Raw genomic sequence first — 56,538 nt, 5'->3', positions numbered from 1 at the left:
GTACGGCTTCTCGAACAGCAACCAGTTCTCGAACAATCGCGCATACAGTGCGGGTGTGTCGTATAGCTACGCCGGCTTCAATATCGGCGCTGGCTACCTGCAGTTGAACAATGACATCTCGGGCCTCACGTCGGCTGCGGTCACCAACAGCGGCGGCGCGGTAGCAGGCGACAACACGTTCGTCGGCAAGCGGCAGCGCGTGTTCGGCGGCGGCCTGAACTACACGTTCGGCCCCGCGACGGCCGGCTTCGTCTTCACGCAAACGCGCGTGAACCGGGCGCTCGGCATCTCCGCGGGTGCCTCGGGCGTGTCGAGCGGCCTGGGTCTCGACGGCACGTTTGCCCGCTTCAACAACTACGAAGTGAACGCGCGCTACGCGCTCACGCCGGCCTTGTCGCTGGCCGGGTCGTACACATACACCGCCGGCTTCCTGGACGGTCGCCATCCGGGCTGGAATCAGTTCAACCTGCAGACCGACTATGCACTGTCCAAGCGGACCGACGTGTACGTGCAAGGCGTGTATCAGCGCGTCAGCACGGACGGCCTGGGCATCGGCGCCTATGTCAACGGCCTCGGTGGTGCTTCATCGACCAACAAGCAGATCGCGGTCACGGCCGGCCTGCGCCATCGCTTCTGAGCGACCGGCATTTCCGCCGCACGCCGGATGACGAAGCGCCCCATCGGGGCGCTTTTTCTTTGCCGGGTTGCGCCGTGCGCTGTTCAGGCGTTGCCCGGCGCCGGGTAACGGACGTCCAGCACGTCGATCGGCTGCGGGCCGGCCGGCGTCATCAGCATGACGGTATCGCCGATCTTCGCCTTGATCAGTGCGCGCGCGACCGGCGAAATCCAGCTGACACAGCCGTGATCGAGATCGACCTCGTCGATCCCGACGATCGTGATCGTGTGATCCTCGCCGTCCGGTGTCTCGTAATCGACCGTTGCGCCGAAAAACACCTGGTCGACATTCTCCTGCCGGCTCGCATCGACGACTTCGGCCAGATCGAGCCGCTTCGTCAGGAAGCGGATGCGGCGATCGATCTCGCGAAGCCGTCGCTTGCCGTAGATGTAGTCGCCATTCTCCGACCGGTCACCATTCGACGCGGCCCAGGACACGAGCCGCACGACCTCGGGACGCTCGACGTCGATCAGGTTCAGCAGTTCGTCCCTCAGCCGCTTGTGGCCGGCAGGCGTGATGTAGTTCTTCGCACCCGCCGGGATCGCGGGCTGGGCCTGGTCCAGATCGTCGTCGTCGCCGTCCGACTCTTTGACAAACGCCTTGTTCATGATGCAGATTCAACATGGATGACTGATGCTCCAAGGGTACACGAAGGGCGCCCCGGCAAGGTCATGGCACCTAATTTGCGAATAAGGCTTCCCTTTTTATACAACCCTGCTATACTTCCGCTTCTGCGTGCGGCTGTAGCTCAGTTGGATAGAGTACTTGGCTACGAACCAAGGGGTCGTGGGTTCGAATCCTGCCAGCCGCGCCACTTTTTCGAGGGCCTTCCCAACCGAAGGCCCTTTCAGTTCGAAGCAGTAGAAGTCTTGTTGTTGCGTGCGGCTGTAGCTCAGTTGGATAGAGTACTTGGCTACGAACCAAGGGGTCGTGGGTTCGAATCCTGCCAGCCGCGCCACTTTTTTGGGAACCTTCCCATCGCAGAAGGTTCCGACAGTTGAGAAGTACCGTTTTGCGTGCGGCTGTAGCTCAGTTGGATAGAGTACTTGGCTACGAACCAAGGGGTCGTGGGTTCGAATCCTGCCAGCCGCGCCACCTTAAAAGGGCTTTCCTCCGGGAAAGCCCTTTTTCTTTTCTGCCTCCCCCTCCCTGCTCACGACACAGCAACGTCCGGTTGCGTGGCGCCTTTTTTCCGAAGAACGTCGACCACACCGCACGTTCACGCCTCCGCCAGCACAAATGAAAACGGCGGCCATTGGCCGCCGTCGATCGATCGCCCATGCGGGCCAGGCATCAATAATCCTGCCGCTCGCGCTCGATGCGCATGCCGCCGTCGTGGCGCGCATGCGCACCGTCGTCGGTCGAACGCTCGCGCATGATCCGCATCACATCCGGATTGGTTCGCACGCGTCGCATCACGTTCGCGAGATGCACGCGGTCGCTGACCTGGATCACGAAGCGCAGCACCGTCGATTCGTGCGTCAGATCCTCGTCCATCGCGATATGCACGATGTTCGCATCGGCCGACGTGATGTCCGCCGCCACGCGTGCAAAGATGCCCTTCGTATTCTTCACGAGCGCCTTCACCGCGACATCGAACAGGCGGCCCGGCTGCGGCGCCCATTCGACGTCGATCCAGCGGCCCGGATCGCGGCGATGGATACGCTGCGCCACGCGGCAATCGGTCGTATGAATCGCCATCCCCAGGCCGATGCCGATGTAGCCCATGATCGCGTCGCCCGGAATCGGCCGGCAGCATGCGGACAACTGCACGGACATCCCTTCGGTGCCGGTAATCACGACCGGCGGTGCGTGGTGCGCGGGATGCCGCTCGGACTTCGGCAGATCGTCGTCCGCATCGCGGCCGCTCATCAGCACCTCGATGCGCTTGGCCATCACCGCGGCCACGCGTCGACCGAGGCCGATGTCCGCGAAGATTTCCTGACGGCTCTTGTTGCCCGTCCACTGCACGAGCTTCTCCCACACTTCCGGCTCGACATCGGCCAGCGCAAGACCGTAGCCCTTCAGGCTCTGGTCGACCAGCCGTTCGCCCAGCTGCACCGATTCGTTCAGGCGCATCGTCTTCAGGTAGTGCCGGATCGCCGAGCGCGCCTTGCCGGTACGCACGAAGCCGAGCCACGCAGGGTTCGGCTTCGAATACGGCGCCGTGATCACCTCGACGATGTCGCCGCTCTTCAGCTCGGTGCGCAGCGGCAGCAGCTCGTTGTTGATCTTCACGGCCACGCACTGGTTGCCGAGATCGCTGTGGATCGAATACGCGAAATCGAGTGCCGTCGCGCCACGCGGCAGCGCCATGATCTTCGACTTCGGCGTGAACACGTAGACCGCATCCGGGAACAGGTCGATCTTCACGTGCTCGAGGAATTCGCTCGAATCGCCGGCTTCGCTCTGGATGTCGAGCAGCGACTTCAGCCACTGATGCGCGCGCTTCTGCACATCGCTGAGATCCGCGCTGCCGTTCTTGTACAGCCAGTGCGCGGCGACCCCCGCCTCGGCGATCTCGTGCATCTTGCGCGTGCGCACCTGGAACTCGATCGGCGCGCCGAACGGGCCGACCAACGTGGTGTGCAGCGACTGATAGCCGTTGATTTTCGGGATCGCGATGTAGTCCTTGAACTTGCCGGGCACGGGCTTGTACAGCGCGTGCAGCGCGCCGATGCACGTGTAGCAGTCGAGCGGGCTGTCGACGACGACGCGAAAGCCGTACACGTCGAGCACCTGCGAGAACGACAGCTGCTTGTCGCGCATCTTGCGGTACACGCTGTAGATGGTCTTTTCGCGGCCGGTGATCTCGGCGTCGATCTTCGCATCGGCCATCGCGCGCTGCGCGGCTTCGAGGATCTTGCTGATCACTTCGCGGCGGTTGCCGCGCGCGGCCTTTACGGCCTTCTCGAGCGTCGCGTAGCGATGCGGGTTGAAGTTCGCGAAGCTCATGTCCTGCAGCTCGCGATACGTGTTGTTCAACCCGAGGCGGTGCGCGATCGGCGCGTAGATGTCGAGCGTTTCCCGCGCGACGCGGCGGCGCTTTTCCATCGGCACCGCGCCGAGCGTGCGCATGTTGTGCAGGCGGTCGGCGAGCTTGACGAGAATGACGCGCACGTCGCGTGCCATCGCGAGCAGCATCTTGCGGAAGTTTTCCGCCTGCGCTTCCTCGCGGCTGCGGAATTCCATCTTGTCGAGCTTCGACAGGCCGTCGACCAGTTCGGCGACCTTCGGGCCGAACCGTTCGGCCAGCTCGCTCTTGGTCACACCCTGGTCTTCCATCACGTCGTGCAGGAGCGCGGCCATGACAGCCTGCGCGTCGAGCTTCCAGCCGGCGCAGATTTCCGCGACGGCGACGGGATGGGTGATATAGGGTTCGCCGCTCTGGCGATATTGACCGAGGTGGGCTTCGTCACTGAAGTGGAACGCCGCCTTGACCTCTTTGATTTCTTCCGGAGGAAGATACTCGGCAAGCACGGCCGTCAGTTTCGCGATCGAAACGACGCCGTGCTTGCGCGGCTGCTCCGGTGTGGCGGTCGGCCCGAACAGATGCCGGAAGGACTGTTCGAGGACCGCGTCGATGTACTGGCGCGCAGGCGACTGGGCCATGGCTTCGGTGGTCGAATCCGCGGAGGCGGACGATGGGGTGGTGCTCATATTCGCCTCCAGGTCGAGTCGTTGCGCGCGTGGATTACATGGCTGGAACGGGCCGGATGCGCGTTACACCGGCACCTTCTTCAGCATCTCGACGCCGACCTGGCCGGCAGCGATTTCGCGCAGCGCGACGACGGTCGGCTTGTCGCGGCTTTCGATCTTCGGCGTATGGCCTTGCGCGAGCTGCCGCGCGCGATAGGTGGCGGCGAGCGCCAGTTCGAAGCGGTTCGGGATTTGCTTCAGGCAGTCTTCGACGGTAATGCGAGCCATGTTGGTAATTCCTTCTGAATATAGTCCTTATTCTACCTTATGTCCCTCGTCCCCCGCGTCATTCCGCGTGGGGCAGATGGATGCCGAGCTCGATGAACAGCTCCGTGTGTCGAGCGTACTGCGAAGCAAAACGCAGGCGCGTGGCCGCGACGATGCATTCGAGCTCCGCGAGGGCACGCTCGAAATTCTCGTTGATCACCACGTATTCCGCTTCCGACGCGTGCGCGATCTCGCTGCCGGCGGCCAGCAGGCGTCGCGTGATCACGTTCGGCTCGTCCTGGCCGCGCTTCTTCAGGCGCTCCTCGAGCGCGTCGAGCGACGGCGGCAGGATGAAGATGCCGACCGCGTTGCGGAACTGCTTCTTCACCTGCAGCGCACCCTGCCAGTCGATCTCGAGCAGCACGTCGTGGCCGTTCTTCATCTGCTCTTCGATCCAGACGCGCGACGTGCCGTAGTAGTTGCCGTGCACTTCCGCGCTCTCGAGAAATTCGTGCGCCGCGTGACGCGTGCGGAAATCCTCGACCGTCGTGAAGTGATAGTGCTGGCCGTCCTGCTCGCCCGGGCGCGGCTTGCGCGTCGTGTACGAGATCGACAGGCAGATGTCGTTGTCCTTCGACAGCAGCGCATTCACGAGCGTCGACTTGCCGGCGCCCGACGGCGCGACGACCATGAACAGGTTGCCGGGATAGACGCCGCCGTGCAGCGAATGCGACGCGTGAGCGTCGCGATGAGATTCCGTCATGTTGCTTTACTCCAGGTTTTGCACTTGCTCGCGCATCTGCTCGATCAACAGCTTGAGCGCCATCGATGCGTCGGCGAGTTCCTTCGCCGCCGCCTTCGAGCCGAGCGTGTTCGCTTCGCGATTCAGTTCCTGCATCATGAAGTCGAGACGCTTGCCGACGCGGCCGCCCTTCTCGATCACATGGCGCGTTTCGTTCAGGTGCGCGGTGAGCCGCGACAGCTCTTCCGCGATGTCGATCCGGATCCCGTACATCGTCACTTCCTGACGAATGCGCTCCGCGGCTTCCTCGCGCGTGACGATCGTCGAGCTGCCTTCGGGCGCCGCGATGCCGAGCGCCTCCTGCAGCCGTTCGACGATCTTCTGCTGGTGCTTCGCGATCAGCTCCGGCACGAGCGGCGTGATGCGCGCGACGATCGCTTCCATCTCGGTGACGTTCGACAGCAGCATCGTCGCCAGTTGCGCGCCTTCGCGCGAACGCACGACGACGAGCTCGCCGATCGCTTCCTTGCCGCACGCGAGCACTGCCTCGCGGATCGCATCAGCCGACACGCCGCTCTCGGCGATCACGCCGGGCCAGCGCAGGATCTCGCCCGCGCGCAGGCGGCCGACGCCCGGGAACGAGTCGAGCACGGAGCGCTCGAGCTCGGCGAGTTGGCCGAGCGCGGACTGGTTCAGCGCGCCCGCGCCGATGCTCTGCTCGCCGCGCTGCAGGTTGATGCGGATATCGACCTTGCCACGCGACAGCTTGTTCATCAGCATTTCGCGCAGCGCGGGTTCGCACGCGCGCACGTCGTCCGGCATCCGGAAATTCAGGTCGAGGAAGCGCGAGTTCACGGTGCGCAGTTCGACCGACACGCTGGTGCCGCCGTTGCCGGTGGCCGTCGCGAGTTCGCGCGTCGCGCTCGCGTAGCCCGTCATGCTGTAGATCATGGTTCGTCTCGCCGTCTGGGTGCCCTCGCGGGCGGGGATATGTCGAGGCGCCCGGCGCATCGGAAAGCGCGGGGCGGGAAGCGCGCATTATCCCATTTTTGCGGACCACCCCGCCGGGCACGCCCGCCGTTCGGCGCTAAAATCGGGGTTTCCTCTCGTTCCGCGATTCCCACATGACGTCCTCCGTTTCCCGCCCGAGCGGCCGCCGCGCCGACGCACTGCGCAAGGTCGCCCTTACGCGCCACTACACGAAACATGCCGAAGGCTCGGTGCTGGTCGAATTCGGCGACACCAAGGTGCTCTGCACCGCGAGCGTCTCCGAACGCGTGCCCGACTTCCTGCGCGATCGCGGGCAAGGCTGGCTGACCGCCGAATACGGGATGCTGCCGCGCGCGACGCACACGCGCAGCGACCGCGAAGCCGCCCGCGGCAAGCAGACCGGCCGCACGCAGGAAATTCAGCGCCTGATCGGCCGCGCGCTGCGCGCGGTGTTCGACCTGGAAGCGCTCGGCCCGCGCACGATCCACATCGACTGCGACGTGATCCAGGCCGACGGCGGCACGCGCACGGCGAGCATCACCGGCGCGTTCGTCGCCGCGCACGACGCCGTGTCGAAGCTGATCGCGGCCGGCAAGCTCACACGCTCGCCGATCACCGACCACGTCGCCGCGATCTCGGTCGGCGTGTACCAGGGCGCACCCGTGCTCGATCTCGATTACGCGGAAGATTCGCAGTGCGACACCGACATGAACGTCGTGATGACGGGCGCCGGCGGTTTCGTCGAAGTCCAGGGCACGGCTGAAGGCGTGCCGTTCTCGCGCGCCGAGATGAACGCGCTGCTCGACCTCGCGCAAGGCGGGATCGCCGAGCTCGTGCAGCGCCAGAAAGACGTGCTGGGCGCCTGACATGCCGGACGACCACACCATCGCGCCGCTGTCGCGCATCGTTCTTGCGTCGAACAACGCCGGCAAGCTGCGCGAATTCACCGCGCTGTTCTCGACGGTCGGCATCGAGATCGTCCCGCAGGGCGACCTTGCCGTGCCGGAAGCGGAGGAGCCGTTCGGCACCTTCATCGAGAATGCGCTGACGAAGGCACGCCACGCGTCGCGGCTCACCGGGCTGCCAGCGATCGCCGACGATTCGGGCCTGTGCGTGCGCGTGCTGCGCGGCGCGCCGGGCGTCTATTCGGCGCGCTACGCGCAGCGCGCGGGCCGCGGCAAGGGCGACGCGGCGAACAACGCGTATCTCATCGAGCAGCTGCGCGGCGTCGACGACCGGCGCGCATACTACTGCTGCGTGCTCGCGCTCGTACGCCATGCGGACGACCCCGAACCGCTGTTCGCCGAAGGACGTTGGGCAGGCGAAATCGTCGATACGCCGCGCGGCGATCACGGATTCGGCTACGACCCGTATTTCTACCTGCCGTCGCTCGGCGCGACGGCCGCCGAACTCGAGCCGGCCGTGAAGAACACGCACAGCCATCGCGCGCTGGCGCTGAAGGCGCTGCTGGCGCGGCTCGCGGAGGAAGCATGAGCACGTCCGATACCCGTTCGCCAACGGAGGCCGCATGAGCCAGGCCGCGGAAACCGGCGCGCGCGTCGTCGCGACCTTCACGTCGCCCGGCCAGGTGCGGCTCACGTCGCTGCCGCCGCTCGCGCTGTACGTGCATTTCCCGTGGTGCGTGCGCAAGTGCCCGTACTGCGATTTCAATTCGCACGAGTGGAAGGGCGAACGGTTTCCGGAAACCGAATATCTCGACGCGCTGCGCGCCGATCTCGAGCAGGCGCTGCCGCTCGTGTGGGGCCGCCAGGTGCATACGGTATTCATCGGCGGCGGCACGCCGAGCCTGCTGTCGGCGGCCGGCCTCGACCGGATGCTGTCCGACGTGCGTGCGCTGCTGCCGCTCGACGCCGACGCCGAGATCACGCTCGAGGCGAATCCGGGCACGTTCGAGGCCGCGAAGTTCGCGCAGTTCCGCGCCAGCGGCGTGAATCGCCTGTCGGTCGGGATCCAGAGCTTCAACGAGACGCACCTGAAGGCGCTCGGCCGGATTCACGACACCACGCAGGCACGCGCCGCGGTCGAGATCGCCGCGAAGAACTTCGACAACTTCAACCTCGACCTGATGTTCGCGCTGCCAAACCAGACGCTCGACGAATGCCGCACCGACATCGAGACCGCGCTGTCGTACGCGCCGCCGCATCTGTCGCTGTATCACCTGACGCTCGAGCCGAATACGCTGTTCGCGAAGTTCCCGCCGGTCGTGCCCGACGACGACGCGTCGGCCGACATGCAGGAATGGATTCACGCGCGCACGGCCGAGGCCGGTTACGGACGCTACGAAGTGTCCGCGTATGCGAAGCCGAATCATCAGTGCAAGCACAACCTGAACTACTGGCGCTTCGGTGACTATCTCGGGATCGGTGCGGGCGCACACACGAAGCTGTCGTTCCCGAACCGGATCCTGCGGCAGGCACGCTACAAGCATCCGGCGACCTTCATCGAGCACGCGATGGCCGGCACGGCCGTGCAGGAGGAACGTGAAGTCGGCGCACGCGACCTGCCGTTCGAGTTCATGCTGAACACGCTGCGGCTCGTCGAGGGCTTCCCCGTGCACAGCTTCGCCGAACGCACGGGCCTGCCGATGAGCACGATCGAGCCGGCGCTGCAGGAAGCGGAACGGCGCGGGCTGATCGCGCGCGATTTCGCGCAGATCGCGCCGACGCCGCTGGGCCAGCGTTTCCTCAACGACCTGCAGGAATTGTTCCTGCGCGACGATTGAAGGGATGAACCTCGCGGCATTTCGGTTACAATGCCGCCTCGTGTGGAAGCGTGGCCGAGCGGTTTAAGGCACCGGTCTTGAAAACCGGCGACGGGAAACTGTCCGTGAGTTCGAATCTCACCGCTTCCGCCAGGAAGTTCGCCAAACCCCGTCCATTCATCGAATGACGGGGTTTTTTGTTGGTCCGCGCACGCCCGTCCCCCACGTTCCGACACGTCGAGCCGGATGCCGCTACAATCCGGCGCTCCGATTCGCGAAACGGGAAACCCACGTCATGAAGCCCTTCATCGTCTCGTCGCTCGCCGCGCTGCTGGTTGCCGTCAGCACGCTGGCGACGGCCGACACCGCCGCCGGCAGCGACGCGCAAGCGTCGTGCGCGATCGCCTACGTGAGCGGCGTCGGCGGTTCGCCGCGCGGCCTGAGCGAATACCTCGCGAGCCCGTCGCCGTACAACTACCTGAAGGACAACGACCTCCAGTGCAAGGTGGGCGACGATGGACGCACGTCGAACTGCACCGGTGTGACCTACCTCCGGAACGAACAGGTCAGCGTGTACGACGATTCCGATCCGGCGACGCTGACCGTCGTGGCGCGTGTGGAACTCGACCACGGCCAGAAATACCCGGTGATCATCGTCGTGCAGCGCAAGGACGCGCGCTGCAAGCAATGATGCAGCGCCGCGCGCGAGCCCGTCCGCCGAAACGGCACGGGCGTTCGCGCCGGCCCTCGCGCGGCACCTGGGCTACGGGCACCGGCAGCGGCCCGCCATCGCATCGCACCGCGCCCGAAGCCATCCTCCCGGCCGGCCGCTCGATCACCTAGAATTCGATCAACACGGCGACACGACCGCCGCCGCGTACTCGATGCCGCGCGCGCCACCCCTGCGTGCGGTACACGGAGATCGCCATGACCGAACTGTCGACACCGGCGGAACACGTCGATTACGAAGGCTTCGAGGTCCATGTCGTGCCGGCCGTCGTGCCCGGCAACGACACGCGCTATACCTACACCGGCTACGTGTGCCATCCGGGTGCGAATCCCGCATTGCCCGGCCACGCGGTGCCCTTCCATGCGGACGGCGAGGAAAGCTTCGCGAGCCTCGATGAAGCCGTCCACGAAGCCGTGCACATCGGCAAGAGCATCATCGACGGTACGCACCCCGACCTGTCGATCCTGTCACTCGTGACGCACGGCTTCTGAACCGGGCGGCACGCATCGCCGAAGATGGCGCGCGCGGCCGCCGCGGTGCTGCCTGCGGCAACCCGCTGCGCTCGCGCCGGACCATCGCCACGCGCCTGCGTGCCACGCGCGTTCCTCGCGTTTCTTTCAACCTTGCAACACGCACGCCGGGATGCACACGTGCGGCAGTCACGCGAGCGTGCCGTCATATGTCACGTCACATCGCGATGCGCGAGCGCACGCCTTCTGTCATCAGCGATCGCATCATCCGGCATCGCCCGTTATGCGTTTCTCCCGATATCGGCTCGCGTCCGTGCGCCTATCATTTTTTTATAGTCACTTCCGGCTAGCCTCCCATGCGCCCACTTCCCCGTTTGCATGTCGACCGGCTGCGTGCAGTTGCGCTGACCGTCGTCGCCATGCTCGCGGCGTGCACGATCACGCCGCCTCCGTCGCTGCACTCGATCCTGACGATTCCGTCGATCACCCGCAGCGGCAACCTCGACCAGTACCGCGTCGAAGTCGCGCACCGTGTCGCCGAACGCAATCCGTCCGGCATGCTGCACGGCGTACCACAGGCCATGCTCCGCTCGCTCGTCGTCGTGGCCTTCACCGTCGATGGCAGCGGCCGGCTCGTCAACGCGTCCGTCTATCGCAGCAACGGCGACAGCGAAGCGGAAGCACTCGCGCTCGCGTCGCTGCGCCGCTCGGCGCCGCTGCCGCCGCCACCGTCGCGACTGCTCGACGGCAACGGCCGGCTCGAAATGATGGAAGGCTGGCTCTTCAACGACGACGGCCACTTCCAGTTGCAAAGCACCGCGTCGGCGCAGGCGCAATCGATCGACTGAGCGGTCGCCGCCCCGCGATTGGCGGTGCGCGGCGGCGCTGGCTATAATTTTCCGCAATCGCGCGGCCATCACGCCGCGCGCGCGTTCGTGCGCCCCACCCGGCATGCGAGCCGACCACGCCGGCACCGGGCGGCGGCGACGTACCCGTCTCCATCGTCGACCGGCGGGTGACGTCCGCGCCCCGGCGCGCGTCCACGCCGCCACCACATCATCCGCTCGGCTGCCCCCGGCAGGCATCCGCCTGCCCGACCGCACGCTCAGCCGACCGCCCCAACGACAAAACGGAGACATCCATGTCCGCATCCCCCCCGGCCGTTGCACACGCAACCGGTTCGGCCGGCGCCGTCAGCCACCGGCGCATCGTGTTCGCCAGCTTCATCGGCACCGCAATCGAGTTCTACGATTTCTACGTGTACGCAACGGCCGCCGCGCTCGTCATCGGCCCCGTGTTCTTCCCGCACGGCTCGGCGACCGCACAGGCGCTGTCCGCCTTCGTCACGTTCGGCATCGCGTTCATCGCCCGCCCGATCGGCTCGTTCCTGTTCGGGCACTTCGGCGACCGCATCGGCCGCAAGTCGACGCTCGTCGCATCGCTGCTGGTGATGGGCGTATCCACCACCGCCATCGGCTTCGTGCCCGGCTACGACGCGATCGGCGCGCTCGCGCCGGTGCTGCTGTGCGTGCTGCGCTTCGGCCAGGGGATCGGCCTCGGCGGCGAATGGGGCGGTGCCGCGCTGCTCGCGACCGAGCACGCGCCGCAGGGCAAGCGCGGCTGGTTCGGAATGTTCCCGCAGCTCGGGCCGTCGGTCGGCTTCCTGATGTCGAACGGGCTGTTCTTCGCGCTCGCGCTGTCGCTGTCGGACGAGCAGTTCCGCAGCTGGGGCTGGCGCATCCCGTTCCTGGTCAGTGCGGTGCTCGTCGCGCTCGGCCTGTACGTGCGGCTCAAGATCACCGAAACGCCCGCGTTCCAGGCCGCGCTCGATCGCAACGAGCGCGTGCGCGTGCCGGTCGCGACGCTGATCACGCATCACTGGCGGCCGACGCTGCTCGGTGCGCTCGCGATGGTCGTCTGCTATACGCTGTTCTACATCTCGACGGTGTTCTCGCTGTCGTACGGCGTGTCGGCGCTGCATATTCCGCGCCAGAGTTTCCTCGGCCTGCTGTGTTTTGCGGTCGTGTTCATGGGGCTCGCGACACCGCTGTCCGCATGGGCATCGGACCGCTTCGGCCGCAAGCCGGTGCTGGTGGTGGGCGCGATCGCCGCGCTGCTGTCGGGTTTTGCGATGGAGCCGCTGCTCGGCAGCGGCTCGATGCCGCTCGTCGCGCTGTTCCTGACGATCGAGCTGTTCCTGATGGGCGTGACGTTCGCGCCGATGGGCGCGCTGCTGCCGGAGCTGTTCCCGACCAACGTCCGCTACACGGGCGCGGGCGTCGCGTACAACCTCGGCGGGATCCTCGGCGCGTCGATCGCGCCGTATATCGCGCAACTATTGGCGGCGCGCGGCGGGCTGTCGTGGGTCGGCGGTTATGTATCGGTTGCGGCGGCAATCAGCCTGATCGGCGTGCTGCTGATGCGCGAGACGCGCGACGCATCGCTCGTCTGAGACTCCGGGGCGGCCCGGGTTGTGCGACGGTCGGCGCTGCCTATACTCGGTCCTGGGTGCGCCATTGCGCGCCCCCGGGATCCCGCCCCAAAGGAGCCGCCGCCATGAACATCCGCCTCGGCAATGCCGATCTCGTCCTGATCCTCGCGCTTGCGCTGGGCGGCGCGATCCTGCTCGCGATGCGCTTCCGGCCGCAGACGTGGCGCGGCCTCGTGTTCGAGGCGCTGCTGGCGAATCTGGCGGCCGTCGCCGCCGTCGTCACGGTCGAGGCGCTGCTCGCCTGAACCGGCACACCCCGCTTCGTCAGGCGGTCAGCCGCGCGCGCAGCGCGCCGTAGGCCGGGCCGACCGTATCGATCGCGTCCAGCGCCTCGTCGACCGACGGCATCGTGCCCGGCTCGCCGATCGACAGTGCATTCGGTGCGCCGCCGATCCCGCAATGGTGGCGCGACGTCGCGACGAAAATCATCACGGTCGGCCGCTGCAGCGCGTGCGCCATGTGTACGAACCCCGTATCGACCCCCACCACGAGCGCAGCCCGGCCGAGCGCCGCGCCGAGCTCGCGCACCGTCATCGCGGGTAGCACGACCGAACCCGGCGCGCGTGTGGCAATGTCCTGCGCATCGTCATGCTCGGCAGCCGATCCCCACGGCAACAGCACGCGTACGCCACGCGCCATCATCTGCGTGGCGAGCGCGGCCCAGCGGTCGGCCGGCCATTTCTTGTCGGGGTTGGACGTCGCATGGAACAGCAGCATGAATGGGGCGCCATCGGTCACGGCGGCCGGCAGGTTCACGTCCCGCGGCGGGACGATGCCGTACGTGGCAATACCCTCGGGCGCGTAGCCGAGCGCCTCGCCGGCGCTCACGCGCATCCCGTGCCACGCGTCGCAGTCCGGCCGCGGGCCGAAACGATGCGAATACGCGAAGCGTGCGCCCGTTTCGCCGAGATCCTGCGTCTGGTAGCCGACGCGGCGCGCAGCGCGCGCGAGCGCCGAAATGATCGCGCTCTTGTAGACGCCGTGCAGATCGATCACCGCATCGTAGCGGTGCGCCCGCAGCGCGCCGATCGATGCCGTGATCGCCTTCAGGTCGCCGCGATTGCGCATCTTCTTGAAGCGGCGCAGCGGCGCGCACAGGACACGGCTGACGCCCGGATGCCAGCGCACGACCTCCGCGCACGATTCATCTACTGCCCAGTCGACCGTTACGCCGGGAAAGGCGCGATGCAGATCCGCGACGACGGGTAGCGTCTGGACGACGTCGCCGAGCGACGTCACTTTCACGATGAGGATACGTTTCACGATGTGTGGGGATAAGCCAGTCAATTTGGCATGCTCGCGATGGTTACATGCGCAGACATTACGTGAAATTACTTTTGCAACAAAATGCATCTCCTTTCGGGAACATTCTCGCTCCCCGCCCGCATCCGGTTCTTTTTATAATTCGATCTTTGCCTGCCGGCCCGCGCCGATGCCACGCCCCGCTCTTCCCGCCCTGTTTCCCGCCCTCACCCGCCGTTCGCTGAGGATCTGGCGCCAGTACGGCGTTTTCTGGCTCGGTGCGATCGTCGTCGGCCTCGCGGCCGTACTTTACGCGCGATTGATCGACTGGGGTTACGAAACCTTCCGCACGATGCGCGATCACGCCGCGTGGCTGCCGCTGCTGCTGACGCCGGCCATCGCCGCGGTGTCGGTATGGATCACGCGGCGCTTCTTCCGCGGCGCCGAGGGCAGCGGCATCCCGCAAGTGATCGCGACGCTGCATGCGCGCCCGAGCGCGTTCGGCTCCCGGCTGCTGACGCTGCGCATCCTGTTCGGCAAGGTGCTGGTGTCGTTCCTCGGCATCCTGGGCGGCTTCACGATCGGCCGCGAGGGGCCGACCGTGCAGGTCGGCGCGGCGCTGATGTTCAACCTGCGACGCTTCTACCCGCGCTCGAACGCGCAGATCGAACGCCAACTGGTGCTCGCCGGCGCGGCGGCCGGGCTGTCGGCCGCGTTCAATACGCCGCTCGCCGGGATCGTGTTCGCGATCGAGGAACTGACGCGCAGCTTCTCCGCGCGCGCCAGCGGCGTGCTGATCACCGCGATCATCCTCGCCGGTGTGGTCGCGCTCGGCCTGAACGGCAACTACACGTATTTCGGCACGATCGATGCTGGCCCCCATTTCCCGAAACTGCTGGCGCTCGCCGTGCTGGTCACCGCGATCGTCACGGGGATCGCAGGCGGCCTGTTCTGCTGGCTGCTGCTCAACACGGGGCGATGGCTGCCCGCGCAACTGCTGGGCCTGTATCGCGAACGGCCGATCGCGTTCGCCGCGCTGTGCGGCTTCGCGATCGCCGTCGTCGGCCTCGTATCGGGCGGCACGACCTTTGGCAGCGGCTATGCCGAGGCGCGCGGCCTGCTCGACGGCAGCCAGCATCTGTCGGTGTTCTATCCCTTCCTGAAGATGATTTCGATGGTCGCGTCGTACCTGCCGGGCATCCCGGGCGGGATCTTCGCGCCGTCGCTGTCGATCGGCGCCGGGTTCGGCAACCTGCTGCACATCGTGTTCAGCAACATGAGCCTGCCGATGCTGATCGCGCTCGCAATGGTCGGCTACATGGCGGCCGTCACGCAGTCGCCGATCACGTCGTTCGTGATCGTGATGGAGATGATCAACGGTCACGCGCTCGTGATTTCGCTGATGGCCACCGCGCTGGTGTCGAGCCGCGTGTCGCGCTTCTTCGCACCACCGCTCTACGAAACGCTCGCCCTGCGCTATCTCGCGCCGCCCGTCGCGGCCGCGGAACCGGCTGCGGCAAGCGCGACGGTGGCAACCGGCGTCACCGAGCCGCAGGATGCGGCCGCGGCGCCCGCCGATCCGCTCGACACGCTGCGCGACGAAGGCGGCAAGGGCGACGAAGCGTCCCCCGCCGCCGCGCCGGCCGAAGGCACAGCGCATGCACCGGCGCCGCACGACGACGAGCAGGCCGCAACCGTGACGAATGGCCCGGCACAGCCCGGCCCGCGCGACGCTCAGTAGATCACGACGGGCGCCGGCCGGTAGTACACGGGCCGCGCCGGCACGACGATGCATCCGGCCAGCGTGATCGCGACGAGCGCGATGGCGATTGCGGTTCTTTTCATCGTCCGCCTCCATCACGCCCAGTGGCCACGGGTCCAGAACCAGTTCGGACCGCGCTGGTCCCAATGGCCCGGCACCCATTGCATGCCGACGCGCTCGGCTTCCCAGTGGCCGCCGATCCACACGTAGCGGCCATGCTCCCAGTGCCAGTGCCCGCGATCCCACACGTAACCCACGCGCGAGGCCGGCACGACCTCGTAGCGCACCGGCGGCGGCGCGTTCGGCGCGACGATCACGACTTCCTCGGTGCGCACGGCAACCGGCTCGGCGACGACCATGCGGCCCTGCGGCACGATCACGGGGGTGCCGACGAGAATCTCGTCCGCATGCGCGGCAAGCGGCGCGACGACGGCTGACAGGCTCGCGGCAAGCAATGCGAGCGAAACGATACGACGTTGAACGGTAGAGACAGCCATCACAACCTCCTGGTTGAACAAGTTACGCGAGCGTATTCGTTCAATGCGGGAGGGGCGATTACGGCCGACAGACGCCGTGTTACGGCATGCCCGAAAGTGCAACAGGGCGTAAGACGCGCACGGCGGCGAGTGCCGCCGTGCGGAGGGACACCTGCAACGGTCAGGCTTGCGGGATCTCGATCTTCACTTCGAGGACTTCGAGATCGTCCTGGCGCTCGAGGCTCACGCGGATGTCATCGTCAGAAATATGGACGTACTTCGAGATGACCGCGACGAGCTCCTTCTGCAGCGCAGGCAGGTAATCGGCCGGCGGCCGGCCGCCGACGCGCTCGTGCGCGATGATGAGCTGCAGGCGCTCCTTCGCGACCGATGCGGACTTCTTCTTCTCACCGAGGAGAAACGAAAGGATGGACATGGGCGGCCTCCGTTACTTGCTGCCGAAGAGGCGCTGCAGCAGGCCCGGCTTCTGGTAATCGGTGAAGCGCAGCGGCTTGTCTTCGCCGAGGAAACGCGCGACGACGTCCTTGTACGCTTCCGCAACGTCGGTACCGTCGATATGCACGGCGGGCAGACCCTGGTTCGATGCATGCAGCACGGCTTCCGACTCGGGCACCACGCCGATCAGCTTGATGCGCAGGATCTCGCTGATGTCCTCGAGCGACAGCATCTCGCCTTCGCTGACGCGCTTCGGGCTGTAGCGCGTGATCAGCAGGTGTTCCTTGATCGGATCCTTGCCTTCGGTCGCGCGCTTCGTCTTCGACGACAGGATGCCGAGAATGCGATCCGAGTCGCGCACCGACGACACTTCCGGGTTCGTGACGATCAGCGCTTCGTCCGCGAAGTACATCGCGTGCAGTGCGCCCGCCTCGATACCGGCCGGCGAATCGCAGACGATGTATTCGAAGTCCATCGCGACCAGGTCGTTCAGCACCTTCTCGACGCCGTCACGCGTGAGCGCATCCTTGTCGCGCGTCTGCGACGCCGGCAGGATGAACAGGTTCTCGCACTTCTTGTCCTTGATCAGCGCCTGGTTCAGGTTCGCTTCGCCCTGGATCACGTTCACGAGGTCGTACACCACGCGGCGCTCGCAGCCCATGATGAGATCGAGGTTGCGCAGGCCGACGTCGAAGTCGATCACGGCCGTCTTGTGGCCGCGCAGCGCGAGACCGGACGCAAAGCTCGCGCTCGTCGTCGTCTTGCCCACGCCGCCCTTGCCCGAGGTCACCACGATGATTTTTGCCATTTACCCAATACCCTGTGTTCGTCAATGAGAGCCGATCGATCCGGAGCGCACCGCGTGTTTTACGTCAGGCGCAGCGGTTCGATCATCAGTTTTTCCTCTTCGAGCCGGATCTGCACCGATTTGCCCAGTACTTCGGCGGGCAACGGGTTCTCGGTCGTTCGATAGATACCCGCGATCGAAATCAGTTCCGGCTCGAGACACGTGCAGAAAATGCGCGCGTCGTGATTGCCGTGCACGCCCGCGAGTGCGCGGCCGCGCAACGGCGCGTAGATGTGGATATTGCCTTCCGCGATGATCTCCGCGCCGTGACTGACCGGCGCGAGCACCACGAGGTCTCCTTTCGCGTAAATCTGCTGCCCCGAACGCAACGGCCGGTCGATCACGAGCGTCTGGCCGCCCGCGTGCAACAGCGTCGGCGCGGGCTCCTGCGCCGGTTCGGCTGCCGGAGCGGCGGCGGTTTCGGCGACGGGCGCCGGCGCCGGTTCCGCTTCGTCGGCGTGCTTTGCGGCCGGCGCACGGCGATCGCGCGCCTCGAGCAACGGCAGGCCGGCTTCCCCCGCCCAGCCCTGCGTGGCCAGCGCGACGACGCCCACCGGGCGCATCCGCACGTCGTTCAGCATCTGGCGGATGTCCGCCAGCGCGACGCGTTCGCCGTCAGCCAGGCGGCGGACGTCGATCGCGACGACATCGTCGGCGAAAAACTCGGGAGTCGCTTCGAAGCGCTTGACCAGTTCGGTACGCAACGCATCGAGATCGGTCGTCTTCACGGTGAACAGCAACGTATCGACCGATCCGCTGCGCAGCTCGAAGAATGGCGATTTTTTAAGCGACATGGACACTCTGCAAAAATTTTTTGCGTATTTTACAGGCGTCCACGCGCGCGGCCATTATTTTTGGGGAACCGGGTGGCGGCGACCCGGGCGGGCGCGCAACCGGCAAGCGGGCAGGCAGGCGGGCGACCGGATCTTCATCGCGCCGTGCGGCCCGCGTTCTGACGTCACGTCAGTGCTTCACCTGCGATACGTACAGCGATTTCATCGCGCCGGGCATCCGTGCGATCGGTGCGTGTTCGCCGGTGTTGCCGAAACCCGCCCGCTCGTAGAAGCGGATCGCGTTGCGGTTCGCATCGGCAATCCACGCGTAGACGTCCTGGGCGCCGCGCTCGGCGAGCCATGCGGTGGCTGTCTCCAGCAGCAGCACGCCGCCGCGCAGATGACGCACCGCGTGCGCCACCCACAGCTCGCTGACGAACGCGCGCCGATCGGGCGTATTGTCGAAATACGCGCCGATCATGCCGGCCGGATGGCCTTCGGTATACAGCAGGAAAGTCGTCGATTCGTCGGACACGGCGCGCTGCGCGGCAATCGCCGACGCCGCGTCCGTTTCGACGTTCAGCAATTCGGCCTCCGGCGCTTCGCCGGGCGCGTAGGGCTCGCGCAGCGATGCAGCGCGGAGTTCGCGATACACGCCGCCCTGGTCGGCAACGATACGACGAACGGTCAAGGTCGAACTCATGCAGGCACAGCCCCCTTCGGACAGCAAGCTACTAGCTTCAACCGAAAGCGGGGCATGAGTCAAATCGTTATTTTCAAATGACAGCGCGAATCGAAAGGCGGCATGCACCGCCGGCGGCCCGGCGGCCAGCGGGTGTGCAGGTGCAGCATTACCAGGTCGATACGTGCCGCCGAAAGACGGTTGCGGCGGCCGGGTTCGACGCGTGGCGGCGGTTGCCTTGCGACACGCGGCAGTGGGCCCGTCGGACCCCGTGGATTTCAGCGCGAAAGCCGTAATGATCCGTAAGATTGGCAACCCCGGAAATAGGTATCACGGGTACTGCCGCCTTCCGAATATTGCGTCGCAACATTTGTTGCGGCCCCGTGGCGCCGACACCCGCATACGTAACGACGCGCCATCCGTCTGACAAACCGGTCGCCCGTACGGGTCGATCCGGCGTTCCCCGCATGTTTCAATCAGCGTGCGCGGGCCCTCCCCTGCCTGCGCCGCGCACGCCCGTCCGTTTGGAGCCGCGCGCCTAGCGCCGGGGTTTGGCAAGCGCGCACATGGGTCGTATAACAGGCAGAACCGGGTGACGATCCGGCAAAACCGCGCGTGCTTCGCGGACCAACGAGAATTCGAACGACCGTACAGGCGGCCGCCCTCGGGCCGGCCGGCAGGAGGGAGACAATGGCAATGACCAACGGATCGGCTTCGGGCTGGTCGGATGGCAAGCGTTACCTGTGGCTGCTCGGCGCGCTGACGATCACGCTGCCGATCCTCGCCGCCCAGCTCGCGCTGTCGACCGGCCTGCACGTGTTCTGGTGGTTCGGCCCGCTGTTCGCGTTCGGCGTGATCCCGGTCCTCGACACGCTGATCGGCGACGATCGCGACAACCCGCCCGAGGACGTCGTGCCGCAACTTGAACGGGAGCGTTATTACCGGTTGATCGTCTATCTCGCGACCCTCGTCGAATACGTCGCGTTCTTCGCGTGCGTCTGGATCGTCGGCACGCATGCGCTCGCCTGGTACGACTATGTCGGCTTCGCGCTGTCGCTCGGCGCCGCGACGGGCATCTCGATCAATACCGCGCACGAACTCGGGCACAAGACCAACCGCTTCGAGCGCTGGCTCGCGAAGATCACGCTCGCGCCGGTCGCATACGGCCACTTCTACGTCGAGCACAACCGCGGGCACCACGTGCGCGTCGCGACGGCGGAGGACCCGGCGAGTGCGCGCTACGGCGAATCGTTCTGGGCATTCCTGCCGCGCACCGTGACCGGCAGCATCCGCTCGGCGTGGCGGCTCGAGAAGGCACGCCTCGAACGGCTCGGGCATTCGCCGTGGACGTGGCGCAACGAGGTGCTGCACGCGTGGGCGATGACCGTCGTCGTGTGGGGCATCGCGATCGCGATGGCCGGCAAGGTCGTGATCCCGTTCCTCGTGATCCAGGCCGTCTACGGCGCGTCGCTGCTCGAAGTCGTGAACTACGTCGAGCATTACGGGCTCGGCCGCCGCAAGCTGCCGAACGGCCGCTACGAACGCTGCACGCCGCAGCATTCGTGGAACAGCAATCACGTCGTCACCAACCTGTTCCTGTACCAGTTGCAGCGGCACGCCGACCATCACGCGAATCCGACGCGCTCGTACCAGGCACTGCGCCACTTCGACGATGCGCCGCAACTGCCGGCCGGCTACGCGACGATGATCCTGTTCGCGTACGTGCCGCCGCTCTGGTATCGCGTGATGAATCCGCGCGTCGTCGCACACTACGGCGGCAACATGGCGCAATCGAACATCAAGCCGTCGATCCGCGCCCGGGTGCTCGCGCAATATCCGGCTGCGGCGTGATCGCGGGAGACGGACCGGGGTCGATCGGCGCCGTTGCGCCGCTGAAAGCCGGCGCCGCGCCGGCCCCGGTTCCATCGAAGTCCGGCTCGACGGCGGCCGCCGTCACGCCATTTCCGGTAGCCTGAACACGGCCACCGCATGCCGCAGCGCGCTCGCCTGCTCGGCCAGTGCCTGTGTCGCGGCCGAAGCCTGCTCGACGAGCGCCGCGTTGCGCTGCGTCGCCTCGTCCATCTGCGTCACCGCGATGTTCACCTGCTGGATGCCGCCGCTCTGCTCCTGCGACGCGGACGAGATCTCGCCGACGATCGTCGTGACGCGCTGCACCGCGCCGACGATCTCGTGAATCGATTCGCCCGCCCGGCCGATCAGCACGGCGCCCTCGTCGACCCGCTTCGTCGACTGTTCGATGAGCCCCTTGATCTCCTTCGCCGCGGCGGCGCTGCGCTGCGCGAGCGTGCGCACTTCCGCCGCGACGACCGCGAAGCCGCGCCCCTGTTCGCCCGCGCGAGCCGCCTCGACCGCTGCGTTCAGCGCGAGGATGTTGGTCTGGAACGCGATGCCGTCGATCACCGCGATGATCTCGCCGACCTTGGCGGAGCTGTCGGCGATGCCGTTCATCGTGCCGACGGCATCCGTCATCACGCCGCCGCCCGCCGCCGCGATGTTCGACGCGTCGTGCGCCAGCTGCGCCGCGTGCTGCGCGTGCTCGGCCGACTGGCGGACGATGCCCGTGAGTTCGGTCATGCTGGCGGCCGTCTCCTCGAGCGACGCGGCCTGTGCCTCGGTCCGCGCCGACAGGTCGTGATTGCCCGACGCGATCTGTGCGCTCGCCGTCGCGACGGCTTCGGCGTGCGTACGCACTTCGAGCACGACGCCCGACAGGCTCGTCTGCATGGCCTGCAACGCGCGCAGCAGATCGGCAATCTCGTCGCGGCCGGCCACGTCGACGTCGCGCGTCAGGTCGCCTTCGGCGACGGCCTGCGCGCACGCCACCGCACGATCGAGCGGACGCAGGATCGCGCGGCTGAACAGGAACGCGCCGACCATCGCGACGCCGAGCACGACCAGCATCAGCACGAGGCTCGCGGTGGTTGCGCGCTGCGCGTCGCGGCTCGCCTGCGCCGACACCGCGGCGCTCTCGTCGGCGATCGACTTCGCGGCCCGCTCCAGTAGCGCCGCCGGCTCGCGGTCCACGCCCGCCACCGCGGCATCGCCGGCCGACGGCTCGAAGCCCGCAGCCTTGAACGCGTCGAACCCGCGCCGGTAACCGTCGCCCATCGCCGTATGCGCGCGCATGAACTGCTCGACGAGCGAGCGGCTCTCGCCGGGCGGCAACTGGTGAACGAGCTGCGCAGCGAGCGTGTCGACCGTCCGCTCGCGCGTCTGGAACGCCTGCCAGTACTGATCGAGCTTGCCGGGCTGCTTGCCGCGCAACAGCGTGTCCTTCCATTCCTGCACTTGCAGCTTGAACTGTACGAGCGTGGCCGACACGAGCCGTTCCTCGCCGACGTTCGTCTGCACGTCGTCGGCGAACGTATCGATCGACCGATTGAGAATGTGGATACCGTACAGCGCGCCACAGAACATCAGCAGCAGCGCGACAGCAAATGCGAGGGGAATCTTGTAGCTCAGCTTCATGGGACCTTGAATCGACGGGGAACGACGCGGTCCGGCACGGGTACCGGCCGCCGCCCCGTGTTAACGGCGCGGGAAGCGCGGGCTTAAAGCTGAAGAATGCGGTAAAGGCCGGACGGATGGAACGAGGCCGGCCAGTGCGATCAGGTCGGCGGCGTCGCGCGCGGCCCGATTGTCACGATCCTGCACGGGCCCGCCATCCAGCGGCGCACAACGACGATCGACAGCACGCCGAATACGATCCTCGCGATCACGTTGGACGGCTAGTGGCCATCTTGGGTGGCGTCGACACGATCATCGCGGCATTCAGCACGATCGACGCTGCGTTTGCCATTCAGCGCGGCGGTATCGAGGACGCGGCACGATCATGCATGCGGTGCGCGCCCTCGCATCAGCACGATCCGAATTGCCGACGGTCGAGCTGTTGCCACTGCAACGGCTTGCGACACGACGCACGCACCGCGAACCCAAAACGAAAAACCCCTTGATCCTTCCGGATCAAGGGGCTTCGTATTTTGGCGGAGAGGGTGGGATTCGAACCCACGGTACGGGGAAACCGTACGCCTGATTTCGAGTCAGGTACATTCGACCACTCTGCCACCTCTCCTTCCTTGCTGCATCTCGCGGCTGGTCGTTTCCGCGAGAAAAAGATTATAAGACGATCGCTTCGTGGCTGACAAGCCCTTTCTGCAAATTTTTTTGCGAGGGCTTTGAAGGCCGCGTTACGACGCCTGCGCCGGCGCATCGATACGCTCGATGCCACCCATGTACGAACGCAGCACTTCCGGCACTGTGACCGAGCCGTCCGCGTTCTGGTAGTTCTCCAGCACCGCGACGAGCGTGCGGCCGACGGCGAGACCCGAACCGTTCAGCGTGTGCACGAGTTCCGGCTTGCCCTGCGCGTTGCGGAAACGCGCCTGCATCCGGCGCGCCTGGAACGCTTCGGTGTTCGAGCAGCTCGAGATCTCGCGATAGGTGTTCTGCGCAGGCAGCCACACTTCGAGGTCGAACGTCTTCGCGGCCGAGAAACCCATGTCGCCCGTGCACAGCGTGATCACGCGGTACGGCAGGCCGAGCTTCTGCAGGATCGCTTCCGCATGGCCGACCATCTCGTCGAGCGCGGCGTAGGATGCTTCCGGCGCGACGACCTGCACCATCTCGACCTTGTCGAACTGGTGCTGGCGGATCATGCCGCGCGTGTCGCGGCCGTACGAACCGGCTTCCGAGCGGAAGCACGGGGAATGCGCGGTCAGCTTGATCGGCAGTGCGGACGCGTCGACGATCGACTCGCGCACGGTGTTCGTCAGCGAAATTTCCGACGTGGAAATCAGGTATTGCGTGACCTTGTTCTCCTCGCCGCCCTTCTCGACGCGGAACATGTCGTCCGCGAACTTCGGCAGTTGGCCCGTGCCGTACAGGATCTCGGGGTTCACGATGTACGGCGTATACGTCTCCGTGTATCCGTGCTGCAGCGTGTGCGTGTCGATCATGAACTGCGCGAGCGCGCGGTGCAGGCGTGCGATCGAGCCGCGCAGCATCGTGAAGCGCGCGCCGGCGAGCTTCGCACCGGTTTCGAAATCGAGGCCGAGCGGCGTGCCGACGTCGACGTGATCCTTCACCTCGAAATCGAACTGGCGCGGCGTGCCCCAGCGGCGCACCTCGACGTTGTCGGCTTCGTCCTTGCCGACCGGCACGCTTTCGTGCGCGACGTTCGGCATGCCCAGCATCAGGTCGGACAGGCGCGCCTGGATCTCGCCGAGCTTGGCTTCTCCCGCCTTCATTTCGTCGCCGATCCCGCCGACCTCGGCCATCACGGCCGACGTGTCCTCGCCCTTCCCCTTCATCGCGCCGATCTGCTTCGACAGGCTGTTGCGGCGCGCCTGGAGCTCTTCGGTGCGGGTCTGGATCGCGCGGCGTTCCGCTTCGAGCGCGGAGAAGGCGGCGACGTCGAGGGTGTAGCCGCGATCGGCGAGGCGCTTGGCGACGCCGTCGAGGTCTTTGCGCAGCAACTGGATGTCGAGCATGGGAGGACTTGGAGAATCGTTGTGTAAGACGGGAATTCTAACGCACCGCGGGGCCGCCACGGCACTGGCCGGACGGACAATGCTGCAAACGGGCGATGACCGTGGCGCGACGGCCATGGCAGTATCGCATTGCCGGTCCGCGCGTCGGCGCCCGCGAAATCGCGCGGCATCGACGCGCCGCGGATCGCGAAACACCCGGGCGTGCCCGCCGCAGCGCATCGAACGACGCACGCGCCACCCGTCACTGCTACCCAAGGAAACCGATGGCCATCGAACTGGAGAAGGACGTACGCGACCGCGCGATCGCGTCGCTGCAACGCTATTTCACAGAAAACATGGATGAGCCGATCGGCAATATCCAGGCGGGTGCACTGCTGCACTTCTTCGTCGAGGAAATCGCACCGGCGATCTACAACCTCGCGATCGCCGATGCGCAGCAGAGCCTGCACGCCCGCGTCACCGAACTCGACATCGAGTGCCATCAGGAGCCGTTCGGCTACTGGAAGAAGCAGCCGGCCCGCAAGCGCTGACGCGTTCGTGGCGGCACCGGCGCGGACCGCGCCGGACGTTGCCCGGTCAGTCCTTCTTGCCGGCCTCGCGGTCGAGTTCGCGCAGCCACGCGAGCTTGTCGGCGATCTTCGATTCGAGCCCGCGCGGCACCGGCTTGTACCAGCGCGGCTCGCGCATGCCGTCCGGCAGGTACGTCTCGCCGGCCGCATACGCATTCGGCTCGTCGTGCGCGTAACGGTAGGCGTGACCGTAGCCGAGTTCCTTCATCAGCTTGGTCGGCGCGTTGCGCAGATGCACGGGCACCTCGCGCGACTTGTCCTGCTTCACGAACGCCATCGCCTGGTTGAACGCGTTGTAGCCCGCGTTGCTCTTCGCCGCGCACGCGAGATAGATCACCGCCTGCCCGAGCGCGAGTTCGCCTTCCGGCGAGCCGAGCCGCTCGTAGGTTTCGGCCGCGTCGTTCGCCATCTGCAGCGCGCGCGGATCGGCGAGGCCGATGTCTTCCCACGCCATCCGCACGATCCGCCGTGCGAGATACTTCGGATCCGCACCGCCATCGATCATCCGGCAGAACCAGTACAACGCGCCGTCCGGGCTCGAGCCGCGCACCGACTTGTGCAGCGCCGAGATCTGGTCGTAGAAGTTGTCGCCGCCCTTGTCGAAGCGCCGTGCGTTCAGCGTCATCGCGCTGCTGACGAATTCGGCATCGATCGTCGCGGTGCCGGCCGACGTGGCCGCCGTCTGCGCCTGCTCGAGCAGGTTCAGGAAGCGCCGCGCGTCGCCGTCCGCATAGCCGACCAGCGTATCGATCGCCTTGTCGTCGAACGACAGGCCGTCGAGTGCGATTTCCTGCGCGCGCTTCAGCAACTGGCGCATCTCGTCGTCGTCCAGCGACTTCAGCACGTACACCTGCGCACGCGACAGCAACGCCGAGTTGACCTCGAAGCTCGGGTTCTCGGTCGTCGCGCCGATGAAGGTCACGAGCCCCGACTCGACGAACGGCAGCAACGCGTCCTGCTGCCCCTTGTTGAAGCGGTGGATCTCGTCGACGAACAGGATCGTGTGGCGGCCGGTGCGGTTCAGCGTGTCCTTCGCCTGCTCCATCGACTCGCGGATGTCCTTCACACCACCGAGCACCGCGGACAGCGCAATGAACTCGCAGTCGAACGCGAGCGCGGTGAGCCGTGCGAGCGTCGTCTTGCCGACGCCGGGCGGCCCCCACAGGATCATCGAATGCGGCTTGCCCGATTCGAACGCGAGCCGCAGCGGCTTGCCTTCGCCCAGCAAATGCGTCTGGCCGATCACCTCGGCGAGCGTCTTCGGCCGCAGCGCCTCGGCGAGCGGGCGGCGCGGCTCGACTTGAAACAGGTCGGACATGAACCCTCGCTCCACATCAAACAATGGCGGCCGAACCGGCCGCCGGACCCGACATTATGACAGCCACGCGAAAGCACCGCCGCGCCCGGTGCCCGGCGCCTGGTGCCCGCGCCTGGTGCCCGCGCCTGGTGCCCGGCGCCCAGAAACAACAAGGGCCTGCCGTCGCCGGCAGGCCCGTCGGTGAAACAGCAGCGCGCGGCGCCGGTCAGCCGGTAATCACGTCGGCGCCCTTCGGCACGACGAACTTGAACGTATCGCCCTTCAGCGGCGGATTCGTCTGGATGTTCGTAAACGTCAGCAGCGTGACGTTGCCGAACACGTCGTGCAGCTCCATCGCGGCGAGCGTGCCGTTCTTGAAGCCGATGCCGATCCGCTGGAACTGCGTGTCCTGCGCCTTCGGCAACATCTCGAGCCACTCGATGCCGCCCTTCTCGCCGGCATCGCGCAGCGTGTAATTCTTCTCGAGATCGTTGCTGCCGAACAGGATCGCGGCGGGGCTCGCACCCAGCGCGCCGTTCAGCTTGCGCTCGGTGACCTGGTTCAGGTCGCGGTCGTACACGTAGAGCTTCTCGCCGTCGGCCTGCAGCACCTGCTGGTACGGCTTCTGGTACGTCCAGATGAACTTGCCGGGGCGTGCGAACACGAACGTGCCGCTCGAATTGTCGGTGGGCTTCGCCGCGGCCTGCGCGGCGCTCGCGCCCTTCGACGGTGCCTTGACGATCTGCTGCGTGAAGTCGCCCTTCGCCGAACGCACCTGCGACACGAACGCCTTCAGTTGCTCGGTGCCGCCCGCGAACGCGTGCGTCGCCGCGAGCATCAGCGAGGCGCCGGCGAGCGCCGCGCCGAGCCAGCGCCGCGTCGAACGAAGGGACATTGCGAACGAATGTTGCTGCATATTGCGGTTTTCTCCCTGGGTGGCCGGCGCTGCGAACGCCGCGGACTCATTCCGCGTCGCGCGCCGGCACAAGAATTTCGCGGTTGCCGCTCGACGACATCGCCGACACGAGCCCCGACTGCTCCATCTGCTCGAGCAGCCGCGCCGCGCGGTTGTAGCCGATCCGCAGGTGGCGCTGCACGAGCGAGATCGATGCGCGGCGGTTCTTGATGACGATCTCGACCGCCTGGTCGTACAGCGGATCAGACTCGCTGCCGCCTTCACCGGTTCCCGCGCCGGCCGAGCCCTCGTCGCCGTCGGCGGTGCCGCCTTCGAGCAGGCCCTCGACGTAGTTCGGCTCGCCCTGCTCCTTGAGCTTCTCGACGACGCGGTGCACTTCGTCATCCGCGACGAACGCGCCGTGCACGCGCACGGGCAGCCCCGAACCGGGCGGCAGGTACAGCATGTCGCCCATCCCGAGCAGCGATTCGGCGCCCATCTGGTCGAGAATCGTGCGCGAGTCGATCTTCGACGACACCTGGAATGCGATCCGGGTCGGCACGTTCGCCTTGATCAGGCCCGTGATCACGTCGACCGACGGACGCTGCGTCGCGAGGATCAGGTGGATGCCGGCCGCACGCGCCTTCTGCGCGATCCGCGCAATCAGTTCCTCGACCTTCTTGCCGACGACCATCATCAGGTCGGCCAGCTCGTCGATCACCACGACGATGTTCGGCAGGCGGCCGAGCGGCTCCGGATCTTCCGGCGTCAGGCTGAACGGATTCGGCAGCTTCTCCTCGCGCTTCGCGGCCTCGTCGATCTTGTTGTTGTAGCCCGCCAGGTTGCGCACGCCGAGCTTGCTCATCAGCTTGTAGCGGCGCTCCATCTCCGCGACCGTCCAGTTCAGCGCGTGGCCGGCCTGGCGCATGTCGGTGACGACCGGGCACAGCAGGTGCGGAATGCCTTCGTAGACGCTCATTTCGAGCATCTTCGGATCGATCAGGATTAGGCGAACCTGGTCAGCCGTCGCCTTGTACAGCAGCGACAGGATCATCGCGTTGATCCCGACCGACTTGCCCGAGCCGGTCGTGCCGGCGACGAGCAGGTGAGGCATCTTCGCGAGATCCGCGCACACCGGCTTGCCGCCGATGTCCTTGCCGAGACTCAGCGTCAGCGCCGACGACGCGGCCGCGTACACCTCGGAACCGATGATCTCGGACAGGTGCACCGTCTGGCGGCGCTGGTTCGGCAGCTCGAGCGCCATGTAGTTCTTGCCGGGAATCGTCTCGACCACACGGATCGACACGAGCGACAGCGAGCGCGCGAGATCCTTCGCGAGGTTGACGATCTGGCTGCCCTTCACGCCGGTGGCCGGCTCGATCTCGTAGCGCGTGACGACCGGGCCCGGATACGCGGCGACGACGCTCGCCTCGACGCCGAAGTCCTTCAGCTTCTTCTCGATCAGCCGCGACGTGAATTCGAGCGTATCGGCGGAAATCGCTTCCTGCGTCTTCGGCGCCGGATCGAGCAGCGACACCGCCGGCAGCGTCGAATCGCCCGGCAGGTCGGTGAACAGCGGCACCTGGCGCTCGCGCTCGACGCGCTCGGACTTCGCCGGCGTGACGACCGGCGGCACGATCGTCACGGGCTCGTGATCCTCGATGCGCACCCGCTCCTCTTCGACCTTGCCTTCGCGGCGCACGGCCGCGGCCTCGCCGAGCTTGCGGTCGCGCTCGGCCTCACGGCGCAGCTTCGCGACGTTGACGGCGGACAGGATTGCGCCGCCGACACGCTCGGCAACCGACAGCCACGAGAAACGGAAATACAGCGACAGGCCGATCGCGAGCGCGATCAGCAGCAGCAGCGTGCCGCCCGTGAAGCCGAACGCATGCGACATCGCACCCGCGACGGCCTCGCCGACGACGCCGCCCGGCGCGCGCGGCAACTGCACCTTCAGCGACCACATGCGCAGCGCCTCGATGCCGTCGCACGCCAGCACGACGAGCACGAACGCCAGGATTTCGGTGAGCCAGCCGATCGGCCGCTCGGGTTCGTCCGAGACCGCCTCGTGGCGCGTGATGCGGCGATAGTTGACGGCGATGCGCCGCGCGAGCGGCACGATCAGCCAGTAGGCCGACAGGCCGAACAGCAGCAGGATGATGTCGGCCGTCCAGGCGCCGACGCGGCCGGCCCAGTTCGAGATGTGGTCCACCTGGGCGGCGTGCGTCCAGCTCGGATCGCGCCGGCTGTAGCTCAGCAGGGCCATCACCAGAAAGGCGCAGAGCGCGACCTGGAGAATCCAGCGGATCTCCGTGAGGAGCTTCGACATCCGGTGCGGCAACGCCTGTGCCTGGGCGGAATAAGGAGCTTTTGCCATGAATCCGTATAAAGAGGACGGGCCGTGCGCCCGCCTGTCGTTCGATCGCGCTTATTGTAAACGCTGCACCGGGCCGCCAAGTGTAAATGACGGTTACATAACAGGGCCGGGGTCCGGACGGCCCCGCGGACGCGCTTCGCAGCGGCCCTTTCGCCCTGGTCCGGCCGGCCCCGTCGGGCACCGCCGCTACGCCCCTCGAGCCGCGGCCAGGCCCCGCCACACCCGTGCGCCAGGCGCCCCGCCCACCCCGCGTGCGCGGCCGTTGCGCTGCCCGACACTATCGCCCCGATTGAAACTCTCGTTCGGCAACGCAGCAACGGGGCCTTTATAATGCGCGTCTGATACCCATCTATGACGGCATCCCGGTCAACCCGGATCGTACGGCGAGCCTACCCCGCCCGCCGCGGCCGCCTTTTACGGATTCGCACATGTCCACGCCCAAACACGCCAAAGTCCTGATTCTCGGTTCCGGCCCCGCCGGCTACACGGCTGCCGTCTACGCGGCACGCGCCAACCTGTCCCCGGTGCTGATCACCGGCATCGCGCAGGGCGGCCAGCTGATGACCACGACCGACGTCGAAAACTGGCCGGCAGATGCGAAAGGGGTGCAGGGTCCGGAGCTGATGGCGCGTTTCCTCGAGCACGCCGAGCGCTTCAACACCGAAATCGTGTTCGACCACATCCACACCGCCAAGCTGCACGAGCAGCCGATCCGCCTGATCGGCGACTCGGGCGAATACACGTGCGACTCGCTGATCATCGCGACCGGCGCATCGGCGCAGTATCTCGGCCTGCCGTCCGAAGAAGCGTTCATGGGCAAGGGCGTGTCGGCCTGCGCGACCTGCGACGGCTTCTTCTATCGCGGCCAGGAAGTCGCGGTGATCGGCGGCGGCAACACGGCCGTCGAGGAAGCGCTCTACCTGACGGGCATCGCGAAGAAGGTCACGGTGATCCACCGCCGCGACAAGTTCCGCGCGGAGCCGATCCTGATCGACCGCCTGCTGGAGAAGGAAAAGGAAGGCGCCGTCGTGATCAAGTGGGATCACGTGCTCGACGAAGTGACCGGCGAGGATTCGGGCGTCACCGGCCTGCGCATCAAGAACGTGAAGACCGGCGCGACGGAAGACCTCAACGTCCAGGGCGTGTTCGTCGCGATCGGCCACAAGCCGAACACCGACCTGTTCCAGGGCCAGCTCGAGATGAAGGACGGCTACATCCTGACGAAGAGCGGCCTGCACGGCAACGCGACGTCGACGAGCGTCGCTGGCGTGTTCGCCGCGGGCGACGTGCAGGACAACGTGTACCGCCAGGCGATCACCAGCGCCGGCACGGGCTGCATGGCCGCGCTCGACGCGCAGCGCTACCTCGAAAGCCTGCACGACAAGAAGTAAGCCGCGAGACCTGTCGCGCCGGGCGCTACAATGGCGTCCGCTGCCGCGAAGCGGGTCTGGCCGGACAAGCCGCTGCCGCCGAGCAGCGGCTTTTTTTTGCCCGCGCGCCCGAACGCGCCTGCCCTGCGTACCGAATCATGGCGAAGAACCAGCCCCATCCGAGCGATCCCGCGAAGCGGCAGATCGCCGCCCGTCCCGCGAACCCCGCGCCCGTTGCACCGGCGCCCGCCCCCGATCCCGCCGCGTTGCGCGGCCAGGGGCTCGCGGGCCTCGGCGCGCTGCGCAAGTCGCTGCAAGGCGAAGCCGATCGTCGCGAACGCGAGCGCGTCGAAACGGCCAAGGCCGAGCGCAAGGCGGAAGCCGACGCGAACCTGTTCCGCAACGAGATCGGCGCGATCCGTCCGCTGAACGCGCCGGCGCGCGCGGCGGCCGGGCGCACACCGCCCGACCCGGTGCCGAAGCAGACGCAGCGCGACGAGGAAGCCGTGCTGAACGCGACGTTGTCCGACGAATTCGATCCCGAGACATTGCTCGACAGCGACGACTCGCTGTACTACCACCGCCCCGGCATCAGCCGCGACGTCGTGCGCAAGCTGCGCAGCGGCGCGTGGATCGTGCAGGCGCAGATCGACCTGCACGGGATGCGGCGCGACGAGGCGCGCGACGCGCTCGCCGAGTTCATCCGCGAAGCCGGTAAAAAGGGGCTGCGCTGCCTGCGCGTGATCCACGGCAAGGGGCTCGGCTCGATCGGCAAGGAACCCGTGCTGAAAGGCAAGGTACGCGCGTGGCTCGTGCAGAAGGAAGAAGTGATCGCGTTCTGCGAGGCGCGCGGCAATGACGGCGGCGCGGGCGCGGTGCTGGTGCTGCTGCAGCCGTTCGCGACACCCGGCGACCGGGGGCCGCGTGCCGCATCCTAGGCTGACGCTCGCGATCGCGGTACTGGAGGCGATCGCCACGCTGGCCTTTGCGATCTCGGGCTTCATCGAGGCGCGCAAGAACCGCCTCGACTCGGTCGGCACGTTCGTCGTCGCGCTCGCCACCGCGTTCGGCGGCGGCACGCTGCGCGACATCCTGCTCGAGCGCCGGCCGTTCTACTGGGTCGTGCACGACGACTACGTGATCGCGATCTTCGTGCTCGCGCTGTTCGCGCCGTTCGTGCTGCGGATGTTGTCTCGGCTGTCGGCCGAGCGATTGCTGCTCGTCGCCGATGCGATCGGGCTCGGGATCTTCAGCATCTCGGGCACGGCGATCGCGCTCGATGCCGAGATGCCGCGCTTCATCGCGGTGATGATGGGCGTGATCACGGGCGTAGTCGGCGGGATCATCCGCGACGTGCTGTGCAACGACATCCCGCTGATCCTGCGCGATTCGCGGCCGTATGCGACCTGCGCGTTCGTCGGCTGCTGGTTCTACCTGCTGCTCGTGTGGCTGCAGTTCGACTCGGTGTACAGCGTGCTGCTCGCGACCGGCTTCATCCTCGTCGCGCGGCTCGCGACGTTCAAGTTCGACGTAAGGCTGCCGCACTGAGCGCCGCTGCGGCATCAACCGCCGCGCCAGAACAAAAGGGCCGTCCGAAGACGGCCCTTTTTTCTTCGTTCAGCGCTCGCGCGACGTTACGCGATCCGCTCTTCCGACGCCGGATCGAACAGCACCGCCTTCGACACGTCGAACAGCAGCGACAGCGTCTGGTCGGGCTGCGGGTTCGCGGCCGGATGCACGCGGCTCACGATGCGCTTGCCGTTCACCTGCGCGAACACGTGCGTATCCGGCCCGGTCGGCTCGGTCACGTCGACGCGCACATCGAACGGTTGCAGATGCGACGCGTCGCCGTTGTGCGCGTGGCGCACGTCGGTGATGCGCTCCGGACGCAGGCCGAGGATCACCTCGCGGCCGACGTGCGACTTCAGCTTCGCCGCATCGAACGGCAGGTTCAGCGCGCCGCGCTTGACGCCCGTGTCGACTTCAAGCGCGATCCCGCTGCCCTGCTCGACCAGCTTGCCGTTGATGAAGTTCATCGGCGGCGCGCCGATGAAGCCCGCGACGAACAGGTTCGACGGCGAATCGTAGATCTCCTGCGGCGCGCCGAACTGCTGGACCACGCCGTCCTTCATCACCGCGATCCGGTCGCCGAGCGTCATCGCCTCGATCTGGTCGTGCGTCACGTAGACGATCGTCGTGCCGAGGCGCTGGTGCAGCAGCTTGATTTCCGCGCGCATCTCGATGCGCAGCTTCGCGTCGAGGTTCGACAGCGGCTCGTCGAACAGGAACAGCGACGGATCGCGCGCGAGCGCCCGGCCCATCGCGACGCGCTGGCGCTGGCCGCCCGACAGCTGGCCCGGCTTGCGGTCGAGCAGGTGCTGGATCTGCAGCATCTGCGACACGCGGTCGACGATCTGCTGCTGTTCGCTCTTCGGCACCTTGCGGATGTTCAGGCCGAACGAGATGTTCTCGCGCACCGTCATCGACGGATACAGCGCGTACGACTGGAACACCATCGCGATGTCGCGATCCTTCGGCGACAGGTCGTTGACGACCTTGCCGTCGATGCAGATCTCGCCGCTCGTCACGGTCTCGAGCCCGGCGATCATGTTGAGCAGCGTCGACTTCCCGCAGCCCGACCCGCCGACCAGGATCAGGAACTGTCCGTCCTCGATCTCGATGTCGACACCCTTCAGGACCGGCACCCCGTTCGGGTAGGTCTTGTACACGTCACGGATGGAAAGGCTTGCCATGCTGTGAATCCTCTGTCTCGTCTCGCGCGGCGCACTCCGGCGCCGCGTCGGGTTCGTTTCGATGCGCCGCGCGCGAAGCGCGGCCGGTTCGTCGTATCGGTTGAAGCAGCGCTTACCCCTTCACCGCGCCCGCCGTCAGCCCGCGCACGAAGTAGCGGCCGGCGACGATGTAGACGAGCAGCGTCGGCAGCGCGGCGATGATCGCGCCGGCCATGTCGACGTTGTATTCCTTCACGCCCGTCGACGTGTTGACGAGGTTGTTCAGCGCAACCGTGATCGGCATCGAATCGACGCCGGAGAACACGATCCCGAACAGGAAGTCGTTCCAGATCTGCGTGAATTGCCAGATCAGGCACACCATGAAGATCGGCAGCGACACCGGCAGCAGGATCTTCGTGAAGATCGTGAAGAAGCCCGCGCCGTCGATGCGCGCGGCCTTCACGAGCTCGGCCGGCACGCTCACGTAGAAGTTGCGGAAGAACATCGTCGTGAACGCGATCCCGTACACGACGTGCACGAACACGAGGCCCGGAATCGTGTTGGCGAGGCCGAGCATCCCCTGCAGGCGCGCCATCGGCAGCAGGATCACCTGGAACGGGATGAAGCAGCCGACCAGCATCATCGTGAACAGCGCGTCGGCGCCGCGAAAGCGCCAGTGCGTGAGCACGTAGCCGTTGAACGCGCCGATCAGCGACGAGATCAGCACGGCCGGGATCACCATCTGCAGCGAGTTCAGGAAGAACGGCTTCATGCCGTCGCAGCGCACGCCGGTGCACGCCCCGCTCCATGCCTTCACCCACGGGTCGACGGTCCACGTGGTGGGCGGCGTCAGCAGGTTGCCGGTACGCAGCTGGTCGAGATCCTTGAACGACGTCGACAGCATCACGTAGATCGGGAACAGGAAATACAGCGCGAACAGGATCAGTGCCGCATAGATCACTGCCCGGCTGATCGTCATCTTAGGCTGCATTGCGGGTGCTCCTCGATTCCATATACATCAGCGGCACCAGCACCGCGACCACGGTCGCGAGCATCATCACCGAGGACGCCGCGCCGAGCCCGAGCTGGCCGCGGTTGAACGAAAACGTGTACATGAACATGGCCGGCAGCGACGACGAGGTGCCCGGGCCGCCTGCCGTCAGCGCGACGACGAGGTCGAAGGTCTTGATCGTGATGTGGCAGAGGATCAGCAGCACCGAGAAGAACACCGGGCGCATGCTCGGGATCACGATCTTGCGGTAGATGGTCGGCAGCGTCGCGCCGTCCACCTGCGCGGCCTTGAAGATCTCCGCGTCGACACCGCGCAGCCCCGCGAGGAACAGCGCCATCACGAAGCCGGTCGATTGCCACACGGCCGCGATCACCACGCAGAAGATCGCCTTGTCCGGATCGTCGAGCCAGCCGAACGAAAAGCTCGTCCAGCCCCAGTCGTGCATCACCTTCTCGAGGCCGAGACCCGGGTTCAGGATCCACTGCCAGGCGGTACCGGTGACGATGAACGACAGCGCCATCGGGTACAGGAAGATCGCGCGCAGCGCGCCTTCGTTGCGGATCCGCTGGTCGAGCAGGATCGCGAGGAACAGGCCGAGCCCGACGCAGATCGCGATGAACGGAATCCCGAACCAGCCGAGGTTCGCGGCGGAGGTCCACCACACGTCGTTCTGGAACAGGTCCGTGTAACGGCCGAAGCCGTCGAATTCGTAGTTGGGCAACAGCCGCGAGCGGGTCAGCGACAGATAGCCGGTAATCAGGATGAAGCCGTAGATGAACACCACGGCGATCGCGACGCTCGGCGCAAGCACGAGCTTCGGGATCCAGCGATCGGCGAAGGCCGACATCGGCGACGTACGCCGTGCGGCGGCAGCGCCGGATCCGTTTCCGCTAAGAGGGGCAGCCACTTGATTCGACTCCTGGAACGAGGGCGACGCAGGCCGGGCCGGCGCCGGGTACGACACGGGCTCGCGGGCGGGCCCGTTTGCTGCACATGCAAAAACGCCCGGCCGATGAAGTGTTTCCGGCCGGGCGCCTGGCGCGCGTTACTTGACCTTCGCGGCCTTCGCGAGCGCGGCGACCGCGCTCTTCGAATCCTGCTGCGAGTTCATGAACTTCGTCACGACGTCCGTGATCGCGCCGGCGGTCGCGTCGCTTTGCGCCATGCCGTGCGCGAGCGACGGCACGAAGCCGCCCGACTTGATCGCGGTCTGCTCGTCGGCATACGACTTCTTCGCGCAATCGTCGAACTTGTCCATCTTCACGCCGAGACGCACCGGCACCGAGCCCTTCAGCAGGCTGAACTGCTCCTGGAAGTCCGGCGTCATGATCGTCTTCGCGAGCGCGAGCTGGCCCGGCGTCGCGTTCTTCTCGCCCTTCTGCTGGAAGAACACGAACGAGTCGACGTTGAACGTGTACGAATTCGCGGTGCCCGGCACCGGCGCGCAGACGTAGTCCTTGCCCGCCTTCTTGCCGGCGTTCTCGAACTCGCCCTTCGCCCAGTCGCCCATGAACTGCATGCCGGCCTTGCCGTTGATGACCATCGCGGTCGCGAGGTTCCAGTCGCGGCCGTTACGGCCGGTATCGAAGTAGCCCTGGATCTTGCGCACCGTGTCGAACACGGACAGCATCTGCGGCGAGGTCAGCGTCGCCTGGTCGAGGTCGACCAGCGCCTTCTTGTAGAACGCCGGGCCCTGCGACAGCACGACGTCTTCCCACAGCGTCAGGTCCTGCCACGGCTGGCCGCCCATCGCGACCGGCTGGATGCCCGCGGCCTTCAGCTTGTCGGCCACCGCGAAGAATTCAGGCCAGGTGGTCGGCACCTTCGCGCCGACCTTGTCGAGCGCGGCCTTGTTGATGTACAGCCAGTTCACGCGGTGCACCGAGAACGGCGCCGCGACGGTGTGGCCCTTGTACTTGATGATCTTGTCGATTTCCGGCGGCAGGTTCTGCTTCCAGTCGCCGGCAGCGGAATCGATGTTGACGAGCACGCCCTGGTCGGCCCAGTCCTGGATCAGCGGGCCCTTGATCTGCGCGGCCGACGGTGAGTCGCCGCTGATCACCTTGGTCTTCAGCGCGGTCATGGCCGCGGCGCCGGCGCCGCCCGCGACCGCGAAGTCCTTCCACACGTAGCCCTGCTTCTGCACGTCGTCCTTCAGCACGCCGACGGCCTTCGACTCGCCACCCGAGGTCCACCAGTGCAGCACCGTCACATTCTCGGCTGCCTGCGCCGCCACGGCACCAGCCATCAGACCTGCGGCGCAGAGCGCACCCATGATCGAGCGAACTTTCATTACTTATCTCCTCCAGACTGAATCAACTCGTGAGGTTCCCTGACGGGGAACCGGCTTCTTGATAACGACGGGGAAATCGAGCCGCGGGACGCATGCAGCGTACGGGGCCGATGACCGGCCGGGCTCTTACAGAAAGCGTGAATCGAGATTCAACGGCGTGTCTCCTCTTTGTGTTTCTGGCCCGCCGCAATGATGCGGCGCGAGCCCGGGGCCGACGTCGCGCTGACGATGCGCGCCGTCAATGTCCGATAACATTCGGCACAAGGCGTTCCCGAAGGCGAAGCTCGCGCAGTTCATCGACCGCACTTCTTTTTTTCTTCACCCAGGTGCTACCCCTTGCGGCGGATTGTAGTTAAACTACAATTCAGTGTCAAAAATATTTTTATCGCACTACGGATCGCTTCCAGGCACCCCCCAACACGGCGGAGACACATGCATACCGATTCCAGCTTTACCTTCGTACTTTTCGGCGGCACCGGCGATTTGTCGATGCGCAAGATCCTGCCCGCGCTGTTCGAAGCGCACCGCGCGAACATGCTGGCGGAGAGCGGCCGGATCGTTGCCGTGGCGCGTCATGAATCGGATCGGGCGTCCTATCTCGAATGGGTCGACACGCACGTGAAACCGCACGCGGCCAAGGCCGCCGGCAAGGCGTTCGACGAAGCTGCGTGGAAGTCCTTCCTCGATCGCATCGAGTACGTGCACCTCGATCTCGGCCGCGCGGAAGACTACGGCGTGCTGCGCGACGCGGTGGCATCGCTGCCCGGTATCCGCGTGTTCTATCTGGCGACGGGCCCGTCGCTGTTCGTGCCGATCTGCAAGGCACTCGCGTCGGTCGGCCTGAGCGAAGGCTCGCGCATCGTGCTCGAAAAGCCGCTCGGCTACGACCTGAAGTCGTCGAATGCGATCAACGACGCGGTCGGCGAGATCTTCGCGGAAGGCCAGATCTACCGGATCGACCACTACCTCGGCAAGGAACCCGTGCAGAACCTGCTCGCGCTGCGCTTCGGCAATGCGCTGTTCGAGCCGCTGTGGCGCCGAGAATGGGTCGAGAGCATCCAGATCACGATCGCCGAGGAGCTCGGCGTCGAGGCACGCGGCGATTTCTATGACAATACGGGCGCGCTGCGCGACATGGTGCAGAACCACCTGCTGCAGTTGCTGTCGATCGTCGCGATGGAGCCGCCGCATTCGATGGATTCGGATTCGGTGCGCGACGAGAAGCTGCGCGTGCTGCGCGCGCTGAAGCCGGTCGATCCGCGCGACATCGGCAAGGTGGCCGTGCGCGGCCAGTATCATGCGGGCGTGATCAAGGGCGTGCAGGTGCCGGCCTACGCGACCGAGCCGGGCGTGAAGCCCGACAGCCAGACCGAAACCTTCGTCGCGCTGAAGGTCGAGATCGAGAACTGGCGCTGGGCCGGCGTGCCGTTCTTCCTGCGCACCGGCAAGCGGCTTGCCGATCGCGTCGCGGAGATCGTCGTCAATTTCCGCCCGGTGCCGCATTCGGCGCTCGGCCCGACCGCGCTGCGCCCCGGCGCGAACCGCCTCGTGATCCGGTTGCAGCCGAACGAGACGATCCGCCTGTACTGCCTCGCGAAGCAACCGGGCGAAGGGATGAACCTCGCGAGCGTGCACCTCGACCTCGCGTTCGACCAGTTCTTCAAGGAAGGGCAGATGGAGGCGTACCAGCGCCTGCTGCTCGACGTGATCAACGGCCGTCTCGCCCTCTTCGTGCGCCGCGACGAACAGGAAGCCGCATGGCGCTGGGTCGAGCCTATCCTGAACGAATGGGCGCGCACGCTGAAGCCGCCGAAGCCGTATGCGGCGGGCACGTGGGGGCCGGCCGCGGCGAGCGCGATGCTCGCGCAGCACGACACCTGCTGGCTCGAAGAAGAGAACTGATGCAAGCCGTTGCCGCGCACGTCACCGTATGCGGCAACGTGCCCCACGATTCGTACGATTTGAACAGACAAAGCAGTCCGGAGGAGATGTGATCGAGATTCACGCTTTCGACACCCAGGAAGCGCAAAGCGAAGCGCTCGCGCGCGCCGTCGGCGATGCGCTGCGCGCTGCGCTCGCCGGCCCCGCGCGCCCGACGCTCGCGGTGTCCGGCGGCACGAGCCCGCGCCCGTTCCTGCAAACTCTGTCGCACGCGGCGCTCGACTGGGCCGGCGTCGACGTGACGCTGGTCGACGACCGCTGGGTGCCGGAGGACGATGCAGCCAGCAACGCGCACCTCGTGCGCGACACGCTGCTGCAGCATGCAGCCGCCCCTGCCCGCTTCCTGCCGCTCGTCGACACGCGCGCCGCGCTCGACGCGCACGTCGCCGCGCTGAACGCGAATGCCGACTACCGCGTACCGACCGTCGCGGTGCTCGGCATGGGCGAGGACGGCCATACCGCGTCGATCTTCGCCGATGCGCCCGAATGGGATCACGCGATCACGACGCCCGAGCGTTTCGTCGCCGTGCATCCCGGCGCCGCGCCGCATGCGCGCGTGAGCTTCTCGCTCGATGCGCTCAAGCGCGTCGACCGGCTGTTCCTGCTGATCGCGGGCGAACGCAAGCGCGCGGTGCTCGACGCCGCGGCCGCATCGCTGCAGAAGAACGCGATTTCCCAACTGGCCAACGACAAGGGGACCCAGCTCGATGTCTACTGGTGCGCAAAGTAAGGCGGTCGTCGCGGGTCAGCATGCCGACGGCCCGCGCCTGCTCGCGGACGTCGGCGGCACCAACGCGCGCTTCGCGCTGGAAACCGGCCCGGGCGAGATCACGCAGATTCGCGTCTATCCCGGCGCCGACTATCCGACGATCACCGACGCGATCCGCAAGTATCTGAAGGATGTGAAGATCAGCCGCGTGAATCACGCGGCGATCGCAATCGCGAACCCGGTCGACGGCGACCAGGTCACGATGACCAACCACGACTGGAGCTTCTCGATCGAGGCGACGCGCCGCGCGCTCGGCTTCGACACGCTGCTCGTCGTCAACGACTTCACCGCGCTCGCGATGGCGCTGCCCGGGCTGACCGATGCGCAACGCGTGCAGGTCGGCGGCGGCGCGCGCCGCCAGAACAGCGTGATCGGGCTGCTCGGGCCCGGCACGGGGCTCGGCGTGTCGGGGCTGATTCCGGCCGACGACCGCTGGATCGCACTCGGCAGCGAAGGCGGTCACGCATCGTTCGCGCCGCAGGACGAGCGCGAGGATCTGGTGCTGCAGTACGCGCGCAAGAAGTTTCCGCACGTGTCGTTCGAACGCGTGTGCGCGGGCCCCGGCATGGAGATCATCTATCGCGCGCTCGCCGCGCGCGACAAGAAGCGCGTGGCCGCGACCGTCGACACGGTCGAGATCGTCGAGCGCGCCCATGCGGGAGACGCACTCGCGCTCGAGACGGTCGAATGCTTCTGCGGAATTCTCGGCGCGTTCGCGGGCAGCGTCGCGCTGACGCTCGGCGCGCTCGGCGGCGTGTACATCGGCGGCGGTGTCGCGCTGAAGCTCGGTGAACTGTTCACGCGCTCGTCGTTCCGCGCGCGCTTCGAGGCGAAGGGCCGCTTCACGCACTACCTCGAGAACATCCCGACCTACCTGATCACCGCCGAATACCCGGCGTTCCTCGGCGTATCGGCGATCCTCGCGGAGCAGCTGTCGAACCGCTCGGGTGGTGCATCGTCGGCCGTGTTCGAGCGGATCCGCCAGATGCGTGACGCACTGACGCCGGCCGAGCGCCGCGTCGCCGATCTCGCATTGAACCATCCGCGCTCGATCATCAACGATCCGATCGTCGACATCGCGCGCAAGGCCGACGTGAGCCAGCCGACGGTGATCCGCTTCTGCCGCTCGCTCGGCTGCCAGGGGCTGTCCGACTTCAAGCTGAAGCTCGCCACCGGCCTCACCGGTACGATCCCGATGAGCCACAGCCAGGTGCATCTCGGCGACACGGCCACCGACTTCGGCGCGAAGGTGCTCGACAACACGGTGTCCGCGATCCTGCAGTTGCGCGAGCACCTGAATTTCGAGCACGTCGAGAACGCGATCGAGATCCTGAACGGCGCGCGGCGCATCGAGTTCTACGGGCTCGGCAACTCGAACATCGTCGCGCAGGACGCGCATTACAAGTTCTTCCGCTTCGGGATCCCGACGATCGCGTACGGCGACCTGTACATGCAGGCCGCGTCGGCCGCGCTGCTCGGCAAGGGCGACGTGATCGTCGCGGTATCGAAGTCGGGGCGCGCGCCCGAGCTGCTGCGCGTGCTCGACGTCGCAATGCAGGCCGGCGCGAAGGTGATCGCGATCACGTCGAGCAACACGCCGCTCGCGAAGCGCGCGACCGTCGCGCTCGAAACCGACCACATCGAGATGCGCGAGTCGCAACTGTCGATGATCTCGCGGATCCTGCATCTGCTGATGATCGACATCCTCGCGGTCGGCGTCGCGATCCGCCGTGCGTCGACGAACGGCGAACTGCCCGAGGCCGTCGCCCAGGCGAGGGCACGCGCGAGCGACGACGAAACGGCCGACGTGCTCGACTGGCTGAGCCACGGTGCGTCGCCGGCGGCGAAGGACGTCGCGCGGGACTGACGCGGCGCGGCGGCAGCCGCTTCCCGCGTTCGAAACAAAAACGCCACCGGCACAGCGCGCGCGGTGGCGTTTTTCATGCTGCCGTCAGGCCGTGGTTCAGGCGCCCGCCTTGACGGGCCGCCCGTGCCAGCGCAGCACGAGGCAGCGGCCGGCGAAACACAGCACGCCCGACACGCCGATCGTCACGCCCATCGCGAACGGCGTGCCGTCCGCGAGTGCACCGATCGCGACGCTCGCGAGCGCTCCGAGCGCCAGCTGCATCGCGCCGAACACGGCCGCCGACGCGCCCGCGTTGTGCGGATAGCGATGCATGAGGTCAGTCGTGCAGTTCGCGGACAGGATCCCGACCACGCCGACGACGAAGAACAGGCACACGACGATCGACCACAGCCCGCCCCACCCCGTCAGCGCGACGAGCGCGACCGCGAGCGACGCGATGCAGCTCACGAGCGACGCGGCCGCGATGATGCGCAGCGAGCCGAGGCGGCCGACGAGCCGCGTATTCGCGAAGTTGCCGATCATGATGCCGACGACGTTCAGGCCGAACAGCAGCCCGTAGTGCTGCGGCGACACGTGGAAATACTCGATGTACACGAACGGCGTGGCGGTGATGTACGAGAACATCGACGCGAACGCCATCCCGCCGCACAGCATGTGCCCCCAGGCGACGGGATCGGACAGGATGCGCCCGTAAGACGCGAACGAAGCGAGCACGGCCGCGCTCTTGCGCCGCTCCTTCGGCCAGGTTTCGGGCACGCGCAGGTACGCGGTCGCCGCGCATACCGCGCCGAATACGGCCAGCACGACGAACACGCCGCGCCAACCGGAGAAGCGCAGGATCTGCCCGCCGATCAGCGGCGCGAGCAACGGCCCGACCGCGGTGACGATCGCCACCATCGACAGCACCTTCGCCGCGTCGGTCGGCTCGTGCGCGTCGCGCGCGATCGCACGCGACAGCACCGACGCCGCGCCGGCGCCGAGCGCCTGCAGGAAGCGCACGAGGATCAGCATGTCGATCGACGTCGACACGAAGCAGCCGATGCTCGCGAGCGTGAACAGCGCGATGCCGCCGAGCAGCACGGGGCGTCGGCCCCACGTGTCGGACAGCGGGCCGTACAGCAGCATGCCGACCGAGAAGCCGGCCATGAAGCTCGTCAGCGTGCGCTGCGCGGCGCCGGGGCTGACGGAGAAGCCGGCGGCAATCGACGGCAGGCTCGGCAGGTACATGTCGGTAGCGATCGGCCCGCAGGCGGCGAGCGCGCCGAGCAACAGGATCAGCCGGGCATCGGGCCGGCGTCGGATGACGTGAGACATGGGTATCCGGAATGGAGCCCGCGCGCATCGGGGCGCGCGTGGCGGTGAAGACGGGAGGCCGCGCCGCGAACGGTGCGCCCAGGCCCATGATTGTACGCGCAACTTTTTTACGTGCTGGCGGTGTAAGTGTGCAGCGGGCCGAAAAGTACCGCCGTGGCGCCCGCCACACGGGATCGCACGCGGGAATTCGATTAAGCTTGCAGCGCCTCACCTCTCTTGTCTGACCAATTCGACGCCCGACCGAACCGATGACCGCTTTCCTGTTGATCTGGAGCCCCAAGAAATGGCCGTGGCCCGAACTGCCCGACGTCGCCGCGCGCGTGAAGGCCGGCGAGGCCGTGCATGACGTGTGGGGCTGCGGCTTCGCGCGCGGCATCCTGCCGGGCGACCGCGTGTTCCTGCATCGCGTCGCGAAAGAGCCCAAGGGCGTGTTCGGCTCCGGCTACGTGACGCGCGCGCCGTACGAGGTGCCCGATCCGTCGACGAAGCGCGGCTACCGGCTGTGCATCGACTTCGTGTACGACTGGCTGGTCGACGCGCACCAGGACGTCGTGATCGCGCGCGACGCGCTGCGCGTCCATCCGTACTCGGTGCAGACCTGGGATGCGCAGAGCTCCGGCACGGTGATCAAGCCGATGGTCGAAGGCCCGCTCGAGAAGCGCTGGGCCGAGCTGACCGGCAAGCGCAAGCCGCCCCCGTTGCCGAACCGATAACGGGGCGGAATCACCTCCTCTTGCTTCCCGGCCCGCGCGATCCCTCGCGCGCCGATACGCCGCAGACCGCGCCGCGGGCTCGCCGCGCGCGTCTCCGGTACAATCGGACGATCGTTCCGCCCAGGCGCCGCGGCCCGTGCACAGGCCCCCGCGCCCTTCTCTCGCAGGTTTCGCTCATGTCCAACAATCAGATCCTCTTCGAACGCGCCCAGAAGACCATTCCCGGCGGCGTCAACTCGCCGGTGCGCGCATTCCGTTCGGTCGGCGGCACGCCGCGCTTCGTCGCACGCGCGCAGGGCCCGTATTTCTGGGATGCCGACGGCAAGCAGTACATCGACTACATCGGCTCGTGGGGCCCGATGATCGTCGGCCACGTCCATCCGGACGTGCTGTCGGCCGTGCAGAACGTGCTCGCCGACGGCTTCTCGTTCGGCGCGCCGACCGAAGCCGAGATCGAGATCGCCGAGGAAATCTGCAAGCTCGTGCCGTCGATCGAGCAGGTGCGGATGGTGTCGAGCGGCACCGAGGCCACGATGAGCGCGCTGCGTCTCGCGCGCGGTTTCACGGGCCGCAGCCGCATCGTCAAGTTCGAGGGCTGCTACCACGGCCACGCGGACAGCCTGCTCGTGAAGGCCGGCTCGGGCCTGCTGACGTTCGGCAACCCGACGTCGGCCGGCGTGCCCGCCGACATCGCGAAGCACACGACCGTCCTCGAATACAACAACGTCGCCGCGCTCGAAGAAGCGTTCGGCGCGTTCGGCGACGAGATCGCCGCCGTGATCGTCGAACCGGTCGCGGGCAACATGAACCTCGTGCGCGGCACGCCCGAATTCCTGAACGCGCTGCGCGCACTGTGCACGAAGCACGGCGCGGTGCTGATCTTCGACGAAGTGATGTGCGGGTTCCGCGTCGCGCTCGGCGGCGCGCAGGCTTACTACGGAATCACGGCCGACCTCACCTGCCTCGGCAAGGTGATCGGCGGCGGGATGCCGGCTGCCGCGTTCGGCGGCCGCCGCGACATCATGGCCCACCTCGCGCCGCTCGGCGGCGTCTACCAGGCCGGCACGCTGTCGGGCAACCCGATCGCGGTCGCCGCGGGCCTGAAGACGCTGCAGCTGATCCAGGCGCCCGGCTTCTACGACGCGCTGACCGCGCAGACGAAGCGGCTCGCCGACGGCCTCGCGGCCGAAGCGCGTGCGGCCGGCGTGCCGTTCGCGGCCGACTCGATCGGCGCGATGTTCGGCCTCTACTTCGCCGAACGCGTGCCGACCAGCTTCGCCGAAGTGACGAAGAGCGACACCGAGCGCTTCAACCGCTTCTTCCACCTGATGCTCGACGAAGGCGTGTACTTCGCGCCGTCCGCGTACGAGGCCGGGTTCGTGTCGAGCACGCACGACGACGCGGTGATCGACGCGACGCTCGCGGCCGCGCGCCGCGCATTCGCGGCACTCGCTGCCTGACCCGGGTCCGCGCGCATGTTCTCGGATATCGATTTCGCCCACATGCAGCGCGCGCTCGCGCTCGCCGCGCGCGGCATGTATACGACGGCACCGAACCCGCGTGTCGGCTGCGTGATCGTCAAGAACGGCGACGTGATCGGCGAAGGCTTCACGCAGCCGGCCGGCCAGGATCACGCCGAAGTGCAGGCGCTGAAGGACGCGCGTGCGCGCGGCTACGACGTCGCCGGTTCGACCGTCTACGTGACGCTCGAGCCGTGCAGCCACTTTGGCCGCACGCCGCCGTGCGCGAACGCGCTGATTGAAGCGCGCGTCGCGAAGGTCGTCGCCGCGATGGAAGACCCAAACCCGCAGGTGTCGGGGCGCGGCCTCGGCATGCTGCGCGACGCGGGCATCGACGTGCGCTGCGGGCTGCTCGCGCACGAAGCCGGCGAACTGAACATCGGCTTCGTGTCGCGAATGACGCGCGGCCGCCCGTGGGTGCGGATGAAGACCGCCGCGTCGCTCGACGGCCGCACCGCGCTGCCGTCCGGCGAAAGCCAGTGGATCACCGGCGAGGCCGCGCGCCTCGACGGGCATGCATGGCGTGCGCGCGCCTGCGCGATCCTCACCGGCATCGGCACCGTGCGTGAAGACAACCCGCAGCTGACCGTGCGCGGCATCGACACGCCGCGCCAGCCGCAACGCATCCTGGTGGACAGCCGCCTCGACCTGCCGCTCGACGCGCGGCTGCTCGAAGGCGCGCCGCTGCTGATCTTCTGCGGCCGGCTCGACGCCGCCGGCGAAGTGCGCGCGAACGTGCTGAAGTCCCGTGGCGCGGAAATCGTGCCGATCGCGAATGCGCAAGGCAAGGTCGACCTGCCCGCGATGCTGGCGGCGCTCGGCGCGCGCGGCGTCAACGAGCTGCACGTCGAGGCCGGCCACAAGCTGAACGGCTCGCTGCTGCGCGAGCAGTGCGTCGACGAATTGCTCGTCTACCTCGCGCCGAGCCTGCTGGGCGCCGATGCGGCCGGCATGTTCGACCTCGCCGCGCCGGCGAACCTCGACGCACGTACGCGGCTGTCGTTCCACGGGTTCGAGCGGGTCGGCGACGATCTGCGGATCCTCGCGCGCTTCGCGCCGCCCGACACCCCTCACTGAACGGGATCGTCACGATGTTTACCGGCATTGTCGCGGCCGTCGGCCGTATCGAATCGATCCGGCCGCTCGGCGCGTCGGCCGACGCGGGCGTGCGCCTCACCGTGCTGGCCGGCGGGCTCGACCTCACGGATGTGGCGCTGGGCGACAGCATCGCGATCCAGGGCGCGTGCATGACGGTGATCGAAAAGACCGATGCGTCGTTCGACGTCGACGTGTCGCGCGAAAGCCTGAACCGCACGGTCGGCCTCGCGTCACCCGGCGACGTGAACCTCGAGAAGGCATTGCGCGCGCACGACCGCCTCGGCGGGCACATCGTGTCGGGTCATGTGGACGGCCTCGGCACGGTGTCGCGCTTCGCGCCGGTCGGCGAGTCGCACGAACTGCGCATCGTCGCGCCGCGCGAACTCGGCCGCTATCTCGCGTACAAGGGATCGATCACGGTCAACGGCGTGAGCCTGACCGTCAACACGGTCGACGATCACGCGGACGGTTGCGAGTTCTCGATCAACCTGATTCCGCATACGGTCGAGGTCACGACGCTGCGGCATGTGAAGGCCGGTGACAAGGTCAATCTCGAAGTCGACATGATCGCGCGATACGTGGAGCGGATGCTCTCGTCGTCGCAAGGCATACATCAGGACTGATCGTCAGGTCCACCGACGGGCGGTTCGGCCCGTCGTGGTCGGGGCGCCGCCATCGCGCCACCTCGTTCGGTCGGCCGCCGCTCGAACCCGCCGCGCGACGCATTTCGCCCGGCGCGTCGGGAGACGCGGATTGCTCCCACCCCATTTCTCTCCTCGCCGCGCGGCGCCGGCCGAAGCAACGACGCCTGCGCTCGACGCTCGCCGGCCCGCCCCGACAGCTGGCCGAATGGCCAACGACGCGCACGGGTCATGCCGCCGCGCTAAGATGCGTCGACAGCGGTTCCGGCGCCGCAACGCACGGGCGGCCGCGTATTGGTCACCCTCTTCCTCAAGGAGTCGTCCCCATGTCCATTTCGATGTATCAGGCCTCGGTGCCTGTCCTGATCCGTGGCCTGACCAATCTTCAGCACATCCTCGGCAAGGCGCAGGCGCATGCGGCCGAGAAGCAGATCGATCCGTCGGTGTTCATCGGCGCCCGCCTGTACCCGGACATGCTGCCGCTCGTCCGCCAGGTCTACATCGCGACCGACACGGCCAAGGGCTGCGCCGCGCGCCTCGCCGATGCCGAGATCCCGAGCTACCCGGACGTCGAGCAGACCTTCGACGAACTGCACGCCCGCATCCAGAAGACGATCGACTACCTGAAAAGCTTCGACGCCGCGCAGATCGACGGCAGCGAGGCGCGCCAGATCGTGCTGAAGATGCGCGTCGGCCCGATCGAGTTCACCGGCCAGTCGTACCTGCTGAACTTCGTGCTGCCCAATTTCTTCTTCCACGTGACGACCGCGTACGACATCCTGCGCCACAGCGGCGTCGAGCTCGGCAAGCTCGACTACCTGGGCGGGCGCGACCAGCACGCCTGAAGCGCGGCCGGGCAGGCCCGCCACCGTCCGCATGCGCGTGCAGCCAATGCGCGGCGGCCCGCCAGGCCTGCCGCACAGGCCGGCCGCAGTGCTTTCCGGAGCACTCGCCGGCCGCGCGCGGCCCATGCCAGCCGAAACGTCGTCCGGCTGGCGTAAAATACGCACTTTCCTCTTTCACGCCCCCTTATGACGCTCGCCTCCACGCTCGACATCATCGCCGAGCTGAAAGCCGGCCGGATGGTGATCCTGGTCGACGAAGAAGACCGCGAAAACGAGGGCGACCTCGTGATCGCCGCCGAATTCGTCACGCCGGAAGCGATCAACTTCATGGCCAAGTACGGCCGCGGCCTGGTTTGTCTGACGTTGACGCAGGAACGCTGCAAGCAGCTGCACCTGCCGCTGATGACCTACCGCAACGGCACGCAGTACGGCACCGCCTTCACGGTCAGCATCGAAGCGGCCGAAGGCGTGACGACCGGCATCTCGGCCGCCGACCGTGCGCACACGATCGCCACGGCGGTCGCGCACGACGTGCGCCCCGAGCACATCGTGCAGCCGGGCCACGTGTTCCCGATCATGGCGCAGCCGGGCGGCGTGCTCGTGCGCGCGGGCCATACCGAGGCCGGTTGCGACTTCACCGCGCTGGCGGGCCTCACGCCGGCCGCGGTGATCTGCGAGATCATCAAGGACGACGGCACGATGGCGCGCCTGCCCGACCTGATCGAGTTCGCGCAGGAACACAACCTGAAGATCGGCACGATCGCCGACCTGATCCAGTACCGCAGCCGCACCGAATCGATCATCGAGCGGATCGCCGAGCGTACGATGCAGACCGCGCACGGCACGTTCCGCGCGGTGCTGTACCGCGACCAGCCGAGCGGCTCGCCGCACATCGCGCTGGTGCGCGGCACGCCGTCGCCGGACGTCGATACGCCGGTGCGCGTGCACGAGCCGCTGTCGGTGCTCGACCTGCTCGAGACGGGCGTGTCGACGCACTCGTGGACGCTCGACGCGGCGATGCGCGAGATCGCGGAGCGCGACCTCGGCGTGATCGTGCTGCTCAACTGCGGCGACACGAAGGAACACCTGATCGACGTCTTCAAGGCGTTCGACGAGGAAGAAAAGGCCGCTGCGCTCAAGCGCCGGCCGGTTGATTTCAAGACGTTCGGCATCGGTGCGCAGATCCTGCGCGATGTCGGCGTCGGCAAGATGCAGGTGCTGTCGAATCCGCGCAAGCTGGGCAGCATGTCCGGCTACGGCCTGGAAGTCACGGGCTTCATTCCGATGCCCGGCGCCGAAGCCAAGTCCTGCCCGGCGCCCCACGCGTAACCCGCCACGGCGCTTTCGCCCTATAACCGTTCATCCACACCACGGACAAGATCATGGAAATCGGACAATACCAACCGAATCTCGAAGGCGACGGCCTGCGTATCGGCATCGTGCAATCGCGCTTCAACGAGCCCGTGTGCAACGGCCTCGCCGACGCGTGCGTCGAGGAACTGGAACGCCTCGGCGTCACCGGCGAAGACGTGCTGCTCGTGTCGGTGCCCGGCGCGCTGGAAATCCCGCTCGCGCTGCAGAAGCTCGCGGAAAGCGGCCAGTTCGACGCGCTGATCGCACTCGGCGCGGTGATCCGCGGCGAGACCTACCACTTCGAACTCGTGTCGAACGAGAGCGGCGCGGGCATCACCCGCATCGGCCTCGACTTCAACCTGCCGATCGCGAACGCGGTCCTGACGACCGAAAACGACGAGCAGGCCGTCGCGCGTATGACCGAAAAGGGTCGTGACGCCGCACGCGTCGCCGTCGAGATGGCCAACCTGACGATGGCCCTCGACCAGCTCGGCGATGACGACGAGGACGAAGAGGAAGACGAAGACGACGAAGAGGAGCGCGCATGAAGAAGAGCGCCCGCCGACAATCGCGCGAGCTGGCGACGCAGGGGCTGTACCAGTGGCTGCTGTCGAACGCGTCCTCCGGTGAGATCGACGCGCAACTGCGCGGCGCGCTCGGTTACGACAAGGCCGACAAGGAGCTGCTCGACGCGATCCTGCACGGCGTGATCCGCGAGCACGCGACGCTCGTCGAAGCGCTGACGCCGTCGCTCGACCGCCCGATCGACCAGCTGTCGCCGGTCGAACGCGCCGTGCTGCTGATCGCCACGTTCGAGCTCACGCACCACGTCGAAACGCCGTACCGCGTGATCATCAACGAAGCTGTCGAACTCGCGAAGACGTTCGGCGGCTCCGACGGCTACAAGTACGTCAACGGCGTGCTCGACAAGCTCGCCGCGAAGCTGCGCCCCGCCGAAACGCAGGCGCGCCGCAACGGCTGAATCCGTTGGTCCGGAACGGGCGCGCATGCGCCCGTTTTTTCTTTGCTCCGCCTCCCTCGCCCTGCCCGCCCAATGAATACCGCCACCGATTCGCTCGTCAGACTCGCCGCACGCGTCGACGCGATCCAGCCCTTCTACGTGATGGAACTGATGAAGGAGGCACAGCGTCTCGAGTCCTCGGGGCGCGATGTTATCCACATGGGCATCGGCGAGCCGGATTTCACTGCGCCGGAGCCGGTCGTCGAAGCGGCCGCGGCCGCGCTGCGCCGCGGCGTCACCCAATATACGAGCGCGCTCGGCATCGCACCGCTGCGCGAGGCGATCGCCGCGCACTACGCACACGCGTACGGCATCACGATCAGTCCGGAACGGATCGTCGTGACGGCAGGCGCGTCGGCCGCGCTGCTGCTCGCATGCCTCGCGCTCGTCGGGCGTGACGACGAGGTGCTGATGCCCGACCCGTCGTATCCGTGCAACCGGCACTTCGTCGCAGCGGCCGAAGGCCGCGCGGTGCTCGTACCGAGCGGCCCGGATGCGCGCTTCCAGCTCACCGAGGATGACGTCCGTACGCGCTGGGGCGATCGCACGCGCGGCGTGCTGCTCGCGTCGCCGTCGAACCCGACCGGCACGTCGCTCGAACCCGACGAACTGAAGCGGATCGTCGAAGCCGTGCGCGCACGCGGCGGCTTCACGATCGTCGACGAGATCTACCAGGGGCTCAGCTACGACGCAGCCCCCGTGTCGGCGCTGTCGTTCGGCGACGACGTCGTCACCGTGAACAGCTTCTCCAAGTATTTCAGCATGACGGGCTGGCGGCTCGGCTGGCTGGTCGTGCCGCCCGCGCTGGTCGGCACGTTCGAGAAGCTGGCGCAGAACCTGTTCATCTGCCCGTCCGCGCTCGCGCAGCACGCGGCGCTCGCGTGCTTCGAGCCGGCTGCGCTCGACATCTACGAAGCGCGCCGGCTCGAATTCAAGCGCCGCCGCGACTTCATCGCACCGGCGCTCGAACGGCTCGGCTTCACGGTGCCCGTGATGCCGGACGGCGCGTTCTATGTGTATGCGCACTGCGGCGGCGTCGCCCACCCGGCAGCCGGCGACAGCGCCGCGCTCACGACGGCGATGCTGCACGACGCAGGCGTCGTGCTGGTGCCCGGCATGGACTTCGGTGTCCATGCGCCGCGTGACTATATCCGTCTGTCCTATGCGACCGCCTACTCGCGGCTCGAGGAAGCGGTCGACCGGCTCGCGACGCTGTTCGGGCAGCACTGACACGCGGCCGGTGCGGCGGCCATTGCGCACACCGCAAAAGCGAAAAAGGCACCCGGATCGGGTGCCTTTTTCATGTCCTGCCGACTGAAGCCGTGCGTCAGTTACGCACCGAGCTCCGAACGATCGCCGTGCGACTGTTTCGCGGTATCGACGCTCGCGTCGTCCTGCGGCGCGGCTTCCTTCGATGCCGTCGACTTCGCCGACGTCTCGAGCGTCGCATGCACGCGCTTCGCACCGCCTGCCGATGCCGTCACGGCGGCGGCCGTGACGATCGGCTTCGCCGGCGCCTGCGGCGCATTGACCGGTACGCTACGACCACGCGCGACGTCACGCAGGCGACTGCGCTCGGCCATCACCTTCGAACCGTAGCCGTTGTCGTCGGGGTTCGTCGAGCCGTTGTACAGGCGCAGGCCGTTTGCGAGCGAGCCGCCACGTGCGATGCAGTCCTTCAGCACGAGCGCGCCGACCTGGAGGTTCGCGAGCGGCTGCAGTGCGGTATCGGTGCCGCCGAAATACTCGAACTTGTCGGAATGGACCTTCGACATGACCTGCATCAGGCCCTTCGCACCGACGCCGCTTTCGGCGTACGGGTTGAAGCCCGATTCGATCGCCATCACGGACAGCAGCAGCAGCGGATCGAGGCCGACGTCACGGCCGGTCTGGAACGCAGCCTTGACGAGCTGGCCGAGCGGCTCCTGGGCAACGCGGTAACGGCGCGACAGGTAGGTCGCGACGAGCGCCTGTTCGCGATTCGATGCGAGCGCACGGTCGTCACGCGCATCGGCCGCCACACGCTGGGTCGGGATCAGCTTCGCCAGCGCGACGGGCGACGGGCCGTTGCGGGCCGGATCGGACGCATCGCCCTGCGCGGCGGCGGCTTCCGGTGCGACGTCGAGGCCGACCGCAAGCGCGTCCGTTTCGGGGCTGTTGTCTTCCTGCTGCGGCTGCACGCCGGCGGGCGCGAAGTTCGGCAGCGGATGGCCGGTCAGCAGACGGGCCGGGCCCGCTTGCACGGCCGCGGATACGACCGGCATCAGCTTCGCGGCGAGCGTGCCGCGGACGGTTGGCAGCAGCCACAGTGCAAGCGCAACTGCGACAGCGAGACAGCCGACAACGCTGAATAGATGGTGACTGACACGCGTCCCGCGACGCAGCATGCTGCGCACGAATTGCGCATGCTGCTCACTAGGACGCCACGATAACCAAGCGTTCATTCAGATCATCTCCCATGAACATGACTCGTGCGGCTCGCTCAGCTCGATGGCGAGACAGGTAACGCGCCGCGGAATCACGACGCCGCACGCTTTGGTTGGGGCGTGCAAGCATCGGGGAAACGGTATAAGTACCGTTCGAGGCCACGGTGTAAGAGGGCCGGCACCTTCGCATATTGGGCGAGGCGGGCATACGCGGTGGCACCCACGCAAAAAACCAGCGTCTGGTGGCGCTGGCTGAGACTACGACTAAGGCCGTCGGATACGCCGTGCAGGATTCGGCGGACGGTGACGCGCTGCGTCAAAGATCGGTGATTGGCGGCTCGAAGCCTTTTACCCTGCAGCCAATGTGAGCGGATTCTAGCAGGGTTTTATAGATCGTCAACACTATAAAACCTTGAAATTATAACAAAAAGTAATTTGCCGGCACTCTTCAGATCGCAAGCCCCGTGCCGTAGGGGGTTTGCGCGCGGTCGACTTTTTTCTCCGCCGGGCGGGCATGCGGCAGCGCGGGTAAAATCGTCGGTCGATTCGGGGTCGCAGCCGGCCGCTGCGCCCACCCATCGCTGCCCGCCTGGCGGGTGGCCCGGACCATCTTCATGAAATACAAAGACTTACGCGATTTCATCCAGCGCCTCGAGGCGCTCGGCGAACTGCGGCGCGTCACGCAGCCCGTGTCGCCCGTGCTCGAAATGACCGAGCTGTGCGACCGCGTGCTGCGCGCCGGCGGCCCTGCGCTGCTGTTCAACGCGCCGACCGGCTACGACTTCCCGGTGCTCGGCAACCTGTTCGGCACGCCGCGCCGCGTCGCGCTCGGGATGGGCGTCGATGCGGGCGACGACGCCGCGCTCGATTCGCTGCGCGATCTCGGGCGCCTGCTGTCCGCGTTGAAGGAACCCGATCCGCCGAAGAGCCTGAAGGACGCCGGCAAGCTGCTGTCGCTCGCGAAGGCCGTGTGGGACATGGCGCCGAAATCGGTGTCGTCGCCGCCGTGCCAGGAGATCGTCTGGGAAGGCGACGACGTCGACCTGAACCGGCTGCCGATCCAGACCTGCTGGCCCGGCGACGCGGGGCCGCTCGTCACGTGGGGCCTGACGGTCACGCGCGGGCCGAACAAGTCGCGGCAGAACCTCGGGATCTACCGTCAGCAGCTGATCGGCCGCAATAAGCTGATCATGCGCTGGCTTGCGCATCGCGGCGGCGCGCTCGACTTCCGTGAATTCGCGCTGCGGAACCCCGGCAAGCCGTACCCGGTCGCGGTCGTGCTCGGTGCCGATCCGGCCACGACGCTCGGCGCGGTGACGCCGGTGCCCGATTCGCTGTCCGAGTACCAGTTCGCCGGCCTGCTGCGCGGCAGCCGCACCGAGCTGGCGAAGTGCCTGACGCCCGGCGTCGACACGCTGCAGGTGCCCGCGCGCGCGGAGATCGTGCTCGAAGGCTTCATTTATCCGCAGGAAGGCTCGCCCGCCCCCGCTCCGGCCGGCGCACCGCCGCGCCCCGCCGGCATTGCATCGGCCAAGTACGAGCACGCGCTCGAAGGCCCGTACGGCGACCACACCGGCTATTACAACGAGCAGGAGTGGTTCCCGGTGTTCACCGTCGAGCGCATCACGATGCGCCGCGACGCGATCTACCACTCGACCTACACGGGCAAGCCGCCTGACGAGCCGGCCGTGCTCGGCGTCGCGCTCAACGAGGTGTTCGTACCGCTGCTGCAGAAGCAGTTCACCGAGATCACCGACTTCTACCTGCCGCCCGAAGGGTGCAGCTACCGGATGGCCATCGTGCAGATGAAGAAGAGCTACGCGGGCCACGCGAAGCGCGTGATGTTCGGCGTGTGGAGCTTCCTGCGGCAGTTCATGTATACGAAGTTCATCGTGGTCGTCGACGAAGACGTGAACATCCGCGACTGGAAGGAAGTGATCTGGGCGATCACGACGCGCGTCGACCCCGTGCGCGACACCGTGATGGTCGACAGCACGCCGATCGACTATCTCGATTTCGCGTCGCCGGTGGCCGGCCTCGGTTCGAAGATGGGCCTCGACGCGACCAACAAGTGGCCCGGCGAGACCAACCGCGAATGGGGTCGCCCGATCGAGATGGATGCGGCCGTGAAGGCGCGCGTCGACCGGCTCTGGCAGGAGATCGGCCTCTGACGCCATGCGGCCGGCGCCTGCCGGCCCGTGGACTGCCATCGCGACCAGAACACCGAAGATGACCTTTCCGCCCGCCTCCATGCTGTCCGACGGCTTCTTTCTGTCGCTGTCGTTGTGTCTCGACATCGGCCTCGTCAATGTCGCGATGCTGTCGCTGACGCTGTCGCACGGCTTCCGGCCGGGCTTCTGGCTCGGCATCGGCTCGTGCGTCGGCGATCTCGTCTATGCGGCGCTCGCGCTTGCGGGGATGGCCGTGCTGCTGCAGTTCGAGCCGGTGCGCTGGATCGTGTGGATCGGCGGCGGCGCCGTGCTGCTGTTCCTCACGTGGAAGATGGCGCGCGAAGCGCTCACGCCGGCCAAGGCAGCCGGCGACGATGCCGAGGACACGCCGCAGCCGCGCGCCAGCGCACGGCGCAGTTTCCTGCGCGGGATGCTGCTCGCGATGTCGTCGCCGAGCGCGATCCTGTGGTTCGCGGCGGTCGGCGGCGCGCTGATCGCGAAGGCCGGCGCGACCACGCCGGCCACCGCGTCGGTGTTCCTGTCGGGCTTTTTCCTCGGCGGCCTCGCGTGGACGCTCTTCATGTGCACGCTCGCGAGCCAGGGGCGCAAGCGCGCGGGCGCCGGGCTGATGCGCGCGTGTCACATCGCGTCGGCGCTGCTGTTTGCGTATTTCTCGTACAGCGTGATCGTCGGCGGCTACCGCGACCTGATCGTGCACGCGGTGTAATCGCAGCCGGCCTGCCCGGGTCGCTCACCGAGGTCGGGCGGCGGCTCCAAAGAAAAAACGGCGCAGCGCCCCTCGCGGGACGTTGCGCCGTTTTGCCACGCGCGGCTACGCCGCGCGGCACGAATCAGCGACGCCAGTAGCCGTGATGGCCCCAGCCGCCACCATAGTAGCCATGGTGCCAGTACGGTCGGCCATAGTAGCCGCCGACGACCACGGCGGGCGGCGGTGCGTAGTAGGCCGGCGCCGGTGCGTAATAGACGGGCGGAGGCGGCGGCGCGTAATACACGGGCGGCGGCGGTGCATAGACGGGATACGCGGGCGCGACCGGGATACCGATGCCGACCCCGATCGACACGTGAGCCTGTGCAGCGCTTGCGGCACCCAGACCCAGCGCGGCGGCGGCGATGAACGGAATGAGCTTTTTCACTTCGATTCTCCTGCTGGAGCGGTATTTTATGCGCCCCTGTCGGCAACGGCGGGCATGCACGTCGCATGGAAGCAATGTAGCGAAAACCCGCCCCTCGCGTACCGTGCATTTGTTGCAAATTGCAATTGCAGGTGGCCGGAGCCGCCGTGCGGCGTGGCTCGGAGCACCGGCGGAAACCCTTGCGGGTCGCGCGATTCCGTCCGACGGGTCGGGTCGCAACATCATGGCCGGTCAGTCTTACCGGATACGGCGCGCGCAGCGGGCACGCAACCGTAATGAACGATTACAAATTTGAGACAAGATGCCGACATTTCAAGCCGGATAGGGGGTGACATGTTTCGGGGTCGGATTCCTCAATCATGAATCGACCGGGGTGCCGGACGGTGATACACGCATCGATATCGCGCCGCCTACCGACAAGCCAAGTCACGTGCTCGCGCGGAAACCGCCCTTTCGCGGCCCCGCGGTCATTCCTGCGATACTGGCGGTTGCTTCGTTTTCGCTTACACCCGCTGCCATGTCCCTCCCCGACACACCCCGCCTCGGCTTCATCGGCGCCGGCCGTCTCGCGCGCTGCGTCGCGCAGCGCTTCGCGCAGGCAGGCTTTCCGGTCGTCGCGATCGCGAGCCGTACGCCCGCGTCGGCCGCGGCGCTCGCCGCGCGCATCGACGGCTGCCACGCGGTC

At 66.9% G+C, this 56,538-nt stretch carries 54 protein-coding genes and 5 tRNA genes (1 of these 59 only partly in view); 34 read left to right on the top strand and 25 right to left on the bottom strand.

From position 1 onward, the window contains the following. On the top strand, positions 1-637 hold the 3' portion of the coding sequence (locus F3J15_RS21185) for a porin (RefSeq protein ID WP_069247396.1). 515 nt of this gene lie to the left of the window's left edge; only the last 637 of its 1,152 coding nucleotides appear in the window; its start codon lies off the left edge, out of view; the stop codon is at positions 635-637. Between the two features lie 83 nt (positions 638-720). Here the strand turns inward: F3J15_RS21185 and greB are convergent, their stop codons facing one another. After that, positions 721-1,284, bottom strand: a complete 564-nt coding sequence (gene greB, locus F3J15_RS21180; protein WP_089445135.1) for a transcription elongation factor GreB — start codon at positions 1,282-1,284, stop codon at positions 721-723. Positions 1,285-1,413: 129 nt separating this feature from the next. On the opposite strand from greB, the gene F3J15_RS21175 reads away from it, so the two are divergent. From F3J15_RS21175 to F3J15_RS21165, 3 genes are all read left to right on the top strand, one after another. Further along, positions 1,414-1,490 (top strand) — tRNA-Arg (locus tag F3J15_RS21175). Positions 1,491-1,557: 67 nt separating this feature from the next. Then, a tRNA-Arg gene (locus F3J15_RS21170) sits at positions 1,558-1,634 on the top strand. Between the two features lie 60 nt (positions 1,635-1,694). After that, positions 1,695-1,771, top strand: a tRNA-Arg gene (locus F3J15_RS21165). Positions 1,772-1,969: 198 nt separating this feature from the next. On the opposite strand, the gene F3J15_RS21160 is transcribed toward F3J15_RS21165, so the two are convergent. The 4 genes from F3J15_RS21160 to F3J15_RS21145 all read right to left on the bottom strand — a co-directional run bounded on the left by F3J15_RS21160 (position 1,970) and on the right by F3J15_RS21145 (position 6,275). Continuing rightward, positions 1,970-4,336, bottom strand: a complete 2,367-nt coding sequence (locus F3J15_RS21160; RefSeq protein ID WP_166893821.1) for a bifunctional (p)ppGpp synthetase/guanosine-3',5'-bis(diphosphate) 3'-pyrophosphohydrolase — start codon at positions 4,334-4,336, stop codon at positions 1,970-1,972. 63 nt (positions 4,337-4,399) lie between these two features. Beyond that, the gene (gene rpoZ / locus F3J15_RS21155) at positions 4,400-4,603 is read right to left on the bottom strand and encodes a DNA-directed RNA polymerase subunit omega (protein ID WP_006025620.1); all 204 of its coding nucleotides are present in this window, start codon (positions 4,601-4,603) and stop codon (positions 4,400-4,402) included. A 58-nt stretch (positions 4,604-4,661) separates the two neighbouring features. After that, complete coding sequence (gene gmk, locus F3J15_RS21150) at positions 4,662-5,345, bottom strand: guanylate kinase (RefSeq protein ID WP_166893819.1); 684 nt, start codon at positions 5,343-5,345, stop codon at positions 4,662-4,664. Between the two features lie 6 nt (positions 5,346-5,351). Next, complete coding sequence (locus F3J15_RS21145; protein ID WP_011351283.1) at positions 5,352-6,275, bottom strand: YicC/YloC family endoribonuclease; 924 nt, start codon at positions 6,273-6,275, stop codon at positions 5,352-5,354. A gap of 173 nt (positions 6,276-6,448) precedes the next feature. Here F3J15_RS21145 and rph point away from each other — a divergent pair, with 173 nt between their 5' ends. The 9 genes from rph (at position 6,449) to F3J15_RS21100 (ending at position 12,972) form a co-directional block, all read left to right on the top strand. Continuing rightward, positions 6,449-7,180 carry a ribonuclease PH gene (rph, locus tag F3J15_RS21140; protein WP_069247391.1) on the top strand — a complete coding sequence of 244 codons (732 nt, stop codon included), beginning with the start codon at positions 6,449-6,451 and terminating at the stop codon, positions 7,178-7,180. A gap of 1 nt (position 7,181) precedes the next feature. Further along, entirely contained in the window at positions 7,182-7,808 is a 627-nt protein-coding gene (rdgB, locus tag F3J15_RS21135) for an RdgB/HAM1 family non-canonical purine NTP pyrophosphatase (RefSeq protein WP_166893817.1), read from the top strand. A 34-nt stretch (positions 7,809-7,842) separates the two neighbouring features. Further along, the gene (hemW, locus tag F3J15_RS21130; protein ID WP_166893815.1) at positions 7,843-9,057 is read left to right on the top strand and encodes a radical SAM family heme chaperone HemW; all 1,215 of its coding nucleotides are present in this window, start codon (positions 7,843-7,845) and stop codon (positions 9,055-9,057) included. 44 nt (positions 9,058-9,101) lie between these two features. After that, positions 9,102-9,189: transfer RNA gene (locus F3J15_RS21125), tRNA-Ser, on the top strand. A 142-nt stretch (positions 9,190-9,331) separates the two neighbouring features. Continuing rightward, the gene (locus F3J15_RS21120; RefSeq protein WP_166893813.1) at positions 9,332-9,727 is read left to right on the top strand and encodes a hypothetical protein; all 396 of its coding nucleotides are present in this window, start codon (positions 9,332-9,334) and stop codon (positions 9,725-9,727) included. Positions 9,728-9,963: 236 nt separating this feature from the next. Next, on the top strand, positions 9,964-10,257 hold the full coding sequence (locus F3J15_RS21115; protein WP_166893811.1) for a hypothetical protein: 294 nt from the start codon (positions 9,964-9,966) through the stop codon (positions 10,255-10,257). A gap of 335 nt (positions 10,258-10,592) precedes the next feature. After that, positions 10,593-11,084: an energy transducer TonB gene (locus tag F3J15_RS21110; protein ID WP_089445130.1), complete on the top strand. Its 492-nt coding sequence runs from the start codon at positions 10,593-10,595 to the stop codon at positions 11,082-11,084. Positions 11,085-11,377: 293 nt separating this feature from the next. After that, positions 11,378-12,688, top strand: a complete 1,311-nt coding sequence (locus F3J15_RS21105) for an MFS transporter (protein WP_089445129.1) — start codon at positions 11,378-11,380, stop codon at positions 12,686-12,688. Positions 12,689-12,792: 104 nt separating this feature from the next. Then, positions 12,793-12,972 (top strand): hypothetical protein, encoded by a 180-nt coding sequence (locus F3J15_RS21100; RefSeq protein ID WP_039343411.1) that lies wholly within the window; start codon positions 12,793-12,795, stop codon positions 12,970-12,972. Positions 12,973-12,991: 19 nt separating this feature from the next. Here F3J15_RS21100 and waaC read toward each other — a convergent pair whose 3' ends face one another. Then, complete coding sequence (gene waaC / locus F3J15_RS21095) at positions 12,992-13,990, bottom strand: lipopolysaccharide heptosyltransferase I (protein WP_166893809.1); 999 nt, start codon at positions 13,988-13,990, stop codon at positions 12,992-12,994. A 169-nt stretch (positions 13,991-14,159) separates the two neighbouring features. On the opposite strand from waaC, the gene F3J15_RS21090 reads away from it, so the two are divergent. Continuing rightward, complete coding sequence (locus F3J15_RS21090) at positions 14,160-15,710, top strand: chloride channel protein (protein ID WP_166893808.1); 1,551 nt, start codon at positions 14,160-14,162, stop codon at positions 15,708-15,710. 116 nt (positions 15,711-15,826) lie between these two features. Here F3J15_RS21090 and F3J15_RS21085 read toward each other — a convergent pair whose 3' ends face one another. From F3J15_RS21085 to F3J15_RS21065, 5 genes are all read right to left on the bottom strand, one after another. Further along, positions 15,827-16,228, bottom strand: coding sequence for a YXWGXW repeat-containing protein (locus tag F3J15_RS21085; RefSeq protein ID WP_089460559.1), 402 nt, complete (start codon positions 16,226-16,228; stop codon positions 15,827-15,829). A gap of 160 nt (positions 16,229-16,388) precedes the next feature. Further along, complete coding sequence (gene minE / locus F3J15_RS21080; RefSeq protein ID WP_006476634.1) at positions 16,389-16,643, bottom strand: cell division topological specificity factor MinE; 255 nt, start codon at positions 16,641-16,643, stop codon at positions 16,389-16,391. 12 nt (positions 16,644-16,655) lie between these two features. Beyond that, positions 16,656-17,471: a septum site-determining protein MinD gene (minD, locus tag F3J15_RS21075; protein WP_046545140.1), complete on the bottom strand. Its 816-nt coding sequence runs from the start codon at positions 17,469-17,471 to the stop codon at positions 16,656-16,658. Between the two features lie 59 nt (positions 17,472-17,530). Then, entirely contained in the window at positions 17,531-18,304 is a 774-nt protein-coding gene (gene minC, locus F3J15_RS21070; RefSeq protein WP_166893805.1) for a septum site-determining protein MinC, read from the bottom strand. A 169-nt stretch (positions 18,305-18,473) separates the two neighbouring features. Beyond that, positions 18,474-18,986, bottom strand: coding sequence for a GNAT family N-acetyltransferase (locus F3J15_RS21065; protein ID WP_027788116.1), 513 nt, complete (start codon positions 18,984-18,986; stop codon positions 18,474-18,476). Between the two features lie 669 nt (positions 18,987-19,655). Between F3J15_RS21065 and F3J15_RS21060 the strand changes: the two genes are divergently transcribed. Then, positions 19,656-20,816, top strand: a complete 1,161-nt coding sequence (locus F3J15_RS21060; RefSeq protein ID WP_166893803.1) for an alkane 1-monooxygenase — start codon at positions 19,656-19,658, stop codon at positions 20,814-20,816. Positions 20,817-20,918: 102 nt separating this feature from the next. Here F3J15_RS21060 and F3J15_RS21055 read toward each other — a convergent pair whose 3' ends face one another. From F3J15_RS21055 to serS, 3 genes are all read right to left on the bottom strand, one after another. Beyond that, the gene (locus F3J15_RS21055) at positions 20,919-22,454 is read right to left on the bottom strand and encodes a methyl-accepting chemotaxis protein (protein ID WP_166893801.1); all 1,536 of its coding nucleotides are present in this window, start codon (positions 22,452-22,454) and stop codon (positions 20,919-20,921) included. Positions 22,455-22,967: 513 nt separating this feature from the next. Continuing rightward, positions 22,968-23,058 (bottom strand) — tRNA-Ser (locus F3J15_RS21050). Between the two features lie 115 nt (positions 23,059-23,173). Further along, a complete protein-coding gene (gene serS, locus F3J15_RS21045; RefSeq protein WP_166893799.1) occupies positions 23,174-24,475 on the bottom strand; it encodes a serine--tRNA ligase in 1,302 nt (433 codons plus the stop codon). A gap of 263 nt (positions 24,476-24,738) precedes the next feature. On the opposite strand from serS, the gene F3J15_RS21040 reads away from it, so the two are divergent. Then, complete coding sequence (locus F3J15_RS21040; protein WP_047850576.1) at positions 24,739-25,005, top strand: DUF2164 domain-containing protein; 267 nt, start codon at positions 24,739-24,741, stop codon at positions 25,003-25,005. Between the two features lie 46 nt (positions 25,006-25,051). On the opposite strand, the gene F3J15_RS21035 is transcribed toward F3J15_RS21040, so the two are convergent. From F3J15_RS21035 to F3J15_RS21025, 3 genes are all read right to left on the bottom strand, one after another. After that, entirely contained in the window at positions 25,052-26,362 is a 1,311-nt protein-coding gene (locus F3J15_RS21035) for a replication-associated recombination protein A (RefSeq protein ID WP_089445121.1), read from the bottom strand. 205 nt (positions 26,363-26,567) lie between these two features. After that, a complete protein-coding gene (lolA, locus tag F3J15_RS21030) occupies positions 26,568-27,257 on the bottom strand; it encodes an outer membrane lipoprotein chaperone LolA (RefSeq protein WP_166893797.1) in 690 nt (229 codons plus the stop codon). Positions 27,258-27,303: 46 nt separating this feature from the next. Continuing rightward, entirely contained in the window at positions 27,304-29,613 is a 2,310-nt protein-coding gene (locus tag F3J15_RS21025) for a DNA translocase FtsK (RefSeq protein WP_166893795.1), read from the bottom strand. A gap of 428 nt (positions 29,614-30,041) precedes the next feature. Here F3J15_RS21025 and trxB point away from each other — a divergent pair, with 428 nt between their 5' ends. From trxB to F3J15_RS21010, 3 genes are all read left to right on the top strand, one after another. Next, positions 30,042-31,004, top strand: a complete 963-nt coding sequence (gene trxB, locus F3J15_RS21020) for a thioredoxin-disulfide reductase (RefSeq protein WP_166893793.1) — start codon at positions 30,042-30,044, stop codon at positions 31,002-31,004. Between the two features lie 137 nt (positions 31,005-31,141). Then, on the top strand, positions 31,142-31,921 hold the full coding sequence (locus F3J15_RS21015; protein WP_166893791.1) for a Smr/MutS family protein: 780 nt from the start codon (positions 31,142-31,144) through the stop codon (positions 31,919-31,921). Next, positions 31,908-32,531, top strand: coding sequence for a trimeric intracellular cation channel family protein (locus tag F3J15_RS21010; protein ID WP_027788121.1), 624 nt, complete (start codon positions 31,908-31,910; stop codon positions 32,529-32,531). Before F3J15_RS21015 ends, F3J15_RS21010 begins: the two co-directional genes overlap by 14 nt. Before the next feature lie 86 nt (positions 32,532-32,617). Here F3J15_RS21010 and ugpC read toward each other — a convergent pair whose 3' ends face one another. From ugpC to F3J15_RS20990, 4 genes are all read right to left on the bottom strand, one after another. After that, the gene (gene ugpC, locus F3J15_RS21005; protein WP_046545128.1) at positions 32,618-33,736 is read right to left on the bottom strand and encodes a sn-glycerol-3-phosphate ABC transporter ATP-binding protein UgpC; all 1,119 of its coding nucleotides are present in this window, start codon (positions 33,734-33,736) and stop codon (positions 32,618-32,620) included. 112 nt (positions 33,737-33,848) lie between these two features. Then, on the bottom strand, positions 33,849-34,706 hold the full coding sequence (locus F3J15_RS21000; RefSeq protein WP_011544828.1) for a carbohydrate ABC transporter permease: 858 nt from the start codon (positions 34,704-34,706) through the stop codon (positions 33,849-33,851). Continuing rightward, complete coding sequence (locus tag F3J15_RS20995) at positions 34,696-35,634, bottom strand: sugar ABC transporter permease (protein ID WP_042977917.1); 939 nt, start codon at positions 35,632-35,634, stop codon at positions 34,696-34,698. The genes F3J15_RS21000 and F3J15_RS20995 overlap by 11 nt, the downstream gene beginning before the upstream one ends. 138 nt (positions 35,635-35,772) lie before the next feature. Then, entirely contained in the window at positions 35,773-37,020 is a 1,248-nt protein-coding gene (locus F3J15_RS20990; RefSeq protein WP_069247370.1) for an ABC transporter substrate-binding protein, read from the bottom strand. Between the two features lie 432 nt (positions 37,021-37,452). On the opposite strand from F3J15_RS20990, the gene zwf reads away from it, so the two are divergent. From zwf to F3J15_RS20975, 3 genes are all read left to right on the top strand, one after another. Continuing rightward, on the top strand, positions 37,453-38,922 hold the full coding sequence (zwf, locus tag F3J15_RS20985; RefSeq protein WP_089445116.1) for a glucose-6-phosphate dehydrogenase: 1,470 nt from the start codon (positions 37,453-37,455) through the stop codon (positions 38,920-38,922). Positions 38,923-39,010: 88 nt separating this feature from the next. Then, positions 39,011-39,691 (top strand): 6-phosphogluconolactonase, encoded by a 681-nt coding sequence (pgl, locus tag F3J15_RS20980; protein ID WP_039371066.1) that lies wholly within the window; start codon positions 39,011-39,013, stop codon positions 39,689-39,691. Beyond that, the gene (locus tag F3J15_RS20975) at positions 39,669-41,597 is read left to right on the top strand and encodes a bifunctional transcriptional regulator/glucokinase (RefSeq protein ID WP_089439434.1); all 1,929 of its coding nucleotides are present in this window, start codon (positions 39,669-39,671) and stop codon (positions 41,595-41,597) included. Before pgl ends, F3J15_RS20975 begins: the two co-directional genes overlap by 23 nt. Positions 41,598-41,693: 96 nt before the next feature. Here the strand turns inward: F3J15_RS20975 and F3J15_RS20970 are convergent, their stop codons facing one another. Next, on the bottom strand, positions 41,694-42,911 hold the full coding sequence (locus tag F3J15_RS20970) for a Bcr/CflA family multidrug efflux MFS transporter (RefSeq protein ID WP_166893789.1): 1,218 nt from the start codon (positions 42,909-42,911) through the stop codon (positions 41,694-41,696). A 248-nt stretch (positions 42,912-43,159) separates the two neighbouring features. On the opposite strand from F3J15_RS20970, the gene F3J15_RS20965 reads away from it, so the two are divergent. The 9 genes from F3J15_RS20965 to F3J15_RS20925 all read left to right on the top strand — a co-directional run bounded on the left by F3J15_RS20965 (position 43,160) and on the right by F3J15_RS20925 (position 51,332). Continuing rightward, positions 43,160-43,624 (top strand): hypothetical protein, encoded by a 465-nt coding sequence (locus tag F3J15_RS20965; RefSeq protein WP_166893787.1) that lies wholly within the window; start codon positions 43,160-43,162, stop codon positions 43,622-43,624. 176 nt (positions 43,625-43,800) lie between these two features. Then, positions 43,801-45,084 carry a glutamate-1-semialdehyde 2,1-aminomutase gene (hemL, locus tag F3J15_RS20960; RefSeq protein WP_072436124.1) on the top strand — a complete coding sequence of 428 codons (1,284 nt, stop codon included), beginning with the start codon at positions 43,801-43,803 and terminating at the stop codon, positions 45,082-45,084. A 15-nt stretch (positions 45,085-45,099) separates the two neighbouring features. Next, positions 45,100-46,221: a bifunctional diaminohydroxyphosphoribosylaminopyrimidine deaminase/5-amino-6-(5-phosphoribosylamino)uracil reductase RibD gene (ribD, locus tag F3J15_RS20955; RefSeq protein ID WP_089445111.1), complete on the top strand. Its 1,122-nt coding sequence runs from the start codon at positions 45,100-45,102 to the stop codon at positions 46,219-46,221. Between the two features lie 14 nt (positions 46,222-46,235). After that, positions 46,236-46,865, top strand: a complete 630-nt coding sequence (locus tag F3J15_RS20950; protein WP_166893785.1) for a riboflavin synthase — start codon at positions 46,236-46,238, stop codon at positions 46,863-46,865. A gap of 344 nt (positions 46,866-47,209) precedes the next feature. Then, positions 47,210-47,728, top strand: coding sequence for a DUF1993 domain-containing protein (locus F3J15_RS20945; RefSeq protein WP_166893783.1), 519 nt, complete (start codon positions 47,210-47,212; stop codon positions 47,726-47,728). Between the two features lie 186 nt (positions 47,729-47,914). Further along, a complete protein-coding gene (gene ribBA, locus F3J15_RS20940; protein WP_089445109.1) occupies positions 47,915-49,057 on the top strand; it encodes a bifunctional 3,4-dihydroxy-2-butanone-4-phosphate synthase/GTP cyclohydrolase II in 1,143 nt (380 codons plus the stop codon). 53 nt (positions 49,058-49,110) lie between these two features. Beyond that, complete coding sequence (gene ribH / locus F3J15_RS20935) at positions 49,111-49,629, top strand: 6,7-dimethyl-8-ribityllumazine synthase (protein WP_011351235.1); 519 nt, start codon at positions 49,111-49,113, stop codon at positions 49,627-49,629. Continuing rightward, on the top strand, positions 49,626-50,063 hold the full coding sequence (gene nusB, locus F3J15_RS20930) for a transcription antitermination factor NusB (RefSeq protein WP_021157083.1): 438 nt from the start codon (positions 49,626-49,628) through the stop codon (positions 50,061-50,063). Before ribH ends, nusB begins: the two co-directional genes overlap by 4 nt. Positions 50,064-50,135: 72 nt before the next feature. Then, a complete protein-coding gene (locus F3J15_RS20925; protein ID WP_166893781.1) occupies positions 50,136-51,332 on the top strand; it encodes a pyridoxal phosphate-dependent aminotransferase in 1,197 nt (398 codons plus the stop codon). A 101-nt stretch (positions 51,333-51,433) separates the two neighbouring features. Here the strand turns inward: F3J15_RS20925 and F3J15_RS20920 are convergent, their stop codons facing one another. Next, complete coding sequence (locus F3J15_RS20920) at positions 51,434-52,546, bottom strand: lytic transglycosylase domain-containing protein (protein ID WP_089445107.1); 1,113 nt, start codon at positions 52,544-52,546, stop codon at positions 51,434-51,436. Positions 52,547-52,976: 430 nt separating this feature from the next. Further along, the gene (locus tag F3J15_RS20915; RefSeq protein WP_124616238.1) at positions 52,977-53,171 is read right to left on the bottom strand and encodes a hypothetical protein; all 195 of its coding nucleotides are present in this window, start codon (positions 53,169-53,171) and stop codon (positions 52,977-52,979) included. On the opposite strand from F3J15_RS20915, the gene F3J15_RS20910 reads away from it, so the two are divergent. Together F3J15_RS20910 and F3J15_RS20905 are read left to right on the top strand one after the other, a co-directional pair. Continuing rightward, a complete protein-coding gene (locus F3J15_RS20910; protein ID WP_166893779.1) occupies positions 53,143-54,699 on the top strand; it encodes a UbiD family decarboxylase in 1,557 nt (518 codons plus the stop codon). The two genes, F3J15_RS20915 and F3J15_RS20910, sit on opposite strands and share 29 nt — an antisense overlap. A gap of 58 nt (positions 54,700-54,757) precedes the next feature. Further along, a complete protein-coding gene (locus F3J15_RS20905) occupies positions 54,758-55,426 on the top strand; it encodes a LysE family transporter (RefSeq protein ID WP_089445105.1) in 669 nt (222 codons plus the stop codon). Positions 55,427-55,550: 124 nt separating this feature from the next. On the opposite strand, the gene F3J15_RS20900 is transcribed toward F3J15_RS20905, so the two are convergent. Continuing rightward, positions 55,551-55,853, bottom strand: coding sequence for a hypothetical protein (locus tag F3J15_RS20900; RefSeq protein ID WP_039371021.1), 303 nt, complete (start codon positions 55,851-55,853; stop codon positions 55,551-55,553). A gap of 517 nt (positions 55,854-56,370) precedes the next feature. Here F3J15_RS20900 and F3J15_RS20895 point away from each other — a divergent pair. Next, the coding region (locus tag F3J15_RS20895; protein WP_166893777.1) for an NAD(P)-binding domain-containing protein at positions 56,371-56,538 on the top strand (168 nt) is incomplete at its 3' end.

Source organism: Burkholderia sp. Ap-955, from assembly GCF_011753045.1.
Classification (GTDB): Bacteria; Pseudomonadota; Gammaproteobacteria; order Burkholderiales; family Burkholderiaceae; genus Burkholderia; species Burkholderia lata_D.
This window is presented reverse-complemented; position numbering and strand designations above follow the sequence as displayed.

Coding starts and splice junctions, on each gene's coding strand:
- F3J15_RS21160 (WP_166893821.1), bottom strand. CDS start 4,336: ATGAGCACCACCCCATCGTCCGCCTCCGCGGATTCGACCACCGAAGCC.
- F3J15_RS21120 (WP_166893813.1), top strand. CDS start 9,332: ATGAAGCCCTTCATCGTCTCGTCGCTCGCCGCGCTGCTGGTTGCCGTC.
- F3J15_RS20975 (WP_089439434.1), top strand. CDS start 39,669: ATGTCTACTGGTGCGCAAAGTAAGGCGGTCGTCGCGGGTCAGCATGCC.
- F3J15_RS20990 (WP_069247370.1), bottom strand. CDS start 37,020: ATGAAAGTTCGCTCGATCATGGGTGCGCTCTGCGCCGCAGGTCTGATG.
- lolA (WP_166893797.1), bottom strand. CDS start 27,257: ATGCAGCAACATTCGTTCGCAATGTCCCTTCGTTCGACGCGGCGCTGG.
- F3J15_RS20915 (WP_124616238.1), bottom strand. CDS start 53,171: ATGAAATCGCGTAAGTCTTTGTATTTCATGAAGATGGTCCGGGCCACC.
- ribH (WP_011351235.1), top strand. CDS start 49,111: ATGGAAATCGGACAATACCAACCGAATCTCGAAGGCGACGGCCTGCGT.
- F3J15_RS21100 (WP_039343411.1), top strand. CDS start 12,793: ATGAACATCCGCCTCGGCAATGCCGATCTCGTCCTGATCCTCGCGCTT.
- F3J15_RS20910 (WP_166893779.1), top strand. CDS start 53,143: ATGAAATACAAAGACTTACGCGATTTCATCCAGCGCCTCGAGGCGCTC.
- F3J15_RS20920 (WP_089445107.1), bottom strand. CDS start 52,546: ATGAACGCTTGGTTATCGTGGCGTCCTAGTGAGCAGCATGCGCAATTC.
- hemL (WP_072436124.1), top strand. CDS start 43,801: ATGTCCAACAATCAGATCCTCTTCGAACGCGCCCAGAAGACCATTCCC.
- zwf (WP_089445116.1), top strand. CDS start 37,453: ATGCATACCGATTCCAGCTTTACCTTCGTACTTTTCGGCGGCACCGGC.
- F3J15_RS21015 (WP_166893791.1), top strand. CDS start 31,142: ATGGCGAAGAACCAGCCCCATCCGAGCGATCCCGCGAAGCGGCAGATC.
- F3J15_RS21055 (WP_166893801.1), bottom strand. CDS start 22,454: ATGAAGCTGAGCTACAAGATTCCCCTCGCATTTGCTGTCGCGCTGCTG.
- F3J15_RS21145 (WP_011351283.1), bottom strand. CDS start 6,275: ATGATCTACAGCATGACGGGCTACGCGAGCGCGACGCGCGAACTCGCG.
- F3J15_RS20950 (WP_166893785.1), top strand. CDS start 46,236: ATGTTTACCGGCATTGTCGCGGCCGTCGGCCGTATCGAATCGATCCGG.
- trxB (WP_166893793.1), top strand. CDS start 30,042: ATGTCCACGCCCAAACACGCCAAAGTCCTGATTCTCGGTTCCGGCCCC.
- rpoZ (WP_006025620.1), bottom strand. CDS start 4,603: ATGGCTCGCATTACCGTCGAAGACTGCCTGAAGCAAATCCCGAACCGC.
- F3J15_RS20905 (WP_089445105.1), top strand. CDS start 54,758: ATGACCTTTCCGCCCGCCTCCATGCTGTCCGACGGCTTCTTTCTGTCG.
- rph (WP_069247391.1), top strand. CDS start 6,449: ATGACGTCCTCCGTTTCCCGCCCGAGCGGCCGCCGCGCCGACGCACTG.
- nusB (WP_021157083.1), top strand. CDS start 49,626: ATGAAGAAGAGCGCCCGCCGACAATCGCGCGAGCTGGCGACGCAGGGG.
- hemW (WP_166893815.1), top strand. CDS start 7,843: ATGAGCCAGGCCGCGGAAACCGGCGCGCGCGTCGTCGCGACCTTCACG.
- F3J15_RS21025 (WP_166893795.1), bottom strand. CDS start 29,613: ATGGCAAAAGCTCCTTATTCCGCCCAGGCACAGGCGTTGCCGCACCGG.
- F3J15_RS20970 (WP_166893789.1), bottom strand. CDS start 42,911: ATGTCTCACGTCATCCGACGCCGGCCCGATGCCCGGCTGATCCTGTTG.
- ribBA (WP_089445109.1), top strand. CDS start 47,915: ATGACGCTCGCCTCCACGCTCGACATCATCGCCGAGCTGAAAGCCGGC.
- F3J15_RS21090 (WP_166893808.1), top strand. CDS start 14,160: ATGCCACGCCCCGCTCTTCCCGCCCTGTTTCCCGCCCTCACCCGCCGT.
- greB (WP_089445135.1), bottom strand. CDS start 1,284: ATGAACAAGGCGTTTGTCAAAGAGTCGGACGGCGACGACGACGATCTG.
- minE (WP_006476634.1), bottom strand. CDS start 16,643: ATGTCCATCCTTTCGTTTCTCCTCGGTGAGAAGAAGAAGTCCGCATCG.
- gmk (WP_166893819.1), bottom strand. CDS start 5,345: ATGACGGAATCTCATCGCGACGCTCACGCGTCGCATTCGCTGCACGGC.
- serS (WP_166893799.1), bottom strand. CDS start 24,475: ATGCTCGACATCCAGTTGCTGCGCAAAGACCTCGACGGCGTCGCCAAG.
- rdgB (WP_166893817.1), top strand. CDS start 7,182: ATGCCGGACGACCACACCATCGCGCCGCTGTCGCGCATCGTTCTTGCG.
- F3J15_RS21105 (WP_089445129.1), top strand. CDS start 11,378: ATGTCCGCATCCCCCCCGGCCGTTGCACACGCAACCGGTTCGGCCGGC.
- F3J15_RS21085 (WP_089460559.1), bottom strand. CDS start 16,228: ATGGCTGTCTCTACCGTTCAACGTCGTATCGTTTCGCTCGCATTGCTT.
- ugpC (WP_046545128.1), bottom strand. CDS start 33,736: ATGGCAAGCCTTTCCATCCGTGACGTGTACAAGACCTACCCGAACGGG.
- F3J15_RS21110 (WP_089445130.1), top strand. CDS start 10,593: ATGCGCCCACTTCCCCGTTTGCATGTCGACCGGCTGCGTGCAGTTGCG.
- F3J15_RS21060 (WP_166893803.1), top strand. CDS start 19,656: ATGGCAATGACCAACGGATCGGCTTCGGGCTGGTCGGATGGCAAGCGT.
- F3J15_RS21000 (WP_011544828.1), bottom strand. CDS start 34,706: ATGCAGCCTAAGATGACGATCAGCCGGGCAGTGATCTATGCGGCACTG.
- minD (WP_046545140.1), bottom strand. CDS start 17,471: ATGGCAAAAATCATCGTGGTGACCTCGGGCAAGGGCGGCGTGGGCAAG.
- F3J15_RS21040 (WP_047850576.1), top strand. CDS start 24,739: ATGGCCATCGAACTGGAGAAGGACGTACGCGACCGCGCGATCGCGTCG.
- F3J15_RS20965 (WP_166893787.1), top strand. CDS start 43,160: ATGACCGCTTTCCTGTTGATCTGGAGCCCCAAGAAATGGCCGTGGCCC.
- F3J15_RS21065 (WP_027788116.1), bottom strand. CDS start 18,986: ATGAGTTCGACCTTGACCGTTCGTCGTATCGTTGCCGACCAGGGCGGC.
- minC (WP_166893805.1), bottom strand. CDS start 18,304: ATGTCGCTTAAAAAATCGCCATTCTTCGAGCTGCGCAGCGGATCGGTC.
- F3J15_RS21115 (WP_166893811.1), top strand. CDS start 9,964: ATGACCGAACTGTCGACACCGGCGGAACACGTCGATTACGAAGGCTTC.
- F3J15_RS21035 (WP_089445121.1), bottom strand. CDS start 26,362: ATGTCCGACCTGTTTCAAGTCGAGCCGCGCCGCCCGCTCGCCGAGGCG.
- ribD (WP_089445111.1), top strand. CDS start 45,100: ATGTTCTCGGATATCGATTTCGCCCACATGCAGCGCGCGCTCGCGCTC.
- F3J15_RS20925 (WP_166893781.1), top strand. CDS start 50,136: ATGAATACCGCCACCGATTCGCTCGTCAGACTCGCCGCACGCGTCGAC.
- F3J15_RS20945 (WP_166893783.1), top strand. CDS start 47,210: ATGTCCATTTCGATGTATCAGGCCTCGGTGCCTGTCCTGATCCGTGGC.